This window comes from Pseudomonas sp. DR48 (assembly GCF_019823085.1).
Lineage (GTDB): Bacteria > Pseudomonadota > Gammaproteobacteria > Pseudomonadales > Pseudomonadaceae > Aquipseudomonas.
In genome coordinates this window covers 6,278,587-6,334,945 of record NZ_CP081946.1, presented here as the reverse complement: position 1 = coordinate 6,334,945, position 56,359 = coordinate 6,278,587, and the positions used below count along the sequence as shown (strand labels likewise).

Here is a 56,359-nt window from a genome sequence, read left to right as displayed (position 1 = left end):
AAGGACCGCCGTGGACCATCGCATCGCAGACTTCCACGCCAGTCGGATAGCCGTTGAACAGCACACGTCCGACTTTCTCTTCCAGCAGCGGCAGGATGTCGCCCAGGGTCGCGGCGTCCGAATCCTCGACCATCAGCGTCGCAGTCAACTGGCCGCGCAAACCGTGCAGGGCCTGGAGCAGTTCGGCGTGATCGGCGACTTCGACGATCAGGGTGGTCGGGCCGAAGACTTCTTCCTGAAGCAACTCGTCACCGTTGATCAGCAGGCTGACGTCGGCCTTGAACACTTGCGGCTGCGCCTGATTGCCCTGTTGCGCAGCGCCGGCCAGGTGCGTGATGCCGGGGTGAGCGCGCAAGTTGTCGAGGCCGTGGCAATAGCTTTTCAGCGCGCCGCTGTTGAGCATGGTTTGCGCCGGCTGTTCGCTCATCAAAGCGCTGAAGCGTTCGAGGAAAGCACTGAATTCGGGAGAATGAATGCCCAGCACCAGACCGGGATTGGTGCAGAACTGACCGGCACCCAGGACCACGGAAGCGCTCAGCTCTGCCGCGATTTTGTCACCGCGCGTCTTGAGTGCGTTGGGCATCAACACCACCGGGTTGATGCTGCTCATTTCGGCAAATACCGGGATCGGTTGAGGGCGTGCCGCCGCCATGTCACACAAGGCCCGACCACCGCGCAACGAACCGGTGAAACCGACGGCCTGGATCGCCGGATGCTTGACCAGTGCCTCACCGACGCTGCCGTACAGCAGACTGAAAACGCCTTCCGGCATGCCGGTCTTGCGCGCGGCACGGGTGATTGCATCGGCGACGTAATCGGCGGTGGCCATGTGGCCGCTGTGGGCCTTGAACACCACCGGGCAACCTGCCGCGAGGGCCGAGGCGGTGTCGCCGCCGGCGGTCGAGAAGGCCAGCGGGAAGTTGCTGGCGCCAAACACCGCGACCGGGCCGAGTCCGGTGCGGTATTGGCGCAAATCGGGACGCGGCAATGGTTGGCGGTCCGGCAATGCACGGTCGATGCGCGCACCATAGAAGTCACCGCGACGCAGCATCGTGGCGAACAGGCGCATCTGGCCGCTGGTGCGGGCGCGCTCACCTTGAATGCGACCGGCGGGCAGGGCGGTTTCCTGGCACACCAGGGCGATAAACGTGTCGTCCAGCGCCTCGAGCTCGGTGGCAATCGCGTCCAGAAACTGAGCGCGGCGTGCGGCCGACAGCTGACGAAATGCCGGGTAAGCCGTGGCCGCTGCTTCTGCGGCCGCGTTCACTTCATCCACGGTCGCCTGATGGAAGTGATACGGCAGTGCTTCGCCGGTGCGCGCGTCGTGACTTTGCAAGGTGGTCGAACCTTGTGCGGAACGCGCGCCAGCGATGTAGTTGTGGCCTGAAACTTCAAACATGGGAACTCCTGAAGGGCTGTTCAATGAGGGTCAAGCAAGCCGGTAAATGAGCCGGGCGTTGTCATGAAACAGGGCGAGCCGATCGTTTGGGGAACGGTCGCGGGTAATCATTTTGAAACCGTCGAAGATCTCGCTCATGCCGTTGACAACGCCGTCCACCGGGTAATTGCTGGCAAATGCGCAGCGGCTGACGTCGAATATGGAAATCGCATCGTTGACCACAACCCGGTTCGCCTCCACGGGCCACGCCTTGCCCGGCATGCAGATGCCGGAAATCTTCAGCGCGACATTCGGCTCCCGCGCCAGCAAGGCGAGGTTTTTCCGCCAGCCAGCCAAACCTTCTTCCGAACGATCCGCCGGCAGCGCCGTGTGATTGACCACGATAGTCACGTCCGGGAAATCCCTGGCCAGCTCGGCGGCTTCCGCCAGATGCCACCAGGGCGCCTGCAACTCGAAGTGCAGGCCATTTTCGGCCAGTTGGGCGTAAGCCTCGCGCCAGCGCGGATCGCGCATCGAACCTGGCGCGACGAAATTTTCGCGCCAAACTTCAAGGCTTGTTACCGCCGGTTTGTGGCGCACGCCGCGCACCAGCGGATGGTCAGCGTATTGGCGCAAGAGCTGCGAAGCGTCTTCACGATCGAGCCAGGCCTGCGCGACCATTGCCGCCAGGGTGGGTTCGTCTTGTGCCAGCGACTCGACGAACCTCACCTCATCGGCGGGCGTCGCGGGGTCCCATTCACCTTCGATAACGACCGTCTGCACGATGCGATGGCGGCCCGTCAGCCGGCGATAGTCCTGGGGCAGAAAATTGCGGCAGATCGACGAGTAATCGCCGTAGCGAAAGGGCCGCAACGGCCGGTCATTCAGCCACGGGTAGTAATGGTGTTCGATGTCGAAGTAATGCTGGTGAGCGTCGACGATGGGCAAGTCGGCATCTTCGCCACTGGCCAGAAAACGTGCACGGTTATCCATGCTGTTCCTCCAGACGATAAAAACGACGTGCATTGCCGGCGAACACCGCTTCCTGCTCGGCCCGGCCCAGGGGAGCAAGCATCGCGGCCATGCCGTTGGCTATCGTGTCGTAGGACGCGCGCAATCCGGCGACCGGGAAGTTGCTGGCGAACATGCAGCGCTCGGGGCCGAAGATCTCCAGCGCGGTCAGCACCACGATCCGGTTGTCGTCGTAGTGCCAGGGCGAGTCTTTCAACCCGAACTCCGAGAGCTTGATGTGCACATTGGACTGCTGGGCCAGGGCTTCCAGGCCTTTGCGCCAACGGGCCATGCCTTGCGGGCTGCGATCCCAGGCAAAACCGGTGTGATTGAGCGCGATGCGAATCTGCGGAAACATCGCCGCCACTTCAGCGGCCTCCACCAGATGCCACGGCGGCACGCGCAAATCCCACGACAGGTCGTGATCGGCCAGGCGTGCAAAGCCTTCCAGCCATTTCGGGTCCTGCATGGTGCCCTTGGCGCCCGCAATCGACACCTCGGGCGATGTCGACGTGATGGGTTTGGAGCGAATGCCTTTGACCAGCGGCCTGGCGGCCTGGACCGCAAGAATCTCCGCGCTGTCCTCACGGTCGAACCAGGCATGGGCGACGATGGCATTCGGGAAGCCGTAACGGGCATTCACCTGTTCCAGCCAGCGTGTCTCGGCCACCTGCTCATCGCGGGCCCGTTCGGCTTCGACATGCACGGTGCCCACCAACCGTTGTCTTGCGGTCAGGGCGAGAAAGTCTTCCGGCAGGAAATCACGGCAAAGGCTGTGATAGTCGCCGAGGAAAAAATCCTCGTGATACTCGTCCTGCAGCCACGGATAACGACCGTTGCCCAAATCCCACAGGTGGTGGTGAGCATCGACAATCGGCAGTGCATCCTCGGGCGCAAGGTTGGGCAGGCCATTGCGTTCGTGCAGCGTGATCATGACGTGGGCCCTTGTTCAGCGCGAGGCGGCGAATTGGGAAGGGCTGAGCACGCCGTCTTCGATTTCACCGGCGGCGGCCGCATCCGCCTTGGCCTGGACGCGGCTGCGCAGTTTGGCGACGTTCACCACAACGCGGGTATGGGCCGCCGTCGCGACCAGTTCGACGTCATCGCGCACCTCGACGTTGAACGTGACGCTGCGCCCCTCGATGCGGGTGACCGTGGCGACGATGCTGACCGACATGCCCAGCAGCGTGGCGCCGACATGGCGGATATCGACCGCGGCCCCGACGGTGTTTTCGCCGTCATCGAGGAAAGTCAGCAGGTAGTCCAGGCACGTCTGTTCGATGTCGTTCACCAGGCGAGGCGTGGCGTAGATGCGCAAGTCTTCACCCAGAAACGAGATGGTGCGTTCCTTGTCGACGATCAGTTTGCGTTCGGTGGCGGTGCCTGCTTCGAGCGTGGAGAAATTCATGAGAAACCTCGTATTTGAGTGCTGTCAGTCAAAGAGTGATTCAGGTGGCGGGCAGGAAACCGATGGAAATCCATGGCACGGCGATCAGCACCCCGAGGGCGACAACGAGCGCGCCCAGGTACGGCCAGACTCGACGCATGGCGCCGCTGGGGTCGACCTTGGCGATGGCGCACGCGGCATAGAAGCCCACGCCAAACGGTGGGGCGAACAAGCCCAGGCCCATGGCGAAGATCGCGACCATTGCGTAATGCACGTCGTTGATGCCCATGGCCTTGGCAATCGGAAACAGCAGCGGTCCGAACAACACGATGGCCGGGATGCCTTCCAGAAAGCTGCCCAGGAGGATGAACGCCACGGCGGAGATGATGAGGAAACCCAGCGCGCCACCGGGCACGGTCGACATCACTTGCGCCAATTGATGGGAGAAGCCCGATTGGGTCAACGCCCAGGCCATCGCGGTCGCGCTGCCGATGATGATCAGGATCGCGCCGGACAGCGATGCGGTGCTGACCAGGATCGGGTACAGCCGACGCCAGTCAAAGCAGCGGTAGCACAGCAACCCGACGATAAAGGTGTAGGCCACGCCGATGGCGGCGACTTCGGTGGCGGTGGCAACCCCTTCGACCACAGCGGTGCGGATCACGAACGGCAACGCCAGCGCAGGCAACGCGATCAGCAGCGCATGCCCGATTTCCTTGGCCGAGGCGCGTTTACCGGTGGTGACCTCGCCTTTGCGGTTTTTCCACCAGATCACTGCCGCCATCGCGATGGCGCCCACCACTGCCGGCATGAATCCTCCGGTGAACAGGGCCGAAATCGACACTCCGGTCACCGAACCGATGGTGATCAGAACCAGGCTCGGCGGAATGGTTTCCGACATCGCGCCAGAGGCATTGAGCATCGCCACCAGTTCGTTTTCATCCTCGCCGCGTTTCTTCATTTCCGGAAATAGCGCCGGGGCGATGGCCGCCATGTCGGCAGCCTTGGAGCCGGAAATGCCGGAGATCAGGTAGATCGCGCCGATCAGCACATAAGACAGACCGCCACGGACATGGCCGATCAGCGAGCAGAGGAAGTGGATCATTGCGCGAGCCATGCCCATCGCTTCGATCAACGCACCCAGGAACACGAACAACGGAATGGCCAGCAGAATCAGGCTCGCCATGCCTTCGTCCATCCGCCCGACCACCAGGGTCAGCGGCGTGCTGGTCATGGTCGACAGGTACGCCACGGTCGCCAGGCCAAAGGCGACCATGATCGGCACGCCGATGACGATCATGGCCATGACACCGATCATGAAGAACACCACCAGGTTCCAGTTGCCCATCAGCAGCAGGGGGCCTTCAGCGACCCACAACAACCCGGCCAGCGAGGCCAGCATCGCCACGGACACCGAGAAATCGATCAGCCGCGCACTGGTCAGTAGCCGCGCGACGCAAGTCATCAGCATCAGGCTCAGGCCGACCGCGATGGCCGACACGCGAAAGGCGTTGGGAATTTCCAGGGCCGCCGTGGTGATGATCCATTCGTCGCTGACGTATTCCCAGGCCGGCGTGAACAGCAAGCCGATGAACGTGATGACGATCACCGCGCCCAAGGTGTCGACGAAAGCGCGTTTCTCAAGCGGCAAGCGCCCGATGAACGAGGTCAGGCGCATGTGCTCGCCGCGCCGCATCGCCACCACCGAACCGAGCATCGCCAGCCACAGAAACAGCAGCGAGGCCAGTTCATCACCCCAGACGATGGGTTGATTGAGCACGTAACGGGAGAACACATTGCAAAACAGCAAAGTGACTTCGATCACCACCAGCAACGCCGCGCTGCCTTCAGTCAGCCAGCGCAGCCCGGTATCGAGTGCGCGGCCCAGACGAAATGTGGCCTGGTGTGGGCTGAGTCCTTCAGCGGGAGAAACATCCGTCATTGGTAGTTGGCTTTTCATGACTTTGTCTCCGGCTTAGGACAGTTGACCCGCGTACTGCTCGAGCAAGCTCCAGGCTTCGGGGCCGTACTTTTCCTTCCATTGGGTGTAGAAACCTTTGGATTGCAGGTCAGCCCGGAACAACGAACGGTCGACTTTGTTGAAGGTGATGCCGTGGGCGGTCAGGGACGGTTCCAGGCTGGCGTTGAGGTCAATGACCTGCTGGCGCTGCACCAGCGCGGCGGCGTTGATTTGCCGGGAGACGATTTCCTGTACGTCCGCCGGCAGTTTCGGAAAGGTCTTGCCCGAGGCGACGATCCAGAAGCCACCCCAGATGTGGTCGGTCAAGGAGCAGTATTTCTGCACTTCATAGAAGCGCGCGGACTCGACCACCACCAATGGGTTTTCCTGGCCGTCGACGACTTTGGTCTGCAACGCCGAGTAGGTCTCGTTGATGCTGATGCCGGTCGGTGAGGCGCCAAGGGCGCTGAACATCGAGGTCCACAACGGGCTGACCAACACGCGCAGTTTGAAACCGGCGAGGTCTTGTGGGGTGTTGATCGGTCGCGTCGAACTGGTGATCTGGCGGAAGCCGTTGTTCCAGACTTTCTCCATCGGGATCAAACCGACTTTCTCGGTCTTGGCCCGTACGTGCTCGCCCAGCTTGCCGTCCAGCGCGGCCCAGACACTGTCGTAGTCCTTGAAAGCAAACGGCATGCTTTCAATCGACATGGCCGGCACCAGCGTGGAGAGAATCGCGCCTGGCAGCGGAATGAAGTCGATGGCGCCGGCACGCACCTGGGACAGCATGTCGGTGTCGCCGCCCATGGCGCCGTTGGCGTACACCTGCAGGTCCACGGCGCCGTTGGTTTCGGCCTTGATGGCTTCGGACGCGGCCTTCATCTGTTTATTCAGCGGATGGGTGTCGGGCAGGCTGCTGGTATAGCGCAACACAATCGGTTTGGTCGCGGCGAAGACGCTGGAAGGCAGCAGGTTGGCGGCGAATGCACCGCCCACGGTGACGCCGGCAGACACTAGAAATGATCGGCGGCTGACGGCCTCGGTCAAGATACGGCTCATGATGTTCACCTTCTTGTTTTTGTTGTTGTTCAAAAAAACTGCGGATCGACACTTTCCCCTGTGGGAGCGGGCTTGCTCGCGAATGCGGTGTGTTAGCCGATGTTGATGGTGACTGACACACCGCATTCGCGAGCAAGCCCGCTCCCACAGGTGTTGCGTTACGCCAGTGCCACCACGGCTTGGGATCGAATCAGTTCAGCGATTTCGGTTTCCGAGAAACCACTTTCCTTCAGCACTTCACGGGTGTGTTCGCCCAGCAGTGGAGCAGGGCGGCTGGTCGGTGGCGCGGCGTTGTCCATGTCGGAGAAGTGAATCGGCAGGCCCATGCCGCGCACCCGGCCTTCGGTAGGGTGTTCGGTCTCGACGACCATGCCGCGGGCCTTGGTTTGCGGGTGCGCCAGTGCCGCCGCGATGTCCAACACAGGCCCGGCAGGCAGGCCGAGACTGTCGAACAGCACCATCCATTCATCCGTGGTGCGCGCAACCAGCACTTCGTTGAGGATTTCCACCAGGGCCAGGCGATGCTCCATGCGCAGCGCGTTGCTGGCGAAGCGCGGGTCGGCTTTGAGTTGCGGCACGGCGAGCGCTTCGACCAGTCGTTCGTAGTTGGCCTGGTTGGCGGCGCCAATGTTGATCCAGCCGTCGGCGGTGCGGAACACCTGATACGGCGCGCTGGTGGAGTTGGCCGATCCCATCTTCGGCAGGATGGTGCCATCGGCGAAATACGCCGCCGCCGGCCAGTACATCTGTTGCAGGCCGGCTTCGAACAGCGAGGTGTCGACCATCTGTCCAAGACCGGTTTTCTGTTTGGCCGCGTAGGCCGCGCAGATGCCGAGAGCGGCGAGGATGCCGGAGTTGATGTCGGCCACCGGCGAACCGGCCTTGACCGGCTCACGCCCGGCTTCACCGGTCATGCTCATCATGCCGCTCATGCCTTGGGCGATCAGGTCGAAACCGCCTTTCTCGCCGAACGGCCCGCTGCGGCCGTAACCGGAAATCGCGCAGTAGATCAGCCCCGGATTGAGGGTTTTCAAGGTGTCGTAACCGAGGCCGAATTTCTCCATGGTGCCGGCGCGGTAGTTTTCCGTGACCACATCGGCGTCCATCAGCAGGCGGCGTAACACGTCGCGCCCGCCCTCGGTTTTCAGGTTCAGGCCAATGCCGCGCTTGTTGCGGTTGACCACCATGAACGAAGCGGATTCACCGCTGGCCATGATCGGCGAGAAGCGGCGCGAGTCGTCACCGTCCGGGACTTTCTCGACCTTCACCACGTCGGCGCCCATGTCGGCCAGCATCATCCCGCACACCGGGCCGGACATGATGTGAGCCAGTTCTACCACGCGCATTCCTGTCAGCGGTCCCATGTTATTTCCCCTTGAATTGTGGTTTGGCTTTCGCGATGAAAGCGTTCAGGCCGATCTGAAAATCGTCGGTGTCGTAGCAGCTGTAGCTGCCGTCGATCTGCTCGGCGGTGGGCGCGATGCCGGCCTCAAGCTGGCGTGCGGCCTGGCGATGCCAGCGGGCGACGAGGGGCGCGCCATTGGCGATACGCCTGGCGGTGGCTAGGGTTTCGGACTCGACCTCGCTGTCAGCGACGACGCGGGTCACGAGGTGTTTCACGTAGGCGTCGTTGGCGTCGAGAATCCGCCCTTCGAGAAGGATTTCGAGGGTGGTCGAACGTCCGGCCAATGCCACCAGACCGGCCATTTCGTCATAGGACATGACCAGCCCCAGCTTGCCGACCGGTGCGCCGAAGCGGCTGGAGGTGCCGCAGATGCGCAGATCGCACAGTGCGGCGATTTCCAGGCCGCCGCCGACGCACACGCCGTGGATCATCGCGATCACCGGGTGAGAGCAGTCGGTAACCGCGCGCATGGCCCTGGAAGTGACGTCGGCATAGACCCGGGCTTGCGCCTGATCGGCGCGCACAGCGGGAAACTCACCGACATCGGCGCCGGCGGCAAACGCTTGCTCGCCAGCACCGCGCAACACCACGCAGCGCAAGCTGGTATCGGCGGACAACTCGGTCATGACGTCACCCAGGTCCCGCCACATGGACAAGGTCAGGGCGTTCATTTTTCCCGGATGACTGAGGGTGACAATGGCAAGGGTGTCTTGCCGGTCGATAAGGACGGTGGGCTTCATGATTGTTCCGCTGGCGTCGAATCGCGTTCGACGCTGCGGTTGCCTCCTGATTTATTGTTGTTGGATAGCGACTGCTTACAGCGATTGTTCGAGCATCGACAGGTAATCCGCGGGCGATGCTTCGCGGGGATTGGTCTTGTGGCTGTGATCGTGCAAGGCGCCTTCGACAATGCCGGCGAACAGGCTAGGGTCGACGCCGATCTCGCTCAGGCGCGTTGGCAGGCCCAGGCGTCGGGTCATGTCTTCGATGGCCTCACCGATATTGGCGCCGGCCGCAAGGCCCATGGCATGGCGCAGGCGTTCGAGCTTGCGTTCGTCGCGAACGGTGGGCGCGTTGGCGTTGAAGTCGACGACGGCAGGCAGAAAGATCGCGTTCAACGTGCCGTGGTGCAGTTTCGGATTGATGCCGCCCAGGGCGTGGGACAAGCTGTGCACACAGCCCAGCCCTTTCTGGAAGGCCAGCGCGCCTTGCATCGACGCACTCATCATGTTCATCCGGGCTTCGCGATCACCGGGTTCGGTGGTGGCACGCTCGATGTGTTCCCAGGCGCGCCACAGGCCATCAAGGGCAATGCCGTCGGCGGCAGGATTGAAGGCCGGCGCCATGAACGTCTCGATGCAATGGGCGATGGCGTCCATGCCGGTGGCGGCGGTCAGCATCGGTGGCAGGCCCAGGGTCAGTTCCGGGTCGCAGATGGCCACGCGAGGCACGACATAAGGTGAGATCACGCCCACCTTGCGACCATCATCGAGGATCAGAATGGCCCCTCGGCCGACCTCGCTGCCAGTGCCTGCCGTGGTCGGAATGGCAATCAGCGGCGCGGTGGCAGACGTAATGCGATCCAGGCCGCCTTCGATCACCGCAAAGCTTTGCAGAGGGCCATCGTGAGTGGCGCAGACCGCGACGCCTTTGGCCAGATCAATCGAAGAACCGCCACCCACCGCGATGATGCCGTTGCACTCGCCCAAGTGGTATTGCTCGACGGCTTCACGCACGGCGTGTTCGTTGGGGTTGGACGGAGTGGCGTCGAAAATCGTCGGTGTACGCTCAGCGCCGAGGGCCTCGATGACCTTGTCGACGATACCGGCACGTCGCACGCCGACGTCAGTGACGATCAGCGGCCGGGTGATACCGGCGCGCTCGGCTTCGGCGGCAAGATGCTGCAGGCTGTCGTAGCCGAACTGGATTTTGGTGACGTAATTGATGAGGGACATGATTCACCACAAGTTATACAGGATTGTTATTGTTGCAATCGGTCAGGGGCAGGAGAGCTTTCGATCTCGGGTCAAACCCATTGCATTGCCTGGTTGTGGGGTGGACTATAGGGCCGTCGTGGCGAGCCTCGATACTGACAACTTTCGATACCTCTATAACTTTTAGTTAACCCTGATGACGCCCTCACTCAATTCGATCATGTCCCGCCTGCACATCAAGCAGCTGCGTTTGCTGATAGCCCTGGATGAGCACGGCTCCTTGCTGGGCGCGGCCAAGCAGGTCGCGCTGACCCAGCCCGGCGCCAGCAAAGCCCTGCAGGAAATTGAAACCACCTTTGGCACCTCACTGTTCACCCGCACTAACCGCGGGCTTGAACCGAACGATGCCGGACGCTCGGTGATCCGCTACGCCCGGCTGATCCAGACCGACCTCGCGCACCTGCGCGAAGAGATCATCGGCATCATGAGCGGCGAGGGCGGGCGGGTGTCCGTCGGCACCATCATGGGCGCCGTGCCGCTGTTGACCACCGCGATCAGCCGAGTCATTGCCGACAACCCGAAGCTGTCGATCGAGATCGTCGAGGACACCAGCGCCGCGCTGCTCAGCCAGCTCGACGCCGGGCGCCTGGACCTTGCGATCTGCCGTACCACCATCAGCACCACGCCCTACTTGTATGAGAGCTCGACATTCGTTGAAGAAACCCTGGCGGTGATCGCCAGCACCCAACATCCATTCGCCTACGCCCGGCAGTTGTCCCTCAAGGATCTGGTGGATTACCGCTGGATCGTCTACCGCGCCAACATGCCGATGCGCTTGTTGCTGGAGCGCGAATTTCACGAGGCCGACCTGCGATTCCCGGTGCACTTGCTGGAAACCACCTCGGCGTTTGCCACCCTCTCGTTGCTCCAGGAAAACCCGACGCTCGTCGCCCTGGTGTCGACCGATGTGGCGAAGTTCTGCTCCGGCTACGGTTTCACCACCACGCTGCCGCTGCCCATCACCTCACGCAGCGAACCCTATGAACTGGTATCGCGCAAAGGCGTACCGGACTCGCCGGCGGCGCGCTTGCTGCGAGAGGCTTTGTTGAATCCCTCGGGATAATGCCTGCGTCTGCCAGTGAGCATTCGTGCGATTAAGGCAAATGTGATTTGCCGCGCAGGCGGTGTTTGAAAGGAGGGCTGCGCCGCAATACTTCAAGGGATTTTGCCTGCCCAATAATTGGCCCACGGATGGCCACTGCGAGGTTCCAACATGAATGTGCCCAACCGGCTCGCGCTCTTGATCACCACTGCTGCGCTACTCACTGCCTGTGGGGAATCTTCCAAACTGCCGCCGCAGGCCAGCGTCGGCCCGGCTCCGCAGCTGCCCGAGCCCGTCACTTCGCTGATTCCAACCTTGAAAGTTTCAAAAGCGGTGGGCTGGTCGGGTCAGGACCGCCCCACGGCGCCTGCCGGTTTCACCGTGGCCGCGCTGGCTGAAAACCTCGACCACCCGCGCTGGCTCTATGTCTTGCCCAATGGCGATGTGCTGGTCGCCGAAAGCAACCACCCGCCAATGCCGGAAGGGGCCACCGATGGCGGCACCGGTCCGATCGCCTGGGCGCGCCGCACGGCGATGGGATTCGTGATGGGCCGCGTGGGGGCCGATGCCCCGAGCGCCAACCGAATCACTTTGTTGCGCGATGTCGACGGCGACGGTCACGCCGAGGTGCGGACCGAGTTCATGACCGGCCTGACTTCGCCGTTCGGCATGGCGCTGGTGGGCAATGAGTTGTTCATCGCCAACGCCGACGCTTTGGTCAAGGTGCCTTACAGCGAAGGTCAAACCGAGATAAAGGCAGTGCCGGTGAAAGTCACCGACTTGCCTGCAGGCATCAATCATCACTGGACCAAGAACGTACTGGCCAACCCTGAGGGGACCCGGCTGTACGTCACCGTAGGCTCCAACAGCAATGTCGGCGAGAACGGTCTCGACGCGGAAGAAGGTCGCGCCGCGATTTGGGAGGTCGACGTCAAGAATGGCAGCAAGCGCCTGTTTGCCAGCGGTCTGCGCAACCCCAACGGGCTGGCCTGGAAGCCGGGGACGACGCAGCTGTGGACAGTGGTCAATGAGCGTGACGAAATCGGCAGCGACCTGGTGCCCGATTATCTGACGTCGGTGAAGGACGGCGCATTCTACGGCTGGCCGTGGAGTTACTACGGTGCCCACGTCGACAGCCGCGTCGAGCCACCGCGTCCGGACAAAGTGGCCCAGGCCATTGCCCCGGATTACGCGCTGGGCACTCACGTCGCGCCGCTGGGCCTGGCATTCTCCGACTCGCGGGCCATGCCGGCGAACTTCGCCCAAGGTGTTTTCGTTGGCGAGCATGGCTCGTGGAACCGCAACCCGCAGGCGGGCTACAAAGTGGTGTTCATCCCGTTCAATGATGGTAAACCAGCGGGGATGCCGGTTGATTTCCTGACCGGGTTTCTCAACGCCGACGGCGAAGCGCGGGGGCGTCCGGTTGGTGTCACGCTGGATCAGCGCGGCGCGTTGCTGGTCGCCGATGATGTCGGGAACAAGATCTGGCGTATCGCGAGTGTGAAACCCTAGTCAACATCACAATTGTCAGGAGCACGATTATGGATTTGGGTATTTTAGGTCGCTGGGCGATTGTCTGCGCCGCCAGCAAAGGCTTGGGTCTGGCGTGTGCGCGAGCCTTGGCGAAGGAGGGCGTCAATCTGGTGATCAACGCGCGCGGCGACGAAACCTTGCAGGCCGCCGCTGCACAATTGCGCAGCCTGGCGCCGGGAATTGAAGTGCGCACGGTGGCCGGGGACATCAGCACTCCTGAGGTGCGCGAGCAGGTGCTGGCGGCGTGTCCGCAGGTCGACATCCTGATCAATAACGCTGGCGGACCGCCGCCGGGCGACTTCCGCGATTGGCAGCGTGAAGACTGGTTGAAGGCGCTGGACGCCAACATGCTCACCCCCATCGAGCTGATCAAAGCCTGCGTCGATGGCATGGCCGAGCGCGGTTTCGGGCGCGTGGTCAACATCACGTCGGGCGCGGTAAAAGCCCCCATCGATGTGCTCGGCCTGTCCAATGGGGCGCGCAGTGGATTGACCGGTTTTATCGCCGGGCTGGCTCGCCAGTCGCGGCTGGCCGGGCATAACGTGACAATCAACAATCTGCTGCCGGGCCCGTTCGACACCGAGCGCTTGCACAAAACCCTGAGCGCTGCCGCCGAAGCCAATAGCACCAGCGTCGAAAGCATCAGCGAACAGCGGCGCAAACATGTGCCGGCCCAGCGCTTCGGCCAGCCCGATGAATTCGGCGCCTATTGCGCGTTCATTTGCAGCGCTCACAGCGGTTTTCTGACCGGGCAGAATTTGTTGTTGGATGGCGGCAGTTATCCCGGTACGTTTTGAGGATCGTCAGGCGTGAAAGGAGCACAAGGCAAGTGAGCGTCGATATTCAATGCGTGGTGGTCGGGGCCGGCGTGGTTGGCCTGGCGGTGGCCAGGGCGCTGGCCCGGAGCGGGCGGGAAGTGATCCTGATCGAGGCCGGCGACGGCATCGGCGTGGGCATCAGTTCGCGTAATTCGGAAGTGATCCATGCCGGAATCTATTACCCGAGCGCCAGCCTGAAAGCGCAGTTGTGCGTGGAGGGCAAACAACGGTTGTATGCCTTTTGCGATGAGCGCGGCGTCGATTACCAACGCCTGGGCAAGCTGATCGTGGCCACCGACGAGCGCCAGTGCGTGGCCTTGCAAACATTGTTGGAGCAGGGCCTACGCAACGGCGTCGATGACTTGCAATGGCTGGATGCAGGACAGGCACGAGCGCTTGAACCGGCGCTGTCCTGCGTCGCGGCGCTCTGGTCGCCTTCCACCGGTATCGTCGATTCCCACGCCCTGATGCTGGCGCTTCAGGCGGACGCCGAAGCGTACGGCACGTCGATTGCCTTTCACACACCGCTGGCGTCCGCTCGTTGCACCGAGCAAGGTTTTGAACTGCACATGGGCGGCGCACAACCGATGACGTTGAGTTGCCGCGAGTTGATCAATTGCGCCGGGTTGTCCGCGCCGGACGTGGCGAGCCGGATTGAAGGTCTGCCACCGCAGCACGTTCCGACGGCGCGACTGTGCAAGGGCAGCTATTTCAGTTTCAGCGGTCGGGCACCGTTCCGGCATCTGGTGTATCCGGCGCCCGAACGTGCCGGACTCGGCGTGCACATGACCCTCGATTTGGGTGGACAGGCGCGTTTCGGGCCGGATGTCGAATGGGTCGATCATGTGGATTACCGCGTGGACCCGCGCCGGGCCGACGGCTTCTACGAAGCGATCCGGCGTTACTGGCCCGGTTTGCCCGATAACAGCCTGCAACCGGCCTACAGCGGCATCCGCCCGAAAATCACCGGCCCCAACGAGCCGGCCGCCGACTTCATCATCAGCGGTCCGGCCGAGCATGGCGTGCCTGGGCTGGTCAACCTGATCGGCATCGAATCCCCAGGCCTGACCAGCTGCCTGGCGTTGGCCGAGCGGGTGGTGCAGCGTTTGGCGCCGTATGCCTTTTAGCCGCAGGTGAAGCTGCCGGTTATCAGCGTTTGCGCCGCTTAGCGCCCAGAGGTCTATGCTTGGCAGAGTGCCCATTGTCATGGGAGAGCTGTGATGATCAACGTACGCACTGCCCGCATGCTTGCCGAATACAAGCAATGGGCCGACAAGCGCCTGTTTGACAGCCTGGCCGAACTGCCGCCGGGAGAGGTCGACAAAGAGCGGGTGTCGGTGTTCAGGAACATGATCGGCACCCTGAACCACATCTATGTCGTGGACTGCATCTGGAAGGCTCACCTCGAAGGCCGAGGGCACGGCTTCAAAACCTCACACGATCTGCTGCATCCCGACCTGGCTGACTTGCGCTTGGCGCAAAAGGACATCGATCACTGGTACTGTGACTGGAGCGCCCGGCAGACCGAGGCCTCGCTGGACAAACCCGTCGAGTTCACCTTCGTCTCGGGCGAGAGCGGTTCCATGAGCGCCGGCGCGATGTTGCTGCACGTGGTCAACCACGCCAGCTATCACCGGGGCTGGGTGATCCAGATGTATTTCGACATTCCAGCCATGCCGCCGATGACCGATATGCCGATCTTCCTGCGCGAAACCGATCCCGCGTCTTTCCAATCGATCAATGCCCCGGTCGCGGCGCCGACCTGTATAGGACGATTCTCGAGCGCAACCAACGTTCTGCCGAATCGTTATCGTTGACGCCTGGTGCAAGACAAGCAAGTCAAAGCACCAACTGCTGGCTAGATGGGTGATCGTTCCCACGTCGAGGCGTCGAACCGTCCGCGTGGGAATGCCTCTAGGGACGCTCCGCGTTCCAGCTTTCGAAGGGGACGCGGAGCGTCCCGGGCTGCATTCCCACGCAGAGCGTGGGAACGATCATTGCGAGCCGGATTTGATCAGTACTTTCCTGAACGTCTCCGGAAAAGGAGGCGCATTTATTTTTCAGTCTGGTCCTTGGTGTATGGGCCCGGAGTGAGTTTTAAACGTCGATGTTTAATCGACATCTCCAGACACTCTCTCAGGCTACACATCCTTGCGCCGTTGCCTGCGTCTGCGCCAGAATCCGCCGGCTTGTGCGCCTTGGGCCTGGACTCTATCGTTTCCGGGTCGCTGCCAATTCAGCGTCCGGACTTGACCGTCCGAATCGATCAAGGCGTACCAGTGGCCAAGAAAAGCTCCAGGCTTTTTGCGGTGGCTGTGCGAGGGACACTTTCGAGTGTGCCGGATTCCTTGATTTCCGGTCGGTCAACCCGCGTACAGCTGCCACCTTTCGTTTGACCGCGTCAGGTCGCAGCTCCGCCAATCAAGGAGCTTCACTGTGTTCAAAGCCACCCCCAATCCTCCGGATATAAACGACGTTTCCCCGTACGAATCCCCCCGACTCCAAAAAATTCAACGAAGCCGCCGACCGCGCCCTCGACCATTACCTCAATCCTGCCAAGGCACCAGCCGCAAGAAAACCCAGCACGATGTTCCTCATCGTGCCCGATATCGATTCGGAAAGCCTGCTGGCTCACGCCTGTGAGTCCATGGCCTCGGCAAGTGTGATGGCGAGTGATTTTGCCGGGGAGCTGCAAGGGTCGCAGCGCCACAAGATGCTGGCGTTGCAGCAGATCATCATGCTGGGCGAATTGGCAGTGAACCGGGCGCTGGATAACGTCGATCCGCAGAACGCCTGACGAGATCGTTCCCACGTCATGCCTCAAGGGACGCTCCGCGTTCCAGGTCGGGAAAGGGACGCGGAGCGTCCCGGGCTGCATTCCCACGCAGAGCGTGGGAACGATCATTGCGAGTTCGACTCGGTTAGCACTTTTTTGAACGTCTGGGACGACCTCCCTCGCCACAGGCTTTTGTGAACTCCACACATTGTGGTCTCACCACCACAGGGCTAGATCGTTCCCACGCTCTGCGTGGGAATGCCTCTAGGGACGCTCTGCGTTCCAGCTCCGGAAGGGACGCGGAGCGTCCCAGGCTGCATTCCCACGCAGAGCGTGGGAACGATCATGGGGGGCCCGGCTCGGTCAGCACTTTCCTGAACGTCTCCACCAGCGGCCGCAGATTGATCCGGTGCCACGCCGCCCAAAGTGGCGTGGTGAAGGAAATCCACGGCACTTCCCGCAGCACCACGCCCGGCGGTGCATTGCGGCTCAAGCCTTTTTGAATCATCGCAATCCCCAACCCCGATGCCACCAGCCCCAACGCGGTGAAGGGCTCGGTGGCTTCCATGCGGATGTCCGGGGTGAAACCGGCGCGGATGCAGGCGCTGATGAAGTCGTCGCGGCTGGCATCGTTCTGGCGGTGCTGCACACCGATCCATTCCTGATCGGCCAGGTCGGTCGGCGTCATTACAAGCTGTTTAGCCAGCGGGTGGTGCTCGGGCAAGGCCAGCAGCATCGGGTCGTCCAGCACTTGAAAGCCCAGCAGGTCCGGATCATCGGCCACGGGCGGTTCGCCAACCAGGGCGATATCCAGACTACGCTGACGCAGGCCTTCGAGTTGTTCGGCAGAGCTCAGGTTGTACAGCGCGACGTGCACGTTCGGTCGGTCGACGCGCAGTACGCGCAGGGCGTTGGGCAGCACGCCGGCGTGCATGGCGTTTTCAATGTAGCCGATGCACAACCCGCCTTCTTCGCCACGGCCCAGGCGTTTGCCCAACGATTCCAGGCGGTTGGCGTGGGTCAGCAGGGCGCGGGTTTCGGCGAGGAAAGTCTGGCCGTCGCGGGTCAGGCGGATGCGCTGCTGGCTGCGCTCGAACAGAGTCAGGCCCAGACGTTCTTCAAGCTGGGCGATCTGCCGGCTCAGGGGCGACTGGGAAATGTGCAAACGTTCGGCGGCGCGACCGACGTGTTCTTCTTCGGCGACGGCAACGAAGTAGCGCAATTGGCGGATGTCGATCATGTCAGACCTATCGGGACTTAAGTGCTGCACATTATGTCTTGGACGGTCCGATCATCGCAATCTAGGATCTGCTCATCGGTCACCTGCACCACTTGATGAAGGGCGACCTCTGAAACTGACGAGGATTGAACCATGAGCTTGAAAGACAAACTGCCCGGCGCGCTGGGCTTCGGTACGGCGCCATTGGGCAACATGTTCCGCGCCATTCCTGAAGACGAGGCGCTGGCCACCGTGCACGCCGCGTGGGATGCCGGCGTGCGCTACTTCGACACCGCGCCGTTTTACGGTTCGGGTCTGTCGGAGATCCGCCTGGGCGCTGCGCTGGCCCACTACAACCGCGACGATTACGTGCTGAGCAGCAAAGTCGGCCGGGTCATCCTTGATGAAGTCGAAGACACCGCTGCCCGCGACCTCGGCGAGAAGAGCGGGGTATTCGAGCACGGTCGCCCGAACAAGATCGTCAATGACTACAGTGCCGACGCGACCTTGCGCTCCATCGAAGACAGCCTCAAGCGTCTGCAGACCGACCGACTGGACATCGTCTGGGTGCACGACATTGCCCAGGATTTCTACGGCGATCAGTGGCTGGAATACTTCAACCAGGCTCGCACCGGCGCGTTCAAAGTGCTGACCCGCCTGCGCGAAGAAGGCGTGATCAAGGGCTGGGGCCTGGGTGTGAACAAGGTTGAACCTTGCGAGCTGACCCTTGATCTGACTGAAGCGCAGCCGGACGGCTTTCTGCTGGCGGGTCGCTACACTCTTCTCGACCACGATCGTGCCTTGCAGCGTCTAATGGACGCCGCCCTGGCGCAGAACGTCGAGATCGTGGTTGGCGGTCCTTACAGTTCGGGCATTTTGGCCGGTGGTGCACACTTCGAGTACCAGAAAGCCAGCCCGGCGATCATCAACAAAGTCGAGCAGATCAAGCGCATCGCGGCGGCCCACGGTGTCGACATCAAAGCCGCTGCGTTGCAGTTCTCGTTGGCGAACCCGGCGGTGGCCGCGGTGATTCCAGGCTCCAGCCGTCCGGACCGGATTGCTGAAGACGTGGCCGCGCTGTCGGCGGTCATTCCCGCCGCATTCTGGCAAGCGATGCGCGAGGCGAAACTGGTTTCTGACCGTGCGCCATTGCCGATCACAGGAGCATGAGCATGAAAATCGATTTGACTGGAAAACTTGCCATTGTCAGCGGCAGCACCGCCGGCATTGGCCTGGGCATCAGCAAGGCACTGGCCGAATCCGGTGCCACGGTGGTGGTGATTGGGCGCGAGACGGCCAAGGTCGAACACGCGCTGGCAAGCATCCGCCAGAGCGTGCCGGACGCGCAACTGCGTGGCCTGACCGCCGACCTCGGCACGGCTGAAGGCGCTGAAAAACTGTTCGCTGCCGAACCCCGCGCCGACATCCTGGTGAACAATCTCGGGATCTTCAATGACGTGGATTTTTTCGACACGCCGGACAGCGAGTGGACGCGCTTTTACGAGGTCAATGTGATCTCCGGTGTGCGCCTGTCACGGCATTACGTGCCGGACATGGTCAAGCAGGGCTGGGGGCGGGTGATTTTCCTGTCCTCGGAATCCGGCATCGCAACCCCGGCCGACATGCTCAACTATGGCGTGACCAAGAGCGCCAACCTGGCGGTGTCCCACGGCCTGGCCAAACGGTTGGCTGGCACCGGCGTGACGGTCAATGCGATCCTGCCCGGCCCGACGCTGACCGATGGCCTGGAGCAGATGCTCAAGGACGCCACTGACGCGTCGGGGCGTAGTATTCGCGAAGAAGCCGATGCGTTCGTGCGCAAGGCCCGGCCGACGTCGATCATCCAGCGCGTGGCGAATGTCGAGGAAGTCGCCAATCTGGTGGCCTACATTGCTTCGCCGCTGTCCTCGGCCACCACGGGCGCGGCGCTGCGGGTCGATGGCGGTGTCGTCGACAGCATGGCGATTTGAAATTTATTAATTAAGAGAGAGGACTACATGGCAACTGCATCAGCATTCATTGATATCCCGGCGTCGGCCGATAACGTGTGGCAATTGATTGGCGGCTTCGACACGCTGCCGGACTGGCTGCCGTTTATCCCGAAAAGCGAACTGAGCGAAGGCGGGCGGGTGCGCAGCCTGCAAACGGCGGACGGCGCGGTGGTGGTTGAGCGCCTGGAGGCGTTTGATAACGCCGGGAAGACTTACAGCTATTCGATTGTGCAGGCGCCGTTTCCAGCGACCGAATACCTGGCGACCATCAAGGTAGAAGCACAGGGCGATGGCACCCGGGTGACGTGGTCGGGCCGGTTTACGCCGGTCGGGGTGAGCGAGGCAGAGGTCGAGGCTTTGTTTGGCGGGATTTATCAGGGCGGCCTCGAAGCGCTTCGAGCCAACTACCCAACCTGAGAAGCACCGTAGTTCCCTGTGGGAGCGGGCTTGCTCGCGAAGGCGGTCTTACAGTCGACGATGATGTCGCCTGATCTACCGCCTTCGCGAGCAAGCCCGCTCCCACAGGGGAGCTTCTTTGTCTGGGAGAATGGCTCAGGTCTGGGGCATCAGGCTTTGCTGGCAATCGAGGGTCAATCGCGCGCCGCCGAGTTCGCTGATGCCCACTTCAAGTGCAAAGCCATGCAGGCTGGCAATCGCCGCAACGATCGAGAGGCCCAGGCCGAAGCCGTTTTTCTGATTGCCACCGTCCGCCCGATAAAAACGCTGGAACACCGCTTTGCGTTCGCTTTCCGGGATGCCGGGGCCTGAATCGAGCACTTCGATTCGCGTGTGCCCAGCCACATTGACCCCACGCAAAATCACTTCGCCGCCCGGCGGAGTAAACTTGATCGAGTTGCTCAACAAGTTCGCCACAGCCTCAAACAACAGCGCGCGATCGCCAATCAATGGTGGCAGCGATGCCGGCAATTGCAGCGTGAACACCAACTCGCCTTCCTCCGCTAGCGGCAGGTAGAAGTCGTGTAATTCCTGCAGCAGCGGCACCGGGTCCAGCTGCACAAAACCGGAGCGGCGCTGCCGGTCCTCCAGTTCGGAAATCCGCAACAAGCCACGAAACCGCGCCATCAAGGTGTCGGCTTCGGCGAGCACTGAATCCAGCTGCACGGCCAGCGTCGAGCCTTCATCCGCCTGCTGTTGAATCCGGTACAACTGCGCGCGCAGGCGGGTCAGCGGGGTGCGCAGGTCGTGGGCGATGTTGTCGCACACACCCTTGACCTCGTTCATCAAGCGTTCGATGCGTTCAAGCATGGCGTTGACGATGGCAGCGAGCATGTCCAGTTCATCGCGGCGGTTGGACAGGGGCAGGCGCCGGGTCAGGTCGCCGGCGACGATGGCTTCGGCGCTCGCTTGAATCGCACGAATGCGTCGCAACGGGCGCCGCCGCAGCAGGTGCCAGCCGGCGATACCGGGCAGAATGGTCAGCGTCACTCCCCAGAACAACGCGTGCAGAATGATGCGGGTCACGGCGAACAACGAACCGTTGTCGCGCACCAGCACCAGCCAGCGACCGTCCCGGGTCTGGGTCGCTACAGCGTCACAACTGTCGGCGGGCAGGCTGGGGTCGTCGGATTCGGCGCAGTCGCTGAGTATGTGGATCTTGCCGTCCAGCGGCAAACCTTCGGGAATGCTCTGCATCGCCCCGCTGAGGTAGCGGTGCTGGGCATCGAACAGGCCATAGGCGTCAATGCCGCGAATGTCGAAGGTCATGCTGACGGCGAGCGCGTCCAGCAGTTGCTCGCCCTGAAAGTGCGAAAACAGGTGCTGGCGTTGCATCAGCGAGTGCTTGGCCAAATTGTCCAGGTAAGCCGAAACCTCGAAATACATGACCCCCATGAGGATCCCGCTCCAGAGCACGAACAGCGAACTGTACAGCGCGAGCAGGCGGCTGCTGGACGAACGCCAGCCGTTAGAGGGGTTCAGCAATGACATATCCCGAGCCTCGCACGGTGCGGATCAACGGGACTTTACCAGGTGGGTCGATCTTCTTGCGCAGGCGGCCGATGTGCACGTCGATCAGGTTGGTGCCGGGGTCGAAGTGATAGCCCCAGACTTCCTCGAAAATCATCATCCGCGACAGAATCTGTCCGGTGTTGCGCATCAGGAATTCCAGCAGCTTGTATTCGGTGGGCAACAGCGTCAGCAACTGATCGTCGCGGCTGGCTTCGTGGCTGATCAGGTTCAGCTCAAGGTCGGCGACGCGCAAGGTGGTCGCCTGAGCGGTCACGGTGTTCTGGCGACGCAGCAGCACTTCAACGCGCGCGGCCATTTCATCGGTGGCGAACGGCTTGGTCAGGTAATCGTCACCGCCAGCGCGCAAGCCACGCACCCGCTCGTCGACGTCGGACAGGGCGCTGATCATCAGGATTGGCGTGGCCACGCCCATGGTGCGCAACGTGGTGACAATCGCCAGGCCATCGAGCTCGGGCAGCATGCGGTCCAGGGTGATCAGGTCGTAATTGCCGCTGACCGCACGCTCAAGTCCTTCACGGCCATTGTTGACCCAATCGACGTCGAGGCCGTGGCTGCTCAGTTCGGCGACGATTTCCCGGGCGGTCACGGCGTCGTCTTCGATGGTCAAGATGCGGGTCATAGGGCGTGCCTGATAGTCAGTTCATGGCGGAGTGTGGGGGCATTTTGCCAACAAATGCATGAGGTCTTTCTAAATAAAACTTCACCTGAAGAAAAGATCAACGGATCGCAGCCTCGTTTTACTCGACAGCTCCTACTGGGGGCCCGCATTCCATGTAGGAGCTGTCGAGTGAAACGAGGCTGCGATCTGGATGATGTTCAATGCATAAAACCCGCTGCTAACGCCTCTACCTTGCAAATTGCAATAAAACTGGAAGTTCAAACTATATAAATTATTGAAATAAAACGATTTATTTAAATCTTGCGACTGGCACGGTGACTGCAATTCTTCCTCTGAAGAGTTGTAACACCATCTTTCTGCCTGGAGCGAAAACAATGAATAGATCCTCTGATGGTTTCTATCCCGATATAGAAGAATCAAGCACGCTGTCGGGGGTGTCCTGGGGTGCGATCTTTGCCGGGGCTGCTGCAGCGGCGGCGTTGTCGCTGATCCTGGTACTGCTCGGTTTCGGCCTTGGGTTTTCGGCGGTCTCGCCTTGGGCCCATGAAGGCGTGAGCGCCAAAGGCCTGGGGATTTCCACAATCGTCTGGCTGGCTGCGACGCAAATCGTGGCTTCCGGGCTCGGCGGTTATATCGCCGGTCGCTTGCGGGTGAAGTGGGCCAACATGCACGGCGATGAGGTTTATTTCCGTGACACCGCCCACGGTTTCCTGGCCTGGTGCGTAGCCACGCTGGTGACTGCGACGCTGGTCGTCGGTTCGGTCAGCAGCATCGTCAGCGGTGGCGTGCAAGCCGGCGCAAGCGTTGTCGGTGGTGCGGCCAGTGTCGCAACTCAAGCCGCTGGCACCGCTGCGGCTAAAACCGACAGTGACCAATATGGCTACTTCGTCGACACCCTGTTCCGCGATGATCGTCCTGCCGCTGTCAGCGATGACGCTGCCCGCAGCACCGTGACCCGGATCTTCGTGCGCTCCCTGAGCGATGGTCAACTGGCGCCCGCAGACCGGACTTACCTGGCCCAATTGGTCGCCCAACGCACCAACCTGACCCAGGCCGATGCCGAACGCCGTGTCGATGAAGTCTATGCCCGCACTCAAAAAGCTGTTGCCGACGCCAAACTGGCTGCCCAACAAGCTGCTGACACCGCTGCCAAAGTCGCTGCTTGGACGTCGCTGTGGATGTTCGTTGCCTTGCTGATCGGTGCGTTTTTCGCCAGCTTCGCCGCTACCTTCGGCGGTCGTCGTCGGGATGCCGTGGTGTATCTGGAATCCGACACTTACGTCACCACCGCTACCTTGCCAGTTCGCTAACCCAGGAGAATTCTCATGCGCTCATTACTGTTGTTCTTTCTCGGCGTGCCAATCCCGATCATCATTCTGATCGCCCTGTTCATGCATTGATTCTCTGAGGCTTATGCCTCTGCCGCTTCCGCCTCTGGTGGAAGCGGCGTTTTGCTTTCTGAGATCCAGTAACGCGACTTCGGGCTAGCTCGCTCCCACAGGGTTCTTGTGATCAACACAAATCCCTGTGGCAGCGGGCTTGCCCGCGATGGCGGCAGACCAGCCGCCACATAGCCTAAACCTTACCGGCTTCCTGCTCCTCCATCTGATCCGCCTCAAACAATCTTACCAATTCCGCCCGCGCTTCCTGTGCCGTCTGCAAGACCTTCGCCGCATCGTCATACACCGCGTGCTGGGCTTCCAGCACTTGTTCATCGTGATGCTTGAAGCGCTTGATCCGCGCATCGGCCTGCGCCTGGGTCAACCCGAGGCCGACCAGGGTGCGCCGGCTCATTTCCAGGCTCGAATAATAGGTTTCCCGAATCGCCTCGGCGCCAAGGTCCACCAGCCGGTGCACATGCTGACGGTTACGCGCCCGGGCGATGATCTTGATGTGCGGATATAGCTTGTGCACCAGCTCGGCGGTTTTGATGTTGGTGTCCGGGTCATCGGTGGCGATGACAAAGTATTCCGCTTGCTCGACCTTGGCCGCACTGAGGATTTCCGGGCGCATCGGGTCGCCGTAGAACACTGGGACGCCGCCGAAACTGCGCGACAGTTCGATGGTTTCCACCGAGGTGTCCAGCGCGACGAACTTGATGTTTTGTGCCCGCAGAATCCGCGCCACGATCTGCCCCATCCGGCCCATGCCGGCAATCACCACGCGCGGCGCTTCGGTGTCGATGTCGCGGAATTTCTCCGGCACCTCGACAGGCTGCACCTTGGGCGTATACAGCCGCGCGCACAGCAGCAACAACAGCGGCGTCACCGCCATGGACAGGGTGATGGTCAGCACCAGCAAGTCGTACAGGCGCGGTTCGAATAATCCCTGGTCGCGCCCGATCTTGAACACCACAAACGCAAATTCACCACCGGCCGCCAGCACGATGCCCAGGCGAATGGCACTGACTTTACCCAAGCCGCCGGCCAGTCGACCGACCAAAAACAGCAGCGGTAATTTGAGGGCGATCAGCAGCAGGGTCAGCCCCAACACCGTGACCGGTGCGCTGAGCAACAGGCTCAAGTTGGCGCCCATGCCGACGCTAATGAAAAACAACCCCAGCAACAAACCCTTGAAAGGCTCGATCTGCGCTTCCAGTTCATGACGATATTCAGAGTCCGCCAGCAGCAACCCGGCGAGGAACGCGCCAAGGGCCATGGACACGCCGACCAGGTCCATCAGCCACGCCGTGCCGATTACCACCAGCAACGCGGTCGCCGTCGAGACCTCGGGCAAACCGGTCTTGGCCACCACGCGAAACACCGGTCGCAGCAGATACCGTCCACCGACCACCACCACCGCGATGCTACCCAACACCCGTAAGCCGTGGTTCAAGTCTTCGGCGGCGGTGGAGGTGTGATCGCCACCGGCCAATAACGGCACCATGGCAATCAACGGGATTGCGGCGATGTCCTGGAACAGCAGGATCGCAAACGCCAGGCGTCCGTGAGGACTGGTCAGCTCTTTGCGCTCGGCCAGGCTTTGCAGGCCAAACGCGGTGGAAGACAACGCCAGACCAAGGCCGAGCACGATGGCGCTGTTCAACGGTTGGCCGAAGACAAACAGCGCTAGCACGCCGATCACCGAACCCGTCAACAGCACCTGCGCCAGTCCCACGCCAAATACCGATTTACGCATCACCCACAAGCGGCGTGGTGACAGTTCCAGGCCGATAATGAACAGCAGCAACACCACGCCCAGCTCAGAGATATGGCTGACGCTCTGTGGATTACCGATCAACCCCAGCACCGACGGCCCGATGATCACGCCGGCAAACAGATAACCGAGTACGGCCCCCAGTTGCAGGCGTTTGGCCAAGGGCACGGTGAGCACGGCCGCGAACAGAAAAACGACGGCGGCTTGTAAAAGGTTGCCTTCGTGGGGCATGACGAACTCCAGACACTTGATACGGCGGGGCGACAAGGATAAAGGCTGAGGCTTCAGGCGTCAGCCGGAACATGAAGCGTTTCAGCTGGCAAGAAGACCAGGCGAATCTGGTTACATCTAGCATCAATTAGTTACATTCATAGGATAAGCTAATCAACCTGCCTGTTCACCGAGTGCGCATTATGGCCATCAACTTCGACCTCAACGATCTGCAAGCCTTTCGTGCCGTGGTCGAGCAGGGCAGTTTTCGCAAGGCTGCCGATACCGTGCGCATCTCCCAACCGGCACTGAGCCGGCGTATCGAAAAACTGGAAGACGCCCTCGGCGTACGCTTGTTCGAGCGCACCACGCGCAAGGTCAGCCTGACCCAGGCCGGGCGCGGTTTCATGCCGAGTGTCGAGCGCCTGCTCGATGATCTGGACATCGCGCTGCTGGGTATCAGTGAAGTCGCTTCGACCCGACTCGGCCATGTCACGGTCGCGTGTGTGCCGTCGGCGGCGTACTACTTTATGCCGCGAGTGATCGCCCGTTATCACCAGCAATTTCCCCGGATCAAAGTCAAAGTGCTGGATTCCAGCGCTCACGACGTGCTCGGCGCAGTGGTCAATGGCGAGGCGGATTTCGGCCTGAGTTTCATGGGCACACTGGAGGCCGAAGTCGAGTTCGAACCCCTGGTGCAGGAAGAGTATGTGGTGGCCTGTCGGCGCGATCACCCGTTGGCGGGGCGCAGCAGCGTGACCTGGGATGAGTTCTATCAGCAGGATTACATTTCGCTGGACAAGACGTCCGGCAATCGCTTTTTGCTGGATCAGGCGCTCAGCGGAATTGTCCCGCAGCGGCCGAGTATCTGCCAAACCCGCCATGTGACGACGATGATCGGTCTGGTAGAGGCGGGTTTGGGCGTGGCGGCGGTGCCGTTGATGGCGATGCCGGCGGCCGATCACCCGATTCTGACACGGGTGCCGCTGACCCATCCGCAGGTGATGCGCAGTGTCGGCTTGATCAAGCGCCGGGGTCGAACCCTGACCCCGGCGGCGTTGGAACTGGAACGACTGGTGGTGGAGATGAAAGTCCAGCCGTCTGCGGTCAGCGGCTGACCGAATCCAGCCCGGTGGCCTTCACGTCCGACTGCGCGGCTGAGGATGCCAGGTATTCAAGTAGCGCCTTGGCTTGCTCCTTGTGCTGCGCGCCTACCGGAATGCCAGCCGCAAAACGCGTCACCGACTGCACCGACTCCGGAATTTTCGCCACAAAACTTACTCCCGGCACGGGCAGCAGTTCGCTGACTTGCTGGAAGCCCAGTTGGTAATCGCCCGTGGCAACCACCGAACCGACCGGGATTTTTGGAATCATCTTCGACTTGGGCTTGAGTTGATCCTCGATGCCCAGGCGCTTGAACAGTTGCTCCTCGATGTACACGCCGCTGGCGCTGTCGGAATAGGCCACGGACTTCGCGTCGAGCAAGGTCTTTTTCAGTCCGTCGACAGAACTGATGTCCGGCTTCGGCGCACCTTCGCGCACCACCAGGCCGATTCGTGAATCCGCCAGTTCAACCCGAGACGCCGGGTCGACTTTGCCTTGCTTGATCAAGTCGTCCAGGGCGTAGCCCACCATGATCACCACATCGGCCTGCTCGCCACGCGCGAGTCGATTGGGGATCGCTTCCGGCGCCTTGCCCATCGAAGGGCCAAGGGCGGTGTCCAGTGTGTTGCCCGTGGAGGCAGCGAATTTCGGGCCGAGGATTTTATAGGCGGCGGTGAACCCGCCGGAAGTCATCACGTGGATCTCTTCGGCTTGGGCGATGGTGCTCAGGCTGAGACTGGCCAGCAAAGTCAGGGCAGCAAAATTGAATAGTTTCTTCATGGTCATGTGTTCTCAAAGGGTTCAGGACATCGCCGGTTGCAGGCGACCGGTCGAGCGGCGATAGAGATACAGCGTCGCGCACAACGCACAGAGCGCGGCGAAACTCATCCAGTAACCGGGTGCGGCCTTGTCGCCGGTGTACTGAATCAGGAAGGTCGACATCGCCGGGGTGAAACCGCCAAACACCGCGGTGGCCAGGCTGTATGCCAGGGAGAAACCCGCAACCCTGACTTCGACCGGCATGATTTCCGTGAGCGCCGCAATCATCGCGCCGTTGTACAAGCCGTAAATGAACGACAGCCACAGCAATACCAGCAGCATGTGCATGAAACTCGGCGCGTTGACCAGGAAGGTCAGCGCTGGATACGCGGTGGCGAGGGTCAACAACGCCATGGCAATCAGCACCGGACGACGACCGATCCGGTCGGACAATGCACCGCCAATCGGCAACCAGAAGAAGTTCGAAACACCCACCAGCAAGGTCACCAGCAACGCATCGGACGTGCTCAGGTGCAGTACGGTTTTGCCAAACGTCGGTGCGTAGACGGTAATCAGGTAGAAGGCGGTGGTCGTCAGCGCGACCATCATCATGCCGGCGAAAACGATCACCCAGTTCTGCGCCAGTGTGCGGAACACATCGCCCATGCTCGGACGGTGTTTACGCGCGGCGAATTCTTCGGTTTCTTCCAGGTTCCGGCGCAGGAAGAAAATGAACGGCACGATCATGCAACCCACGAAAAACGGAATCCGCCAGCCCCAATCGGCAATCATCGCCGGCGCCATCCACTGGTTCAGTCCATACCCCAGCCCGGCGGCGACAATGATCGCCACTTGCTGGCTGGCCGATTGCCAACTGGTGAAGAAGCCCTTGTTGCCAGGCGTGGCGATCTCTGAGAGGTACACGGAGACTCCGCCCATCTCCGCTCCGGCGGAGAAGCCTTGTAGCAGTCGACCGATCAGCACGATGGCAGGAGCGAACAGTCCGATGGTTTCGTAACCGGGTACCAGCACAATCAAGATCGTGCCGCTGGCCATAATCGACAGCGTGACAATCAAACCTTTGCGCCGGCCCACATCATCAATGTAAGCGCCCAGCACTACGGCACCCAACGGGCGCATCAGGAAGCCTGCGCCAAACACTGCAAAGGTCATCATCAGCGAGGCGAATTCGCTGCTGGCCGGGAAGAATACGGAGGCAATCTGCGTGGCGTAGAAACCGAAAAGGAAGAAATCGAATTGTTCGAGAAAATTGCCCGAGGTGACCCGGAAAATTGCACTGGCGCGGGAGCGCCCGGAAGGGATTGATGTTGTCATTGATCTGTACTCCACCGCTTTTATGACGTGCATGGCCTGGACGCAATGCACGGTTCTTATTGGGGCGAATGGTGGATCAGGGACATCGATATGATAAGTGCATTGTTGACATGCATTGATGCGTGAAGCGGATCAATGACAAGCGCAGATAGGTGGGAGGCGCTGCCAATCCTGCGTTCGACTTCGAGGCGGCTAATAATTTTTCGAATGATCGAGCGTCTGGGCGGTCCCACTTCAGCTACCAAGAATTTACTGGAGGTTCATCAATGAACAACAAGACCCTTATCGCCAGCCTCGCCCTCGTTGCAGGCCTGGCCGGTATCGCCCCGATCGTTCAAGCGGATGACCCACCACAAAAAACCGTTCAGCCCGGCGTTAACAATGCCCGCAAGCTGGTGGTTGGCGACCGTGCCCCGGACATTTATCAACGCAGCGAAAAAGCCCTGGGCAACTGGAAACAGAAGGGCCTCAAAGCCCCGAAAGACCAGGCGCAATGGGTGCAGATCAATGACAAGTACATGATGGTGATGATTACCAACGGGATGATTGTCGATATCACGCCAGTGGAGCGATAGGCCGACCGTAACAATTAGCCATGGAAGGCTGGTTGAATTCGTTTGCTAGCGCGGTAAAGCTCGGCGGCGATTTTGTTGACTGGATGTCAGGAGCGACTCGTTGGAAAAGAAACCCCTTTACCGCAAGATCAACACCTGTACATGGGGTGTCCAGCGGAACGATTACGCGGGTAAATACCGCCACCAACGCCATACCAAAGCCGCAAATGCCCGTGATGCGGTACGTGTTTCGATGCATGGAAAACGCCGCCACGGGTTTGATTACACGCCTTTGTTCCGGTTTCTGCTGTCACGCGTCGGCAGGCAATGGAGTGAGGTTTTTAGTGAAGCGATAGCTCGGCTCGATCGGCCTGAACCTGTGTTCTGGATGGTCGCTCTACATGAAAGTGAGCGGCAGGATTACGTCAGGACAGATGAAGCCAGTTACTTCAGCGGTTTATTTGTCGATGATCAGGGCTTCCTCGCAATAGTCACCCCCGAGTTGACTGCAGAGAACATGACTACTTTCTGCCGCTGCTGCACTCATAGCTTCAACGGTATTCCTTATGGGCAAAGTAAGGACTGAGCTGTTCATTCGACCCGACTAGTGCTAACCATCTGATCGCCCAACCGATACTGATTATTCCCACTGCGTTTAGCCTCATACATCGCCAGGTCGGCGATGTGAATCAGCCGGTCCATGCTCGGCGCGTGGTCCGGGAACACCGCGACGCCAAGGCTGGTGCCGATGTGGCGTTGGTCATTGCCGATGGTGATGGGCGGTGACAGTTCGACAAAGATTTTCTGGCAGATGTTGCGCGCTTCATCCTGCAGGCTGATGCCCTGGGGCAGCCCCTGCAGGATCACCACGAACTCGTCGCCACCGATCCGCGCGACAGTGTCGGTCGAGCGCAGGATTTTCTTCAGGCGTGTGGCGGTCGTGATCAGCACCCGGTCACCCGCGGCATGGCCGTAGTGGTCGTTGATGGCCTTGAAACCATTGAGATCGACGAACACCAGCGCCACTCTGGTCGCGCTTATGCGCGCCTGTTCCAGCGCATCGGACAAGCGTTCTTCGAGCACCAGGCGGTTGGGCAGACCGGTCAGCGGATCGTAATGGGCCAGGTGTTGCAGGTAGCTGGCCGAGGCTTTTTCCTCGGTGATGTCGCGCACCACCCCCATCATCTTGACGGTGGCGTCATGGTCGTTCTTGACCACGTTACCGGTCTCGCGCAACCAGCGAATGGTGCCGTCGGGCCACACCACGCGGTATTCCTCGTCATGGTTTTCACCGGTTTGCAGGCAACGCAATTCCCCGGCCCGCACCTGAGCCCGGTCATCGGGGTGTACGCAGGCACAAAATAGCGCGTAGGAGGGCGTCACCTCGCCAATCTTGAAGCCGAACATGCCGTAGATGGCGTCCGACCAGTAGAGCTTGTCGGTGTCGACATCCCAGTCCCAGGTGCCGATGCGGGCGAAATACTGGCTGCGCTTGAAGCGTTCGGCATCACCGTCCTGGCGCAGGGTCTGGCGCTCGGACAGGCTGGCGATCAATGCGCGTTGCTCGGCCAGCTGCCTTTGCAGCGAGCGCTCGCGACAGATCAACACGACGATCAGGGCAATCATCACCGAGCCGATGGCGGCGCTGGTCCAGACGAAACTCATTCAGGCGTTGCCATCGTTGTGTATTAACCATGAAGGGAGATGCCCAATAGATTAGTTCAGACGCGCGCCAAGTAGCAGTCGCTTTCTCTTCAGCGGACGCTAGACTTTATAGGCACGTTATCAGCATCGTGATCGTCCGCCCGGCAGGGAATCATCACCATGACTCAGGTCAACGCATCTGCCGCTGTGCCTCCGCCTGCGCCGGAGAGTTCGCAATTGTCGAGCCACTTCGGAGGTCCGACGTTGCTGTTCGGCGCTTACCTGTTTTTTTATTCATGGCTACACCTGTTTTATTACTTCAAGACGTTCGGCATACCGTTGGTGTCGCTCGATATCTCGTTGTACTTCTATCTCGCGTTTGCCTGGACGGTCGCGAAACAGTTTGGTCTCTGGTACTTGATCGGCGGCGCCATCGTTTATGTCTTGCTCAACAGCGGTTGGTCTTCGGACGAGAGGCCAATTCCCTACTTCCTGCACAAAGTGTTGTTTACGGTATTTCTGATTGTCGGCCTGTGGGGAACATCAGTGCTGGCCGAGCACTTCGGCACTCTCCAGGCTCAGCAAGTGCGCGACGGCGGGGTATTGCGCCCGATTCGCCTGCATTTCGACGAAAAGTACGCAAAGTTATATCCACCTGAACTGATGATGGCCACGGCCAGCAAGGACGGCGGGATAAAAGAGGCGGTGCTGCTGATTGAAACGGCTGCGACCTATTACGTGCTGGTGCAAAAGGTACTGGTGAAAACCGATAAGCAGCCACAACGCTACGATTCATTCGGCACGGTGTATCAAGTGCCGAAAAAGCAGGTGACCTACATCGAAATCGACGTTCCCAACATGCCGCGCGTAACCCGAACGTTGTTTTCTGACAAGTTCCTGTAATGACTCCCCTCTGGACTTATGGCAGGTGCGCTATGACCAGACGAATGATGGTGCTGTCGCTGGTTTTTTTAGCCAGCGCGGCGAAGGGCGAGGAAATATTGTTGATGCCCAGTGGCGAGCAATATCTGGGCAATCAGACGGTGGACCATTCGGGCATCTTCGTCGATTGCGACAAGCGGCCCCACAGTTCAGCGGACGGCAAGATCCAGCCGACCAGTCAACGGTGTACGAACAGCCAGGAGATTATTGTGGCGACGCCGCCGCTGATTACCCGTTCCCCGCTGGAGGTGGTGAGCGTCAACCCCAAAGACAAGAAAATCGAAGTCATGGAAGGGAACATGCACAAGACCCTGGACCTGAAAGGTTTTACAGACTTCCATTGGTTTGATTTCAACAAAGGCGACCAGATCGGCATTGTCACCGACCAGAAAAGCAGCATGGGCAAGTGGATCTTTCCAGAAGCCATATTCGGCAAGGACTTCGCCGTCGATGCCAAGGCCAAGGAAGAAAAAAAGGTCGAGGCGCAGGTGCCTAAACCGGACACGGGAGCTTGAAGAGTTGCCAGCCGGATGATTTTCTGGGAAAACCTCGTCCCTCGAAAACCTCCAATAGATAAAACATTGTCATGACTGAAGAACTGCAAATCATCGACCTCGAACCGGGCGATGGCAAAGCCGCCGTCAAAGGCGCGCTGATCACCACCCAATACCGCGGCTGGCTGGAAGACGGCACTGAATTTGACTCTTCCTACAGCCGCGGCAAGCCGTTCCAGTGTGTGATCGGCACCGGAAGGGTTATCAAAGGGTGGGATCAAGGGATCATGGGGATGCAAGTCGGCGGCAAGCGCAAGCTGCTGGTGCCCGCGCATCTGGCCTATGGCGAGCGAACGATGGGCGCGATTCCGCCGAATTCGAATCTGATTTTCGAGATTGAACTGCTGGAAGTGCTGACGCGCGATGATTGAGTGTGTGGTTTTAGTGACGGGGGATGCCGCAACTCTGCATCGCCCCGTAGTACGGGTAGCGATGCTTAACCTGACAGCGAATTCGATTTAAGCAAAATTCTACTCCCGCACACCGATGAACAGCTCCAGTTTTGTCGGTAACTGTTGATTGAGAACTGCAGCTATTTTTCTGGTTTGCTCGCCGGTCAGGTGCGTTTCGCCGTCCGCTGCTTCATCAAGACTTTTCCAGCCGAACGCATCCATTACTGCGTTTTCATTCTCAGGTCGAACGGTGTGTTCGAACTTCAGGAAGTCACCCGCTTCATCACCTTTCAAAAACCCGCTTATCCATAAAAACATAAAGATCCCTCAATTGATTTCTAAGCGATGCGGACGCTATATCAATAGGGACTGGATAGATGTAGGACGGGTCTGAAACGTGGGCCGTTTTTTCAAATGGCCTTACTAGCCAACGCTTGTTGAAAAGTTTCCCGATACGCATACAAGCCCGGTGTTCCCCCGGTCATGACAAACAACACATTGTCCCCGGAACGGAAATGCCCTTGTCGGATATCGGCCAACAACCCGGCGAAGGCTTTTCCGGAATACACCGGGTCGATCAACAATCCTTCGGCGCGAGCCATCAGGCGTACGGCTTCTTGCATGGACGGTGTCGGCAAACCGTACCCGTCGCCCAGCTGACTGCCGTCAATGTTGATTGCTTCAGCCGTCACAACGGCGTCGCTGCCCATCAACGCCAGGGCGTCCTGGGTCAATTTCAGGGTCCTGGCCGCTGACGTGTCGCGATCGGACAGCACTGAGTACGACTTGACGATTGAAGTGCCGCGACCCAGCAGCTCAAAGCCTGCTGCCAACCCCGCATGGGTGCCGGCGCTGCCGTTGGGCACCACGACCTGGTTGAATGTCAGGCCGAGTTCGGTTTCCTGCTGCGCGATTTCCGCCGCGCAGCGTGCATAACCGAGGCTGCCCAGCGGCGTCGAGCCGCCCGTGGGTATGACCAGCACTTTGCGTCCCGAGTCGCGAAGTTGTGCGGCGCGAATGTCGGCTTGAGCGAGCGAATCGCTACCCTTGGCGAGCACCCGGATGTCTGCGCCGAACAACTGATCGAGCAGGACGTTGCCGTTCAGCTCGTAGTCCACTTCGTCTTTGGGCACCGCGCGGGTCAGGATCAACTCGCAGGCAAGACCCAAGCGGGCGCACACAGCGGCGGTCAGGCGCGCATGGTTGGATTGCAGGCCGCCGACGGTAATGACCGTGTCGACACCGGCCTCAAGCGCGGCGCCAATGTGAAATTCGAGTTTGCGCAGTTTGTTGCCGCCACCGCCGATCAGCATGTGATCGTCACGCTTGAGATACAGGCCGATGCCCCGCGACTTCAAATCCAGCCATTGCTCCAGGCGTTCAGCCCTCTGAATCGGGTCGAGCTGATTCTGAGCAACGAAGTGGTGGACCTGTACGAGACGTCGTTTGACCTCGCTTTCAGGATCTCCGAGCTGATCGGCGTCAATCTGCTGGCCAAGTCCTTGCCGCCATATCGAATGGTGATCTGCGCATCGCCCCGGTATCTGCAGAAATGGCAGGAGCCGCAAACACCCGAAGACCTGCACCGACACAGAATCCTTACTCACACTTCCTGGAACAACCGCTTCGCCTGGCCGCTGAGAAACGGCGCCAATGAAGTGCCGTGGCCAGAGCGAGCGGTGCTCAAAAGCAATGACGGCCAGGTGTTGTTGCAGGCGGCTGTGGCCGGAGAGGGGATTTTGATGCAGCCCGATTTTCTGGTGTCGGCGGCCTTGGCCAATGGCGAGCTCGTGCGGATCATGGAGGACTATGTTCCGCCGCCCAAACCGGTGCAGATGGTGTACCCGCGTTCAAGGAAGTCACTGCCCAAGTTGAAGGCGTTTGTCGATTTCGTTGCGGATCGACTGGCGTAAAGGGCACAGCCACTTTTGGATATTCGTCTTGCCAGTTCGATCAGGATCAGTGACTATGCGCGCCAGATAGGGGTAGGGGGTATAGGTATGTCGCACATTCACGAACACAAAGATGATTTGCTCAACCGGGTGCGACGCATCTCAGGCCAGGTCCAGGCGGTGGAAAAGGCGCTTGAGTCCGACGCTGATTGCGCCAAGACCCTGCACCTGGTCGCCGCCATTCGTGGTGCGGTCAACGGTTTGATGGATCAGTTCATCGACGCCCACGCCCGTGAACACGTGGCCCGTCCAGGCCTGAGCGATGAAGAGCGCGCCGAAGGCCTGGAAGAGTTACTGCAAGCCATCCGTCGTTACTCGAAATAAGGCCTGGAAAAGAACCATGACACCGTTACCGCAGGCTTCGAATTTTGCCCACGACCATATGTTCCTGGGCGCTTCCCATGATGAAAACGCCCGCCGCACCTGGTGGGTGGTGGCGCTGACCTTCGTCATGATGATCGGCGAAATTGCCGCCGGTTACCTCACGGGTTCCATGGCGTTGCTGGCCGATGGTTTCCACATGGCGACCCATGTCGTTGCCTTGGGCATCGCGGCGGCGGCCTATGGTTTTGCCCGGCGGCACGCCAGCAACGCCCGCTACAGTTTTGGTACCGGCAAGGTCGGTGATCTGGCCGGTTTTGCCTCGGCCATGGTGCTGGGGTTGGTGTCGCTCGGTATTGCCGTGGAGTCCGTCCTGCGGCTGTTCCAGCCGACCACCGTAGCCTTTACAGAGGCGACAGTGATTGCCGTGGTCGGTTTAGCGGTGAACATCGCCAGTGCCTTTCTGTTGATGGGGCATCATGGGCATCACGGCCATGATCATGGTCATAGCCACGATCACGACCACGGCCATCATCACGACAATAACCTGCGCTCGGCCTACGTCCACGTGCTGGCCGATGCCTTGACCTCGGTGCTTGCGATCGCGGCGTTGCTGGCCGGCCGTTACCTGGGCTGGGTCTGGCTGGACCCGGCGATGGGTATCGTCGGTGCCATTGTCATTGCCAAATGGGCCTACGGCCTGATGCGCGACAGTGCAGCGGTGTTGCTCGACACCACCGATGAGCCAGTGGCTGCTGAGATTCGTGAGTTGCTGGCGACGGATGACGTGCGCATCAGCGACCTCCACGTCTGGCAGGTCGGGCCTGATGCGCGGGCGGCGATTGTCAGTGTCGTGGCCAGCGCGCCGGTCAGTGCCGACACCATTCGCGAGCGCCTGGCGCCGGTTCATGAGCTGTCTCACCTGACGGTGGAGTTTCGCACCGCTTGACGTCCTGTGCGGGGCCGTCGTTGAAATGCGGAACGCGGCCGTTGAGGGAAGGGCGGTAGTGCCAGCTCAGGTAATCCCAATCGGGTCGATGGGCCAGGACCTCCTTCAGCGTCGCTTCGGCGATCTTCAACGCCAGCCTCTGCCCCGGACAGTGATGACGCCCCGCGCCAAAGGTAAAGCTGCGGCGTTGTGGGCGATCCAGCATAAACGCGTCGGGACGCTCACTGAGCTGCGGATCACGATTGGCCGACGCCAGCAGCACCAGAATCACATCGCCTGAATCGAGGCGGACACCGTCAATCTCACACGGCGCGACAACGAACCGCCGGGTATTCTGCACTGACGGATCAAAGCGCTGAACTTCTGCGATCAAGTGGTCAACGCGCACCGATTCGCTGCGCAACGACGGGTTTCGAATCAACGCCAACAGCGCATTGCCGATCAGTCCGGCGGTGGCCTCATACGTCTGGGAAAACAACCCGATCAGGTTGGCCATCAGCGTTTCATGGTCAGCGGCGAAACGCTGACGAATCCCGGCGAGCAGTGTGCTTTTGTTGTCCGGATCCTCCAGCAGCTCAATAAAATAGCCCCGCAATTGCTCTGCCGCTCCCTGCGCGGCCTGCAGTTGCGCCTGATCACTGAGCGGCGACAGGCACGCAACGAAATCCGCTGTCAGCTCGCCGATCGCCCGCCCTTGGGCCGGTGAGAACCCCAGCAACGCCGCCACCACACAGACCGGCCCGCGGAACATGGCGTTGTACAACCCAGCAGCGTCCGGCGTGATCAGCCGCGCGCTCACCAGCGTCTCGACTTCGCTGACATCAATCAACGCCAGCCCCGGCTCGATCGCCGACCTCGGACAGCGGTGACGTTCGCCCTCGTTCATACGCATCAATTGCGCAAACACCTGGCCGGCCATGCCGCCAACAATCGCCTTGGGCACCGGCTCGTGGGGCGGTCGCACATGGCAATCGGGATGCGCGAGCACGGCAGCGACAGCTTGGGCACTGCTCGCCACCCACAGTTTCAGCCCCTGATGAAAAACCAGCCCGCCCTCGGCACGCAGTTGGGCGTAATAAGGATAAGGATCGACATGAGTTGCAGCGATGATCGGGTCCATGGGTCGCAGCCTTGTTCGTGATGGAGAAAGTGTTGCTACTATCTCCAGTCCGAAAAGGCCTTGATTCGTTCGGGAGCGAAATATGAACGTTGAACACCACGATATCGGCGTCTCGCAGGTGGCGGCGGCCATTGCAGAGCCTGCCCGAACGAAAATCCTCTGTTCGCTGATGGACGGCCACGCCCGTACCAGCACCGAGCTCGCGGCGGTTGCCGAAGTCAGTGCGTCCACGGCCAGCGCACACTTGGCCAAACTCAAGGAACTGGCGCTGGTGCGGTTGCACGTACAGGGTCGCCATCGTTATTACAGCCTTGCGGACAAACGCGTCGCCCAGGCGCTGGAAGCGCTGATGGTGATCGGCCAGAACAATGCGCCGACCTTCAGCTCACGGACGCCGGATCGGCTGCAATTCGCTCGCACCTGTTACGACCACATGGCTGGCACGCTCGCGGTGTTGCTGCATGACCGGATGATCGAAGCCGGATGGCTACTGGAAACCGACGAGCAGGTTTATCAGCTCAGCGCCAGTGGCGAAGCCCTGTTTGCCGGGTTGGGCATTGAGGTCAAGGACCTGAATACGCTGCGCCGCCGCTTCGCCTGCCCGTGCCTGGACTGGAGCATGCGCCGCCCGCATTTGGGTGGCTCATTGGGCGCGGCGTTGCTGCAAACCGCGATCAAGCGCAAATGGCTGACCCAGGACCTGGACAGTCGGGCGCTGGCGTTGACGGCGGTCGGGCGCAAGGAGATCGGCAGCCGCTTCGCCATTGAGTTGCCGACTCAAGTCGCGATCGCTCGTCCCACGCCTGCGGAGTCCCGCCGCCGTTCGAGTGCCAGCCCGCCGACTTAGCGGCTGGCCGAGGCCATGAGCACGCCAAAACCGGCAAAGGTCACCCCTGAGACTTTGGCGGCCAGCCAGGCACCTTTCGGGCTCGACAGCCAGCCTTTGGCGGCATTGGCGAGCAGCGCATAACTGCCATGCACCAGGATCACCAACACCGCGTAAGAGGCGACCAGTTTGAAAAACTGGCTGGTGAAGTGCGCCGAGGTGTCGATGAATTGCGGGAACACCGCGAGGAAGAAAAACACCGCCTTGGGGTTCAGGAACTGGATCGATGCCGCTTCCAGAAAGCGATAGCCGGGACTTGAGGGCCGGGTTTGCAGCAACGAGTTGAAACGGTCCGAGCGCCAGCTCTTGAACCCCAGGTACAACAAATACGCGGCCCCAGCGTATTTCAAGACGGTAAAGGCATGGGCCGAGGTGCTGAGGATCAGGCCGACACTGGTGGCGCTGATGGCGGCGACGATGAACGCTCCCGAGGCGATGCCGAAAATCCCCGGCAACGCCCCGGTCCAGCCGTGTCTGGCCGCATTGGACAGGGTCAGCAGAACGCCAGGCCCGGGGCTCAGAATGGTCAGCGTGGCGAAAAGCAAAAACAGTCCGTAGTTGTTCATGGCGTGCTCCGTCAGGTGGCGCTGGCTGCGTGGAGGCAGATTGGCGTGGCGCAATGCGCGTGACAAACGCTTTAATTTCGGCGCATAGGTGACTAAATTAGACGCATGAAAAATCAACTGCCGCCGCTCAATGCTGTTCGCGCCTTTGCTGTCGCTGCTCGTCATCAGAGCTTCGCTCTGGCGGCCGAAGAGCTGCATGTCAGCCACAGTGCGGTCAGCCGCCACATCAAATTGCTTGAAGAACATCTGGGCGTGTTGCTGTTTGAGCGACGCATCCGGCAATCGCTGCTGACGCCGGCCGGCCAGCGTTTTTATGGGCAGGTGAGCGCCGGGTTGGCGCAGATTGCCGACGCTGCCGCCGAACTCAAGCGACATGCCGCGCTGCCGGTGGTGAAGATCAATGTCCGCCCGTCCTTTGCGCAATTGTGGCTGGAACCCAGGCTGGCGGACTTCATGGCGCAATACCCGGGCATCACGCCGCAGGTGATGACCCAGACCCAGGCCCCCGATCATCCCCGCGACGGGTTTGACGTTGTCATTCGCCGTGGCCGCGACGACTGGGCGCCGGCGATTGAAGCGCGCCCCCTGTTTGAAGACGAACTGCTGCTGGTCGCAGCGCCCGCGCTGATCGAACAGCAGCCGCTGGAAAACCTCGCGGGACTGGAGCGGCACACGTTGCTGACCGCCAAGGCGCGCCGCGAAGACTGGCACAACTGGGCGATGCACTTTGGTCAACGGCAGTCAGCCGTTCAGATCACCCGTCAATTCGATCACATGCATCTTGTGCTGCAGGCTGCCGTCGAGGGGCAGGGCATCGCCTTGTGCCCGACTTCGTTACTCGGCACGCACCTGTGCAGTGGCAGCCTGATCTGCCCGTTACCTGAATTGCGCATGCCGCTGCCGCGCTATTACTACGGTGTGGCGCCGGATGTGACGGCGTCTGCGCGGGTATTTGTGGAGTGGTTGTTTGCCCGGATTGCTCAGGATGAGCACCAGGCGACCAAGGGTGCGTTCTCGACTTGAACCACGGGCATCGACGCGATACTGTGCATCCATCCAGTATAAGGCGTCCCCCATGGAACTCATCGACAAGCTCAGCATTCTCGCCGACGCCGCCAAGTACGACGCGTCGTGCGCCAGCAGCGGCGCGCCCAAGCGCAGCTCCGAGGGCAAGAGCGGACTGGGCTCGACCAACGGCATGGGCATTTGCCACAGCTATACGCCGGATGGACGCTGCGTTTCGCTGCTGAAGATTCTGCTGACCAACTTCTGCCTGTACGACTGCCAATATTGCGTTAATCGCCGTTCCAGCGATGTGCCACGCGCACGCTTCACGCCGGAAGAAGTGGTGACGCTGACCCTGGATTTCTACCGGCGCAACTGCGTCAGCGGGCTGTTTCTCAGCTCCGGGATCATTCGCTCGGCGGACTACACCATGGAGCAGTTGATCCGTGTGGCCAAGCTGTTGCGCGAAGAGCATGAGTTTCGCGGTTACATTCACCTCAAGACCATTCCCGAAGCCGATCCGGCGCTGATCGAGGAGGCGGGGCGCTACGCCGACCGCTTGAGCGTGAACATCGAATTGCCCACCTACGCCAGCCTGCAAACCCTGGCCCCGGAGAAACAGCTGGGTTCGATCAAGCAAGCGATGCAAACCATCTACACCGGCGTACAAACGGTGCTCAACGAACCGCGCGCGCCGAAATTTGCCCCGGCCGGGCAGAGCACGCAAATGATCGTCGGCGCCGATGACACCGATGACAGCACCATTCTCCACAGCGCCCAGGCGCTGTATGGCAACTTCCGTTTGCGTCGGGTCTATTACTCGGCATTCAGTCCGATCCCCAACAGCCCGAAAAGCGTGCCTTTGGCTGCGCCGCCCTTGATGCGTGAACACCGTTTGTATCAAGCGGATTTCCTCTTGCGCAGCTACGGCTTTACCGCCGGCGAGCTGTTCAAAGGTCCCGGGCACCTGGCGCTCGACATTGACCCGAAGCTGGCGTGGGCACTGGAAAATCGTGACGTCTTCCCGCTGGACCTCAATCACGCCGAGGCATCGTTGATCGCGCGCATTCCCGGCATCGGCTTGCGCACCACCGAGCGCCTGGTGGAACTGCGCCGCCAGCGCCGCATCCGCTATGAGGACTTGACTCGAATGCGCTGTGTGCTGGCCAAGGCCAAGCCGTTTTTCATCACCAGCGATTACCACCCGCAGCAGGCCGAAGTCACCAGTCATCTGCTGTATCAGCAATTGCGCGACCGACCCGCCCCACAACAGATGGGGTTGTGGGGATGATCCATCTCGATTGCGATGACCTGTTCGACACCTGGCGCCAACAGGCACGCTGGCTGCTCAGTCATGAGGTGGACCCCAGTCTGGTGAGTTGGGCGAGTGAAGGTGTGGCTGACCTGTTTGCCAGTGATGATGCTCCGCCCGAAACCCAGGGGCCGTTTCAGGCCCGAATCCCGCGAACGCTATTGGACACCCTGGAACGCGCCGCCCGTTATCGCGGTGATCAGCGCTGGAGCCTGTTGTACGAAGTGTTGTGGCGGGTCAGTCATGGTGATCGCACCGCAGTGTTGGCGGGTGACAAGCTTGGTAGTGAATTACAGAGAAGAATCAAACAGATACAGCGTGAAGCTCATCATCTACATGCATTTGTGCGTTTCGTCGCGATGCCTGGAGGCGAGGGTCCGCACTATGTCGCTTGGCACGAACCGGCCCATGACATCCTGCACAGCGCCAGCGAACATTTCATCGGTCGCATGGGCCGCCATCGCTGGTTGATTGCGACACCTCGGGACGGGGTTTACTACGATGGGGAGCGGTTGATCCACCAACGACGCTGCCCGATTGAATGGCAGCAACTGGCACAAAACGCCGACGATCCACACAGCGACATGTGGTTGACCTACTACAGTCATATCTTCAATCCGGCGCGATTGAACCCGACGGTGATGCAAGGGCACTTGCCGATGCGTTTCTGGAAGAACCTGCCGGAGGGCGCGCTGATTCCGGGGTTGATCATTCAGGCTCGCACAGGCAAGCAACAGGACGGTCAGGCCAGCGGGATCAAGGGCAGGGGCGGTAAGCGCATTACGCTGGGGGACGCCGAGCGTCTTCAGAATCCATAAGAAACCCGCTGGACGCACAGGCGTCCAGCGGGTTTTTGTTGTGGCGGATGTCAGGTCAAACCTTAACGATCCAGCCCGCAGGTGCTTCGATGTCGCCAGTCTGTACACCGGTCAGCTCTTTGTAGAGCTTCTGGGTGACCGGACCGACTTCGGTCTCGCTGTGGAACACGTGCAGGTGGTCGTTGTAGCTGATGCCGCCGATCGGGGTGATCACGGCCGCGGTGCCGCAAGCGCCGGCTTCCTTGAAGTCGGAGAGCTTGTCGATGAACACGTCGCCTTCAACCACTTCCAGGCCCAGACGCGATTTGGCCAGTTCGATCAACGACAGGCGGGTGATGCCTGGCAGGACCGACGGCGAGTTCGGCGTGACGAACTTGTTGTCGTGGGTGATCCCGAAGAAGTTGGCCGAGCCGACTTCTTCAATTTTGGTGTGAGTCATCGGGTCCAGGTAGATGGCGTCGGCAAAGTGCGCCTTCTTGGCCTGGGAACCTGGCATCAGGCTGGCGGCGTAGTTGCCACCGACCTTGGCCGCGCCGGTGCCTTGTGGGGCCGCACGGTCGTAGCTGGAGATCAGGAAGTTGTGCGGGGTCAGGCCGCCCTTGAAGTAGGCGCCAACCGGGATGCAGAAAATCGAGAAGATGAATTCCGGTGCGGTACGCACGCCGATGTTGTCACCCACGCCGATCACGAACGGACGCAGGTACAGCGCGCCGCCAGTGCCGTAAGGCGGGATGAAACGCTCGTTGGCACGGACCACTTCCTTGCACGCATCGATGAACTGTTCGGTGGACACCTGTGGCATCAGCAGGCGACCGCAGCTGCGTTGCATGCGTGCGGCGTTCTGATCCGGGCGGAACAGATTGATCGAACCGTCCTTGCAACGATAGGCCTTCAGGCCTTCGAAGCATTGCTGGCCATAGTGAAGGGCAGTCGAGCCTTCGCTGATGTGCAGCACATTGTCTTCGGTCAGGGTGCCTTTGTCCCACTCGCCATTACGCCAGTGCGACAGATAGCGCTTGTCTGTCTTGATGTAGTCAAAACCCAACTTGTCCCAATTGATGCTTTCGTTACCCATGACACCCTCTATCACTTAACAACCGCCGAAACGGTTCAAGGCTTCTGACGTTTTTTGGATGGGGACAACAATACTTCATTCCGGGCCTGTTTCGCAGCCCGGAATGCGATCTCTCTCGCACTGATCGTTCCCACGCTCTGCGTGGGAATGCCTCAATGGACGCTCCGCGTCCGCTTCTGGGACGCGGAGCGTCCCGGGCTGCATTCCCACGCAGAGCGTGGGAACGATCAGTTATAGATGCAGAGCATGCCCAAGCGCACGCAGCGCTGCTTCCTGCACCGCTTCGCCCAGTGTCGGGTGTGCGTGTATGGTGCCGGCGATGTCTTCCAGTCGCGCGCCCATTTCCAGGCTCTGGCCGAAGGCGGTCGACAACTCCGAAACGCCGACCCCGACGGCCTGCCAACCGACGATCACATGATTGTCACGGCGCGCCACCACCCGCACGAAGCCGCTTTTGGATTCCAGCGTCATCGCCCGACCATTGGCCGCGAACGGGAAGCTCGACACGATGCAATCCAGCCCTGCGGCCTTGGCCTCATCCGGGGTTTTGCCGACCACCACCAGTTCCGGATCGGTAAAGCACACGGCGGCGATGGCGGTCGGGTTGAACTCGCGGTGTAGACCGCTGATCAGTTCCGCAACCATTTCGCCCTGGGCCATCGCCCGGTGCGCGAGCATTGGTTCGCCGCTCAGGTCGCCGATTGCATACACGTTGCGCATGCTGGTCTGGCAGCGGTTGTCGATCTTGATCGACGAGCCGTTCATGTCCAGGTTCAGCGCTTCGAGGTTCCAGCCCTGGGTGTTGGGTTTGCGACCGACGGCCACCAGCACCTGATCCGTTTCCAGGTTCAGCGTCTCGCCGTCCGGCTGCAGAACTTGCAGTGTATTGCTAGCAGAATCAAAGCATTGGACGCTGTGCTTCAAGTAAAGCTTCACGCCGAGTTTTTTCAGTTCGTCGTGCACCGGTTGGGTCAATTCAGCATCGTAGGCCGGCAGGATGCGTTCCTGTGCCTCGACCACGCTGACCTCGGCGCCGAGCTTGCGATAGGCAATCCCCAGCTCCAGACCGATGTAGCCGCCACCCACCACCACCAATCGTTTCGGCACCGACGTCGGTGCCAGGGCCTCGGTGGAGGAGATAATAGGGCCGCCAATCGGCAGCATCGGCAGGTTCACGCTTTTCGAACCGGTGGCCAGCACCAGGTGCTCGCACAGAATCCGCGTGTCGCCGACATCAACGGTTTTGCCGTCGACCACGGTGGCCCAGCCTTGAATGACCTGGACTTTGTTCTTTTTCAGCAAGGCCGCGACGCCAGTGGTCAGGCGATCAACGATGCCGTCCTTCCACTCGACGCTCTTGCTGATGTCGAGGGTGGGTGCCGAAACGCTGATGCCCAGCGCCGAATGCTGGCTGTGATGTTGCGTCTGGTGAAACTGCTCGGCCACGTGAATCAGCGCCTTGGACGGAATGCAGCCGATGTTCAGGCAGGTGCCGCCCAGGGATTGGCCTTCCACCAGAATGGTCGGGATGCCCAGCTGGCCGGCACGGATCGCCGTCACATAACCGCCGGGGCCGCCGCCGATGATCAGCAGCGTGGTATTCAAAGTCTGTTGCATGACCTACTCCACAAACAGCGTAGCGGGTTGTTCGAGCAAGCCACGAATGGCCTGGATGAATTGCGCCGCGTCCATGCCATCGACCACGCGGTGATCGAACGAGCTGGAGAGGTTCATCATCTTGCGAATCACGATCTGGCCTTTGACCACCATCGGGCGTTCGACGATTTTGTTCACGCCGACGATTGCCACTTCCGGCAGGTTCAGCACGGGCGTGCTGACGATGCCGCCCAACGCACCGAGGCTGGTCAGGGTGATGGTCGAGCCGGAGAGTTCATCGCGGGCAGCCTTGCCATTGCGTGCGGCGGTGGCCAGGCGAGAGATTTCAGCGGCGTTGTCCCACAGGCTGCGGGCTTCGGCGTGACGCACCACCGGCACCATCAAACCGATGTCGGCCTGGGTGGCGATGCCCACGTGCACGGCACTGAGGCGGGTGATGACCTGGGCTTCGTCGTCGTAACGGGCGTTGATCTGCGGGAAGTCACGCAGGGCGACGACCAGAGCACGGACCAGAAACGGCAGCAGGGTCAGCTTGCCGCGTGTCGCGCCGTGTTTTTCGTTCAGGTGCGCGCGCAGTTCTTCCACGGCAGTGACGTCAATTTCTTCGACATAACTGAAGTGCGCAGCGCGCTGGGTAGCGTCCTGCATGCGCTGGGCGATCTTGCGACGCATGCCGATCACCGGAATCTGCTCTTCATCGTTACGCTGGGCATAAGCGGCGGCAGCAGTCGATTGTGGCTGCTGACCTTGCGCCAGATAGGCATCGAGGTCTTCGTGCAGCACGCGACCGGCAGGGCCGGTGCCACGCACCAGGCGCAACGGAATGCCCAGGTCCAGCGCATGTTTGCGCACGGCCGGGGAGGCCAGCGGGCGCTCATTGGCTTCGCGAGCTACCATCGGGCCTTGGCACACGGCGGCTGGACGCGGTGCTGCAATCGGTTTGCTGATGGCCGCAGCTTCAACCTTCGGTGCCGCAACCGGTGTCTCTTTCGCGACAGCGGCCGCAACAGCAGGCTGGGCCGACTCTTTAACGTTGCCTGCGCCTTCGACTTCAATACTGATCAGGATGCTGCCGACCGCCATGACTTCGCCCGGCTGTCCGCCCAGCGCAATCACTTTGCCGTGCACCGGCGAGGGGATGTCGACCATCGCCTTGTCAGTCATGACATCGGCCAATACCTGGTCTTCGACGACCATGTCGCCGACCTTGACGTGCCACACCGACAATTCAACTTCTGCAATGCCTTCGCCAATGTCCGGCATTTTAATAACGTGCGTGCCCATTCAGACCTCCATAACCCGTTTCAACGCCGCGCCCACACGGGACGGCCCTGGGAAATACGCCCACTCTTGCGCGTGCGGGTAGGGGGTGTCCCAACCGGTGACGCGTTCGATCGGCGCTTCCAGGTAGTGGAAGCAGTGCTCTTGTACCAGCGCGACCAGTTCGGCGCCGAAGCCGCAGGTGCGGGTCGCTTCGTGAACGATCACGCAGCGGCCGGTTTTCTTCACTGACTTGACGATGGTCTCAAGGTCCAGCGGCCACAGGCTGCGCAGGTCGATGACTTCGGCGTCGATGCCGGTTTCCTCAGCGGCCACTTGCGACACATACACCGTGGTGCCGTAGGTCAGGATGGTCACGGCCTTGCCGGGACGAGTGATGGCGGCGACGTCCAGCGGCACGGTGTAGTAACCGTCCGGCACTTGCGCGGCGGGGTGTTTCGACCACGGCGTTACCGGACGGTCGTGGTGGCCGTCGAACGGGCCGTTGTACAGGCGTTTTGGCTCGAGGAAGATTACCGGGTCATCGTTTTCGATGGAGGCGATCAGCAAGCCCTTGGCGTCGTAAGGGTTGGATGGCATGACGGTACGCAGGCCGCAGACCTGGGTGAACATCGCTTCGATGCTCTGGCTGTGGGTCTGGCCGCCGTAGATGCCGCCGCCGCAAGGCATGCGCAGGGTCATCGGAGCGGTGAACTCGCCAGCGGAGCGATAGCGCAAACGCGCGGCTTCGGAAATGATCTGGTCCGATGCCGGGTACACGTAGTCGGCGAACTGAATCTCGGCCACCGGGCGCAAACCATAGGCACCCATGCCCACGGCGACGCCGACGATGCCGCTTTCGGAAATCGGTGCATCGAACACTCGGGAAGTGCCGTATTTGGTCTGCAGGCCTTCGGTGCAACGGAAGACGCCGCCGAAGTAGCCCACGTCCTGGCCGAACACGACGACGTTGTCGTCACGCTCAAGCATCACATCCATGGCCGAGCGCAGGGCCTGGATCATGGTCATGGTGGTCGTGGTCATGGCGGTTTCCAGCTGGATATTGTTGTTGTGGTCGTTCATGTCAGATCCCCAACTCTTGACGCTGGCGCTTCAAGTGCTCCGGCATCTCTTTGTAGACGTCTTCGAACATGGTCGCGGCGCTTGGAATCTGGCCGCCGGCGAGGGTGCCGTACTGCTCGGCTTCTTTCTGCGCGGCAATCACCTGGGCTTCGAGTTCGGCGCTGACGGCGACGTGTTCCTCTTCGGACCAATGACCGATCTTGATCAGGTGCTGCTTGAGGCGGGCAATCGGGTCGCCGAGCGGGAAATAGCTCCAGTCGTCGGCGGGACGGTATTTGGACGGATCATCGGAGGTCGAGTGCGGGCCGGCGCGGTAGGTGACCCATTCGATCATGGTCGGGCCGAGGTTACGACGGGCGCGTTCGGCGGCCCAGGCGGAGGCGGCGTAGACCGCGACAAAATCGTTGCCATCAACCCGCAGGGAGGCAATGCCGCAACCGACGCCACGGCCGGCAAATGTCGTGGCTTCACCACCGGCAATCGCCTGGAACGTCGAGATCGCCCACTGGTTGTTGACCACGTTGAGGATCACCGGCGCACGGTAAACGTGGGCGAAGGTGAGGGCGGTGTGGAAGTCGGATTCAGCGGTGGCACCGTCGCCGATCCAGGCCGAGGCGATTTTGGTGTCGCCCTTGATCGCCGAAGCCATGCCCCAGCCCACACCCTGCACGAACTGGGTGGCCAGGTTGCCGGAAATGGTGAAGAAACCGTAATCCTTGACTGAATACATGATCGGCAGCTGACGGCCCTTGAGCGGATCGCGCTCGTTGGACAGCAGTTGGCAGATCAGGTCTACCAGTGGCACGTCTCGCGCCATCAGGATGCTTTGCTGGCGGTACGTCGGAAAGCACATGTCATCGACGTTCAGCGCCAGGGCCTGGCCGCTGCCGATGGCTTCCTCGCCGAGGCTCTGCATGTAGAACGACATTTTCTTCTGGCGCTGGGCGACCACCATGCGGTTGTCATAGATCCGCGTCTTGAGCATGGCACGCATGCCTTTTCGCAGGATCTCGACCGGCACGCCTTCAGCCCAAGGGCCGAGGGCGTTGCCCTGGTCGTCGAGCACGCGAATCAGACCCTTGGCCAGATCAGCGGTGTCGGCCGGCTCAACGTCGATTGGGGGTTTGCGCACCGTGCCGGCGTCGGTCAGACGCAGGTAGGAGAAGTCGGTTTTGCAGCCGGGACGGCCCGACGGTTCGGGAACGTGCAGTTGCAGCGGTTCGTACGCTTGGTTCATGGCTTCTACGCTCGATCTTGTGAATTTCTTGTAGTGAGCTGACCGTCTTTCTTCTGTGGAAGAAATCTTGTCCTACAACAATCATAGGCCCGGCGAAGAAGAATATTTATCTCTGTTTCGTTGCGCCGGAGATCATTTGAGGATAAAAAATCTGCATAAACATAAAAAACAGGTGGTTTTGTCTCATGCGCAAACTGGACCGTACCGATATCGGCATTTTGAACAGCCTTCAGGAGAACGCCCGCATCACCAATGCCGACCTTGCACGCTCGGTCAATCTGTCGCCGACACCGTGCTTCAATCGGGTCAAGGCAATGGAAGAACTGGGGCTGATTCGTGAGCAAGTGACGCTGCTGGATGCCGACCTGCTGGGGCTGCATGTGAATGTGTTCATTCATGTGAGCCTGGAGAAACAGGTGGAGGAGGCGTTGCAGCATTTCGAGGAGGCGATTTCGGATCGCCCGGAGGTGATGGAGTGCTACTTGATGGCCGGTGACCCGGATTACCTGATCCGCGTGCTGGTGCCGACCATTCAGTCGCTGGAGCGCTTCATGATGGACTTCCTGACAAAGGTCCCGGGCGTTGCCAACATTCGCTCAAGCTTTGCACTCAAGCAGGTGCGCTACAAAACCGCGCTGCCGTTGCCGGCCAATGGGCTAACGCTGGGGGTTTAGCGCGATGCTCGTTCCCACGCTCTGCGTTCCAGCTTCGAAAGGGGACGCGGAGCGTCCCGGGCTGCATTCCCACGCAGAGCGTGGGAACGATCGGCTTAGAGCTGGTTGAGCGGGATTTTCAGGTACGCCACACCGTTGTCCTCGGCCGGCGGAAAATTGCCCGCGCGCACATTGACCTGGATCGCCGGCAGCAACAGCGTCGGCATGCCCAGCCCCGCATCACGATGGGTGCGCATGGCAACAAACGCCGCTTCGTCGACGCCGTCATGCATATGGATATTGCTTTTACGCTGCTCGCCGACCGTGCTCATGCACCGGGATTCGCGGCCTTCGGGCGGGTAATCGTGGCAGACATACAGGCGCACACTGGCGGGGAAGGCCAGCAGTTTACGGATCGAGGCGAACATCTGGTTGGCGTTGCCGCCGGGAAAGTCGCAGCGCGCGGTGCCGACGTCGGGCATGAACAGCGTATCGCCCGCCAGAATCACATCCCCGTCGATCAAATAAGCCATGTCGGCCGGCGTGTGGCCAGGCACATGCAGGGCCGTGGCCTTGAGGTTGCCGATCATGAACGATTCGTCCGGCGCGAACAGATGGTCGAACTGCGAGCCGTCACTGCGAAACGCCGGCTCAAGGTTGAACAGGCTCTTGAACACGCCCTGAACCTTGCTGATCGACTGACCGATCGCGATCTTGCCGCCCAGCTCGCGACGCAGATACGGTGCCGCGGACAGGTGATCGGCATGGGCGTGGGTTTCCAGCAGCCATTGCACTTGCAGCTGATGTTCACGTACGAAGGCAATGATTTTATCCGCCTGGGTGGTGGCGGTGCGCCCGGCGGCGGGGTCGTAGTCGAGCACCGGATCGACGATTGCGCACTGGCCGCCATCGTCTTCGTAGATCACGTAACTGTAGGTCGACGAGGCGGGGTCGAGGAAGGCTTCAATCAAGGCAGGCATGGTGGCAGATTCTATTGGGACGAGCTTTGAGGGTAGTGTCATTTTCCCTGTGCTGACCAGTCCCGCGTGAATTGATGAAGGAAATTTTCCACGCGGGCTCTATCCTGTCAGTCATCGATACCGGGCGTTCCCGGCTTTTTTCTCGGACTACGAGCGTTTTATGTTGTTGGCAAGTTTCTTTGGCGTGGTGATGGGCCTGGTGCTCGGATTGACCGGTGCCGGTGGCGGCATTCTTGCGGTGCCAGCGCTGGTGCTGGGGTTGGGTTTGACCATGACGCAGGCGGCGCCGGTGGCGTTGTTCGCAGTAGGCAGCGCGGCGGCGGTCGGCGCGATTGACGGTTTGCGCCATGGGTTGGTGCGCTATCGCGCCGCGTTGTTGATTGCGTTGCTGGGGGCGATTTTTTCGCCGGTGGGCATCTACTTCGCCCATCAGCTGCCGGAAAAAATCCTGATAATTCTGTTCAGCCTGCTGATGGTCATGGTGGCCTGGCGCATGCTGCGCCGTGAGCGTCAGGACGAAGGGCCGAGCGACCACGGCCACGCCAACTGGGGTCAGAAAAACTGCATGCTCGATCAGCAGACCGGGCGCTTTTCCTGGACCGCCAAATGCACCGCGACCCTGGCGGCGCTGGGGGCGGTCACCGGTGTGGTTTCAGGATTACTCGGCGTGGGCGGCGGCTTTCTGATTGTGCCGGCGTTCAAGCAACTGACCGATGTGCAAATGCGCGGCATCGTCGCCACGTCCTTGATGGTCATCAGCCTGATTTCCGCCATTGGAGTGATCGGCGCGTTCCATGCGGGCGTGCGGATCGACTCGTTGGGCGTCGCGTTCATTGTCGCCAGCATCGTCGGCATGATCATCGGCCGCAAACTCTGCGCGCGCGTGCCGGCCCGGGCCCTGCAGATCGGCTTCGCCAGTGTCTGCGTCGTGGTCGCCATTTACATGCTGTTCAGAGCGGGCCTCTAGGGCGTACCGGGTCTTCTGGCCGCCACTGTGCCAGACCCGGCGTACACCCTTCGATCCGGGTCCGGGCGCGATCCGGTCTTACACCGAATTCGCCGCGCACCACCTGCCACTCCAAAGCACCTCGCAACCGCCCCCAAGGCAGCGTAGGCCACCGCTCCAAGGTGGGAGCGAGCTTGCTCGCGATAGCGGAGTGTCAGGCAACAGAGATGTTGAATGTGTTGCCGCTATCGCGGGCAAGCCCGCTCCCACAGAGGATGGGTGGTGTTTTGACGATGGTCGGCATTACCGTGTGAGTGGTGTTGAATTGGTAACCCCGGTAATTGGCATCAAGCCGATCCAATGTGGGAGCGAGCCTGCTCGCGATAGCGGTGTGTCAGGCAGCAGGGATGTTGAATGTTATGTCGCTATCGCGAGCAGGCTCGCTCCCACAGGGGACGGTCAGGCACCTCCTGACCGTATTTCACACCTGTAAACGATGTCCCCGGTTTCTATCCGTCAAGCCCGCTCCCACAGGATGATGATTTGGCGATTGTCGGCATCACTCTCATCCCATCGAAGCGCCTACCCGCTACCCAAGTAGCATACGTCGCAGCGCGCAGGCTTCGTACACTCGTGCCTCATACAGGCGCACCTGCGGGGAGGCGACAATGCAGCAGGTCCAGAGTGAAGGCGTGGTCAGTGCAATGTCCCAGGCCACCGATGCCCAACAGGTGGCTCAGGAGCTGGCGCGGCAGTTGTTGCATCCGCATCTGGGCTTCGTGTTGTTCTTCTGTTCCGCCGAGTACGACCTGCAGGCGCTGGGCCAGGCCTTGCAACAGAGCTTTGGCGGGATTCGCCTGGTGGGGTGCACCAGCGCCGGGGAAATCACTCCGTTGGGCTACGGTCGCAACTGCGTGACGGCGGTAGGGTTCGACCATCGGCATTTTTCCATCGACGCCGAACTGATCTGCGAGATGGAGCACTTCAGCCTGATCGACGCGCAGCAAATGGTCGAGCGGCTGGTCAGCGGTTGTCGCAGCAACACACTGGCGCCGATCAAGGGCAATAGCTTTGCTTTGACCCTGCTCGACGGACTCTCCAGCCGTGAGGAAATGGTCCTTGCCGCCCTGAGTGCGGCATTGGGCGACATCCCGCATTTCGGCGGCTCGGCGGGTGACGACAATTACCTGACCCACACCCACGTCTATTTTGGCGGCGAATTCCACAGCGGCGCGGCCGTGGTGGTGCTGGTCAACACCTGGCTCGACTTCGAGGTGTTCACCACCCACCACATCCTGCCCCGGGCGGAAAAACTGGTGGTCACCGGAGCCGACAGCACCTCGCGCCGAGTCTTCGAACTGAATGCCGAGCCCGCCGCCGAGGAATACGCCCGGCACATCGGCGTGCCGGTGGCCGAGCTCGATCATCGGATTTTCGCCGCGCACCCGTTGGCGGTGCGCTTCAACGACCAATATTACGTGCGCGCCATCCAACAGGTGCATCCCGACCTGAGCCTGAGTTTCTATTGCGCGGTCGAGAACGGCATTGTCCTCACCGTCATGACGCCCGGCCCGATGCTGCCGAACCTGGAAAACCTGTTCGAAGGTTTGCAGGAACGCCTCGGCGACCTGTTGCTGACCATTGGCTGCGATTGTTTTCTCAGGCGGCTGGAGCTGGAAGGCAACGGCAATCTGGAGCGGATCGGCACGTTTTTGCGTGACCAGCGGGTGATGGGTTTCAACACCTACGGAGAGCAGTTCAATGGCATGCACATCAACCAGACCTTCACCGGCGTTGCCATTGCCCGAGACCGGTCCCCTGGACACCGCTGAGCTTCTGGCGCAAATCGCCAGCCTGCAGCATGACAATCACAAGTTGCAGCGCATCAATGCCGCGCTGATTGAGCGGATCGAGTCCGGCATCACCCGTGGCAATGATCCATACGCGGCGTTTCAGCATTCGGTGGTGCTGGCCGAGCAGGTACGTGAGCGCACCGACGCCTTGAACCAGGCCATGGCCGAACTCAAGTCGGGCAATCACTTGCTCAGCGAAGCGCGCCTGCGTGCGGAAACCGCGCACCAACATTTGATCGACGCCATCGAAAGCATTTCCGACGCTTTTGTGTTGTTCGATGCCGACCAGCGAATCGTCTTGTTCAACAGCCGCTTCAAGGCGTTCTGGGGCAACAGCCGGGTGCGGATCAACGCCGGCATGCGTCTGGCCGAGGTCAAGCGTCTGATGAGTGTCACCGGTTTGTTCACGGAAGAACCGCGTGGGCAGGCCGATGAGAACCTGTTGTATCGCCTGCAGAACGGTCGTTGGCTGCAAGTCAGCGAACGGCCGACCCAGGAAGGCGGGCGGGTGATCCTGTTCACCGACATTACCGACGTCAAACTCAGTGAAACCATGCGCCGCGAACAAGCGGTGGCGCAGAAATCACATCTGCTGCAACGGGCGGTCGACAACCTGTCCCAAGGCGTGGCCATGGTCAATGCCGAGGGTGTACTGGAATTGTGGAACCGGCGCTTTCTGGAACTCAGCGGCCTGGCGCCGGTGGCGGCGCATCGGCCGTTTGCCGAAGTGATCGCCGACAGCGAGTTGAACCTGCTGACGCCAGCCAGTCGCGACGCCAACGGGCGCCATGTGCAGGAACTGGAACAGCGCCTCTACGATGGCCGGGTGCTGGAAATTCGCACCCATCCGTTGCCCACCGGCGGTTTCGTCAACACGTTCACCGACATCACCGAACGCTATCAGCACGCCGAAGCGTTGAGCGAAAGCGAGCGCTGGATTCGCCTGATCACCGACCATGTTCCAGCGCTGATCGCCTACCTCAACGCCGATCTGGTCTACGAATTCACTAACAAAGTGTACGAGGAATGGTACTGCTGGCCGCGCGGCGTGATGCTCGGACAGAGCCTGCGCGAAGTCCACAGCGAACAGCATTACCAGCGCCTGGAAGCCTACGTGGCCCGGGCCCTGGCCGGGGAAAGCGTGACCTTCGAGTTCGCCGAAACCAACATCAACAATCAGGAGCGCTACATGCTGCGCTCCTACGTGCCCAATCGCCTGGCCACCGGGGAAGTGGTGGGGATTTTCGTGCTGATCCGCGACATCACCGAACGTCGGCGCACGGCCGAGGCGTTGCATCAGGCCTACCAGAATCTCGAGTTACGGGTGCGTGAACGCACGACGGAACTGACCACTCTCAATGACCAGCTATTGCGGGAAATCGACGAGCGTCGGCGCGTCGAATCGCGCTTGCGTGAGGCCAAGCTTGAGGCCGAGCAGGCTAATCTGTCGAAAACCAAGTTCCTGGCTGCCGTTAGTCACGATTTGCTGCAACCGCTCAACGCCGCTCGGCTGTTCACCAGCGCGTTACTGGAGCGCCGCGAGCCGGTGGCCAATGCGATTCTGGTGCGCAATGTCAGCAATTCCCTGGAGGACGTGGAAAATCTGCTGGGCACGCTGGTGGACATTTCCAAGCTCGATGCCGGGGTGATCAAGGCCGACATCGCGCCGTTCGCTCTGAGCGAACTGTTGGAAAACCTCGCCGCCGAGTACACCCAAGTCGCGCGCAGCGAAGGGCTTGAGCTGCATTTCATCCCGTGTTCGGCGTTGGTGCGCAGCGACATCCAGTTGCTGGCGCGGATCCTGCGCAATCTGCTGAGCAACGCCATCCGCTACACCTACAACGGGCGTGTGGTGCTGGGTTGCAGGCGCCATCATCAGCGCTTGACGATTGAAGTCTGGGACAGCGGCATGGGCATTGCTGAAAACCGTCTGGAAGAGATTTTCCAGGAGTTCAAGCGTGGCGATGTGCAGCGCCCGGATCAGGATCGCGGTTTGGGCCTGGGACTGGCCATTGTCGAGAAAATTGCCGGGATCCTCGGCCACCGCATTCACGTGCGTTCGTGGCCGGGCAAGGGGTCGATGTTTTCCGTCGAGGTGCCTTTGAGCGCCACGGCCCCGAAGGCTCAGCCGACGCTGCTGATGAGTGAACCGATGCTCGAACGTCTGCGCGGTGCGCGGGTGTGGGTGCTGGATAACGACCCGGCGATCTGCGCCGGCATGCGCACGTTGCTCGAAGGTTGGGGGTGTCGGGTGGTCACGGCGCTGTCAGAGGACGACCTGGCGCGGCAGGTGGACAACTACCATGAAGAAGCGGATTTGCTGATCGCCGACTATCACCTGGATAACGATCAGAACGGCGTCGATGCCGTCGCCCGGATCAATGCCCGTCGCGGTTCAGCGATCCCGGCGATGATGATTACGGCAAACTACAGCAATGAGCTGAAACAGCAGATTCGTGAGTTGGGGCATACGTTGATGCATAAGCCGGTAAGGCCGATGAAGCTGAAGACGGCGATGAGTCATTTACTCGGCAGGCCTTGAGATTTGTGGTGATTGTGCTGGCCTCGTCGCGAGCAAGCCCGCTCCCACATTTGATCTTCAGTGAAGACGCAGCTTTTGTACGACGCAGATCCAATGTGGGAGCGGGCTTGCTCGCGAAGGGCGCGACGCGGACTTCCAGACAAACCTCAACGCCGCAGATACGACCCGAAATCAATATCCCCTGCACTCAAAATCGCCTGCACCCGGTTGTGCACGTTGAGTTTGCGCAGGATCGCCGAGACGTGCGCCTTGACCGTGGTCTCGGCGATTTCCAGGGTGTAGGCAATCTGTTTGTTCGATTCGCCCTTGGTCATGCGCTCCAGCACCAATAACTGTTTGCGTGTCAGGGCCTGGAGCAGCTCCGGCGGGAAGCTCGGGCTGTCGTTCATCCGGCGCTGCGTGCCACATTTCTGTGTGCGGATGATGTCCGGCGGCAAGTAGACGTTGCCATTGAGAATTTGCTGGATCGCTTCGGTCATCTGTACCCGGGGTGAGGACTTGGTGATGAAACCGACCGCGCCGTAGGTGATGGCTTGCAGTACGATCTGTTTGTCCTGTTCCGCCGAGACGATCACCACCGGAATGGTCGGCGCCTCGTTGCGCAGGTTGATCAGGCCGTTGAGGCCGTGCATGCCGGGCATGTTCAGGTCGAGCAGGATCAAGTCCAGGTCGTCATGTTCCTGGGTCAGCAGCAAGGCGCTGTCGAGGTCGGCGGTTTCCATCACTTCGCTGCCCGGAAAACCGTCGCTGATGACGTTATGGATGGCTTCGCGAAACAGCGGGTGATCATCGGCAATCAGAATTTTGTACATGGCCTTTCACCTCATTATTTTGATTATGGTGTGGCAACAACACGCACGCGTAAAGGTCAGGGGAAGGGCTCGGGCCGGGATGGCGCAACGGGCAGGTTCGCGGCTTGCCAGGCGTCCAGGCCATCGCGATACCAATACAGTGTTTTATAGCCCATGGCGGCGGCGCGTTTCACCGCATTCCAGCTCAGCCAGCAGTCGGAACGGCAGTAGAAGACCAGCGGTTGCGCCAGGTCGCCGGCTGTCAAGCGGTTCAGGTTGCGCGCAAAGTAATCCTGCCAGTCAGGTGTCAGGTCGCCGTCGCCGGTATTGGCCAGCCAATGACTGCCGGGCAGGTTCTCGTGGGGTTGGTCTTCGATGAAACGTCCTTGCAGCCATTGACGCCGGTAGACGTCGATCAGCACCGGGCGCGGTGTCTGGGTGAGCAGGGTTTGCAGGGCGGCGGTGTCGACGATGGCCGCGCCTTGCAACTGATTCGGGGTCGGGCTGCGGTAGAGGCCGATGCGATAACCCTCGGCGGAGAACAACGGTGTTTCGGCCTGCG

General features: G+C 60.7%; 53 protein-coding genes and 2 pseudogenes (2 of these 55 running past the window's edge). 27 read left to right on the top strand and 28 right to left on the bottom strand.

The features are described from left to right. From K5K95_RS28545 to K5K95_RS28505, 9 genes are all read right to left on the bottom strand, one after another. On the bottom strand, window positions 1-1,399 hold the 5' portion of the coding sequence (locus K5K95_RS28545; RefSeq protein WP_222587187.1) for an aldehyde dehydrogenase (NADP(+)). Its footprint begins 179 nt before the window's first position; 1,399 of the gene's 1,578 nt are visible here — the first part of the coding sequence; its start codon is at window positions 1,397-1,399; its stop codon lies beyond the left edge, outside the window. Window positions 1,400-1,429: 30 nt separating this feature from the next. Then, complete coding sequence (locus K5K95_RS28540; RefSeq protein WP_261398092.1) at window positions 1,430-2,371, bottom strand: amidohydrolase family protein; 942 nt, start codon at window positions 2,369-2,371, stop codon at window positions 1,430-1,432. Further along, on the bottom strand, window positions 2,364-3,323 hold the full coding sequence (locus tag K5K95_RS28535; protein ID WP_222587185.1) for an amidohydrolase family protein: 960 nt from the start codon (window positions 3,321-3,323) through the stop codon (window positions 2,364-2,366). Before K5K95_RS28535 ends, K5K95_RS28540 begins: the two co-directional genes overlap by 8 nt. A 15-nt stretch (window positions 3,324-3,338) precedes the next feature. Next, window positions 3,339-3,797 (bottom strand): thioesterase family protein, encoded by a 459-nt coding sequence (locus K5K95_RS28530; RefSeq protein WP_222587184.1) that lies wholly within the window; start codon window positions 3,795-3,797, stop codon window positions 3,339-3,341. Window positions 3,798-3,837: 40 nt separating this feature from the next. After that, window positions 3,838-5,736, bottom strand: coding sequence for a TRAP transporter large permease subunit (locus K5K95_RS28525; RefSeq protein ID WP_222587183.1), 1,899 nt, complete (start codon window positions 5,734-5,736; stop codon window positions 3,838-3,840). Between the two features lie 15 nt (window positions 5,737-5,751). After that, a complete protein-coding gene (locus K5K95_RS28520) occupies window positions 5,752-6,795 on the bottom strand; it encodes a TRAP transporter substrate-binding protein (RefSeq protein ID WP_090184975.1) in 1,044 nt (347 codons plus the stop codon). A 158-nt stretch (window positions 6,796-6,953) separates the two neighbouring features. Continuing rightward, window positions 6,954-8,159: a CaiB/BaiF CoA transferase family protein gene (locus K5K95_RS28515; protein ID WP_222587182.1), complete on the bottom strand. Its 1,206-nt coding sequence runs from the start codon at window positions 8,157-8,159 to the stop codon at window positions 6,954-6,956. A 1-nt stretch (window position 8,160) separates the two neighbouring features. Continuing rightward, the gene (locus K5K95_RS28510) at window positions 8,161-8,940 is read right to left on the bottom strand and encodes an enoyl-CoA hydratase-related protein (RefSeq protein WP_222587181.1); all 780 of its coding nucleotides are present in this window, start codon (window positions 8,938-8,940) and stop codon (window positions 8,161-8,163) included. Between the two features lie 75 nt (window positions 8,941-9,015). Further along, a complete protein-coding gene (locus tag K5K95_RS28505; RefSeq protein ID WP_222587180.1) occupies window positions 9,016-10,155 on the bottom strand; it encodes an iron-containing alcohol dehydrogenase in 1,140 nt (379 codons plus the stop codon). A gap of 175 nt (window positions 10,156-10,330) precedes the next feature. Between K5K95_RS28505 and K5K95_RS28500 the strand changes: the two genes are divergently transcribed. The 6 genes and pseudogenes from K5K95_RS28500 to K5K95_RS28475 all read left to right on the top strand — a co-directional run bounded on the left by K5K95_RS28500 (window position 10,331) and on the right by K5K95_RS28475 (window position 16,384). Beyond that, a complete protein-coding gene (locus K5K95_RS28500; protein ID WP_222587179.1) occupies window positions 10,331-11,257 on the top strand; it encodes a LysR family transcriptional regulator in 927 nt (308 codons plus the stop codon). A gap of 150 nt (window positions 11,258-11,407) precedes the next feature. Beyond that, a complete protein-coding gene (locus K5K95_RS28495) occupies window positions 11,408-12,748 on the top strand; it encodes a PQQ-dependent sugar dehydrogenase (RefSeq protein ID WP_222587178.1) in 1,341 nt (446 codons plus the stop codon). Between the two features lie 29 nt (window positions 12,749-12,777). Then, on the top strand, window positions 12,778-13,566 hold the full coding sequence (locus K5K95_RS28490) for an SDR family oxidoreductase (protein WP_222587177.1): 789 nt from the start codon (window positions 12,778-12,780) through the stop codon (window positions 13,564-13,566). A gap of 32 nt (window positions 13,567-13,598) precedes the next feature. Next, window positions 13,599-14,714, top strand: coding sequence for an NAD(P)/FAD-dependent oxidoreductase (locus K5K95_RS28485; protein ID WP_222587176.1), 1,116 nt, complete (start codon window positions 13,599-13,601; stop codon window positions 14,712-14,714). A gap of 93 nt (window positions 14,715-14,807) precedes the next feature. Then, complete coding sequence (locus tag K5K95_RS28480) at window positions 14,808-15,404, top strand: DinB family protein (protein WP_222587175.1); 597 nt, start codon at window positions 14,808-14,810, stop codon at window positions 15,402-15,404. A 619-nt stretch (window positions 15,405-16,023) separates the two neighbouring features. Continuing rightward, window positions 16,024-16,384 (top strand): annotated as a pseudogene (locus tag K5K95_RS28475) (DUF6124 family protein). A 322-nt stretch (window positions 16,385-16,706) separates the two neighbouring features. Here the strand turns inward: K5K95_RS28475 and K5K95_RS28470 are convergent. After that, window positions 16,707-17,603 (bottom strand): LysR substrate-binding domain-containing protein, encoded by an 897-nt coding sequence (locus K5K95_RS28470; RefSeq protein ID WP_222587174.1) that lies wholly within the window; start codon window positions 17,601-17,603, stop codon window positions 16,707-16,709. Between the two features lie 132 nt (window positions 17,604-17,735). On the opposite strand from K5K95_RS28470, the gene K5K95_RS28465 reads away from it, so the two are divergent. From K5K95_RS28465 to K5K95_RS28455, 3 genes are read left to right on the top strand one after another with little or no spacing between them, the layout of a single operon-like run. Beyond that, the gene (locus tag K5K95_RS28465; protein ID WP_222587173.1) at window positions 17,736-18,752 is read left to right on the top strand and encodes an aldo/keto reductase; all 1,017 of its coding nucleotides are present in this window, start codon (window positions 17,736-17,738) and stop codon (window positions 18,750-18,752) included. 2 nt (window positions 18,753-18,754) lie between these two features. Beyond that, window positions 18,755-19,552, top strand: coding sequence for an SDR family NAD(P)-dependent oxidoreductase (locus tag K5K95_RS28460; protein WP_222587172.1), 798 nt, complete (start codon window positions 18,755-18,757; stop codon window positions 19,550-19,552). 27 nt (window positions 19,553-19,579) lie between these two features. Next, entirely contained in the window at window positions 19,580-19,990 is a 411-nt protein-coding gene (locus K5K95_RS28455) for an SRPBCC family protein (RefSeq protein ID WP_222587171.1), read from the top strand. A gap of 135 nt (window positions 19,991-20,125) precedes the next feature. Here the strand turns inward: K5K95_RS28455 and K5K95_RS28450 are convergent, their stop codons facing one another. Together K5K95_RS28450 and K5K95_RS28445 are read right to left on the bottom strand one after the other, a co-directional pair. After that, on the bottom strand, window positions 20,126-21,520 hold the full coding sequence (locus K5K95_RS28450; RefSeq protein ID WP_222587170.1) for a sensor histidine kinase: 1,395 nt from the start codon (window positions 21,518-21,520) through the stop codon (window positions 20,126-20,128). Further along, complete coding sequence (locus K5K95_RS28445) at window positions 21,498-22,181, bottom strand: response regulator transcription factor (protein ID WP_010455216.1); 684 nt, start codon at window positions 22,179-22,181, stop codon at window positions 21,498-21,500. The genes K5K95_RS28450 and K5K95_RS28445 overlap by 23 nt, the downstream gene beginning before the upstream one ends. Before the next feature lie 374 nt (window positions 22,182-22,555). On the opposite strand from K5K95_RS28445, the gene K5K95_RS28440 reads away from it, so the two are divergent. Next, window positions 22,556-23,491: a hypothetical protein gene (locus tag K5K95_RS28440; protein ID WP_222587169.1), complete on the top strand. Its 936-nt coding sequence runs from the start codon at window positions 22,556-22,558 to the stop codon at window positions 23,489-23,491. 265 nt (window positions 23,492-23,756) lie between these two features. Here the strand turns inward: K5K95_RS28440 and K5K95_RS28435 are convergent, their stop codons facing one another. Then, window positions 23,757-25,568, bottom strand: coding sequence for a monovalent cation:proton antiporter-2 (CPA2) family protein (locus K5K95_RS28435; RefSeq protein WP_222587168.1), 1,812 nt, complete (start codon window positions 25,566-25,568; stop codon window positions 23,757-23,759). Between the two features lie 182 nt (window positions 25,569-25,750). On the opposite strand from K5K95_RS28435, the gene K5K95_RS28430 reads away from it, so the two are divergent. Continuing rightward, window positions 25,751-26,665 carry a LysR family transcriptional regulator gene (locus tag K5K95_RS28430; RefSeq protein WP_090184913.1) on the top strand — a complete coding sequence of 305 codons (915 nt, stop codon included), beginning with the start codon at window positions 25,751-25,753 and terminating at the stop codon, window positions 26,663-26,665. Here the strand turns inward: K5K95_RS28430 and K5K95_RS28425 are convergent. Continuing rightward, window positions 26,655-27,431, bottom strand: coding sequence for a substrate-binding domain-containing protein (locus K5K95_RS28425; protein WP_222587167.1), 777 nt, complete (start codon window positions 27,429-27,431; stop codon window positions 26,655-26,657). The genes K5K95_RS28430 and K5K95_RS28425 overlap by 11 nt on opposite strands. Window positions 27,432-27,452: 21 nt before the next feature. Beyond that, entirely contained in the window at window positions 27,453-28,745 is a 1,293-nt protein-coding gene (locus tag K5K95_RS28420) for an MFS transporter (RefSeq protein ID WP_222587166.1), read from the bottom strand. A gap of 266 nt (window positions 28,746-29,011) precedes the next feature. Between K5K95_RS28420 and K5K95_RS28415 the strand changes: the two genes are divergently transcribed. Together K5K95_RS28415 and K5K95_RS28410 are read left to right on the top strand one after the other, a co-directional pair. Further along, on the top strand, window positions 29,012-29,320 hold the full coding sequence (locus K5K95_RS28415; RefSeq protein WP_222587165.1) for an RcnB family protein: 309 nt from the start codon (window positions 29,012-29,014) through the stop codon (window positions 29,318-29,320). A 100-nt stretch (window positions 29,321-29,420) separates the two neighbouring features. Beyond that, the gene (locus K5K95_RS28410) at window positions 29,421-29,885 is read left to right on the top strand and encodes a hypothetical protein (RefSeq protein WP_222587164.1); all 465 of its coding nucleotides are present in this window, start codon (window positions 29,421-29,423) and stop codon (window positions 29,883-29,885) included. A 5-nt stretch (window positions 29,886-29,890) separates the two neighbouring features. Here K5K95_RS28410 and K5K95_RS28405 read toward each other — a convergent pair whose 3' ends face one another. Then, window positions 29,891-30,964, bottom strand: a complete 1,074-nt coding sequence (locus K5K95_RS28405; protein ID WP_222587163.1) for a sensor domain-containing diguanylate cyclase — start codon at window positions 30,962-30,964, stop codon at window positions 29,891-29,893. 159 nt (window positions 30,965-31,123) lie between these two features. Between K5K95_RS28405 and K5K95_RS28400 the strand changes: the two genes are divergently transcribed. The 3 genes from K5K95_RS28400 (at window position 31,124) to K5K95_RS28390 (ending at window position 32,810) form a co-directional block, all read left to right on the top strand. Then, complete coding sequence (locus K5K95_RS28400; protein ID WP_222587162.1) at window positions 31,124-31,846, top strand: hypothetical protein; 723 nt, start codon at window positions 31,124-31,126, stop codon at window positions 31,844-31,846. Window positions 31,847-31,890: 44 nt separating this feature from the next. After that, complete coding sequence (locus K5K95_RS28395) at window positions 31,891-32,400, top strand: hypothetical protein (RefSeq protein ID WP_222587161.1); 510 nt, start codon at window positions 31,891-31,893, stop codon at window positions 32,398-32,400. Between the two features lie 71 nt (window positions 32,401-32,471). Continuing rightward, window positions 32,472-32,810: an FKBP-type peptidyl-prolyl cis-trans isomerase gene (locus tag K5K95_RS28390; protein ID WP_222587160.1), complete on the top strand. Its 339-nt coding sequence runs from the start codon at window positions 32,472-32,474 to the stop codon at window positions 32,808-32,810. A 99-nt stretch (window positions 32,811-32,909) separates the two neighbouring features. On the opposite strand, the gene K5K95_RS28385 is transcribed toward K5K95_RS28390, so the two are convergent. Then, entirely contained in the window at window positions 32,910-33,149 is a 240-nt protein-coding gene (locus K5K95_RS28385; RefSeq protein WP_222587159.1) for a pyocin S6 family toxin immunity protein, read from the bottom strand. A 92-nt stretch (window positions 33,150-33,241) separates the two neighbouring features. After that, window positions 33,242-34,228: pseudogene (locus K5K95_RS28380) on the bottom strand (D-cysteine desulfhydrase family protein); the annotation flags it as partial. Between K5K95_RS28380 and K5K95_RS28375 the strand changes: the two are divergent. The 3 genes from K5K95_RS28375 to dmeF all read left to right on the top strand — a co-directional run bounded on the left by K5K95_RS28375 (window position 34,145) and on the right by dmeF (window position 36,053). Further along, the gene (locus K5K95_RS28375) at window positions 34,145-34,744 is read left to right on the top strand and encodes a LysR substrate-binding domain-containing protein (protein WP_261398091.1); all 600 of its coding nucleotides are present in this window, start codon (window positions 34,145-34,147) and stop codon (window positions 34,742-34,744) included. The pseudogene K5K95_RS28380 and the gene K5K95_RS28375 overlap by 84 nt on opposite strands. 87 nt (window positions 34,745-34,831) lie before the next feature. Continuing rightward, on the top strand, window positions 34,832-35,107 hold the full coding sequence (locus K5K95_RS28370) for a metal/formaldehyde-sensitive transcriptional repressor (protein ID WP_090184884.1): 276 nt from the start codon (window positions 34,832-34,834) through the stop codon (window positions 35,105-35,107). A 16-nt stretch (window positions 35,108-35,123) separates the two neighbouring features. Then, the gene (gene dmeF / locus K5K95_RS28365) at window positions 35,124-36,053 is read left to right on the top strand and encodes a CDF family Co(II)/Ni(II) efflux transporter DmeF (protein WP_222587158.1); all 930 of its coding nucleotides are present in this window, start codon (window positions 35,124-35,126) and stop codon (window positions 36,051-36,053) included. Here dmeF and K5K95_RS28360 read toward each other — a convergent pair. Continuing rightward, complete coding sequence (locus tag K5K95_RS28360; protein ID WP_222587157.1) at window positions 35,974-37,173, bottom strand: cytochrome P450; 1,200 nt, start codon at window positions 37,171-37,173, stop codon at window positions 35,974-35,976. The two genes, dmeF and K5K95_RS28360, sit on opposite strands and share 80 nt — an antisense overlap. Before the next feature lie 82 nt (window positions 37,174-37,255). Here K5K95_RS28360 and K5K95_RS28355 point away from each other — a divergent pair, with 82 nt between their 5' ends. After that, window positions 37,256-38,020 carry an ArsR/SmtB family transcription factor gene (locus K5K95_RS28355; protein WP_222587156.1) on the top strand — a complete coding sequence of 255 codons (765 nt, stop codon included), beginning with the start codon at window positions 37,256-37,258 and terminating at the stop codon, window positions 38,018-38,020. Here K5K95_RS28355 and K5K95_RS28350 read toward each other — a convergent pair. Further along, window positions 38,017-38,625: a LysE family translocator gene (locus K5K95_RS28350; RefSeq protein ID WP_222587155.1), complete on the bottom strand. Its 609-nt coding sequence runs from the start codon at window positions 38,623-38,625 to the stop codon at window positions 38,017-38,019. The two genes, K5K95_RS28355 and K5K95_RS28350, sit on opposite strands and share 4 nt — an antisense overlap. 105 nt (window positions 38,626-38,730) lie before the next feature. Here K5K95_RS28350 and K5K95_RS28345 point away from each other — a divergent pair, with 105 nt between their 5' ends. Genes K5K95_RS28345 through K5K95_RS28335 form a run of 3 tightly spaced genes read left to right on the top strand, consistent with a single transcriptional unit; the run spans window position 38,731 to window position 41,760 of the window. Next, a complete protein-coding gene (locus K5K95_RS28345; RefSeq protein WP_222587154.1) occupies window positions 38,731-39,648 on the top strand; it encodes a LysR substrate-binding domain-containing protein in 918 nt (305 codons plus the stop codon). A gap of 52 nt (window positions 39,649-39,700) precedes the next feature. Continuing rightward, window positions 39,701-40,921, top strand: coding sequence for a putative DNA modification/repair radical SAM protein (locus K5K95_RS28340; RefSeq protein ID WP_222587153.1), 1,221 nt, complete (start codon window positions 39,701-39,703; stop codon window positions 40,919-40,921). Then, window positions 40,918-41,760 carry a TIGR03915 family putative DNA repair protein gene (locus K5K95_RS28335; protein WP_222587152.1) on the top strand — a complete coding sequence of 281 codons (843 nt, stop codon included), beginning with the start codon at window positions 40,918-40,920 and terminating at the stop codon, window positions 41,758-41,760. Before K5K95_RS28340 ends, K5K95_RS28335 begins: the two co-directional genes overlap by 4 nt. A 55-nt stretch (window positions 41,761-41,815) precedes the next feature. On the opposite strand, the gene K5K95_RS28330 is transcribed toward K5K95_RS28335, so the two are convergent. The 5 genes from K5K95_RS28330 to K5K95_RS28310 form a co-directional block, all read right to left on the bottom strand. Then, a complete protein-coding gene (locus K5K95_RS28330) occupies window positions 41,816-42,835 on the bottom strand; it encodes a branched-chain amino acid aminotransferase (protein WP_222587151.1) in 1,020 nt (339 codons plus the stop codon). Between the two features lie 231 nt (window positions 42,836-43,066). After that, window positions 43,067-44,452, bottom strand: a complete 1,386-nt coding sequence (gene lpdA, locus K5K95_RS28325; protein WP_222587150.1) for a dihydrolipoyl dehydrogenase — start codon at window positions 44,450-44,452, stop codon at window positions 43,067-43,069. A gap of 3 nt (window positions 44,453-44,455) precedes the next feature. Further along, window positions 44,456-45,736, bottom strand: coding sequence for a dihydrolipoamide acetyltransferase family protein (locus K5K95_RS28320; RefSeq protein WP_222587149.1), 1,281 nt, complete (start codon window positions 45,734-45,736; stop codon window positions 44,456-44,458). After that, window positions 45,737-46,795, bottom strand: a complete 1,059-nt coding sequence (locus tag K5K95_RS28315) for an alpha-ketoacid dehydrogenase subunit beta (protein ID WP_222587148.1) — start codon at window positions 46,793-46,795, stop codon at window positions 45,737-45,739. A 1-nt stretch (window position 46,796) separates the two neighbouring features. After that, window positions 46,797-48,032 (bottom strand): 3-methyl-2-oxobutanoate dehydrogenase (2-methylpropanoyl-transferring) subunit alpha, encoded by a 1,236-nt coding sequence (locus K5K95_RS28310; protein ID WP_222587147.1) that lies wholly within the window; start codon window positions 48,030-48,032, stop codon window positions 46,797-46,799. Between the two features lie 185 nt (window positions 48,033-48,217). Between K5K95_RS28310 and bkdR the strand changes: the two genes are divergently transcribed. Then, window positions 48,218-48,706 carry a Bkd operon transcriptional regulator BkdR gene (gene bkdR / locus K5K95_RS28305; RefSeq protein ID WP_096822555.1) on the top strand — a complete coding sequence of 163 codons (489 nt, stop codon included), beginning with the start codon at window positions 48,218-48,220 and terminating at the stop codon, window positions 48,704-48,706. A gap of 95 nt (window positions 48,707-48,801) precedes the next feature. Here the strand turns inward: bkdR and K5K95_RS28300 are convergent, their stop codons facing one another. Beyond that, a complete protein-coding gene (locus tag K5K95_RS28300) occupies window positions 48,802-49,665 on the bottom strand; it encodes an MBL fold metallo-hydrolase (RefSeq protein WP_222587146.1) in 864 nt (287 codons plus the stop codon). Window positions 49,666-49,825: 160 nt separating this feature from the next. On the opposite strand from K5K95_RS28300, the gene K5K95_RS28295 reads away from it, so the two are divergent. From K5K95_RS28295 to nahK, 3 genes are all read left to right on the top strand, one after another. After that, complete coding sequence (locus K5K95_RS28295) at window positions 49,826-50,632, top strand: sulfite exporter TauE/SafE family protein (protein ID WP_222587145.1); 807 nt, start codon at window positions 49,826-49,828, stop codon at window positions 50,630-50,632. A gap of 647 nt (window positions 50,633-51,279) precedes the next feature. After that, complete coding sequence (gene nosP, locus K5K95_RS28290; protein ID WP_222587144.1) at window positions 51,280-52,443, top strand: nitric oxide-sensing protein NosP; 1,164 nt, start codon at window positions 51,280-51,282, stop codon at window positions 52,441-52,443. Beyond that, a complete protein-coding gene (nahK, locus tag K5K95_RS28285; protein WP_222590454.1) occupies window positions 52,412-55,006 on the top strand; it encodes a hybrid sensor histidine kinase/response regulator NahK/ErcS' in 2,595 nt (864 codons plus the stop codon). The genes nosP and nahK overlap by 32 nt, the downstream gene beginning before the upstream one ends. A 146-nt stretch (window positions 55,007-55,152) precedes the next feature. On the opposite strand, the gene K5K95_RS28280 is transcribed toward nahK, so the two are convergent. Next, on the bottom strand, window positions 55,153-55,818 hold the full coding sequence (locus tag K5K95_RS28280; protein ID WP_222587143.1) for a response regulator transcription factor: 666 nt from the start codon (window positions 55,816-55,818) through the stop codon (window positions 55,153-55,155). A 56-nt stretch (window positions 55,819-55,874) separates the two neighbouring features. Beyond that, window positions 55,875-56,359, bottom strand: partial view of a PQQ-dependent catabolism-associated CXXCW motif protein gene (locus tag K5K95_RS28275; RefSeq protein WP_222587142.1) — the 3' portion only. Its footprint extends 73 nt past the window's final position; the window shows 485 of its 558 coding nt (coding positions 74-558); the start codon falls outside the window, past its right edge; it ends in the stop codon at window positions 55,875-55,877.

Coding starts and splice junctions, on each gene's coding strand:
- K5K95_RS28540 (WP_261398092.1), bottom strand. CDS start 2,371: ATGGATAACCGTGCACGTTTTCTGGCCAGTGGCGAAGATGCCGACTTG.
- K5K95_RS28535 (WP_222587185.1), bottom strand. CDS start 3,323: ATGATCACGCTGCACGAACGCAATGGCCTGCCCAACCTTGCGCCCGAG.
- K5K95_RS28530 (WP_222587184.1), bottom strand. CDS start 3,797: ATGAATTTCTCCACGCTCGAAGCAGGCACCGCCACCGAACGCAAACTG.
- K5K95_RS28525 (WP_222587183.1), bottom strand. CDS start 5,736: ATGAAAAGCCAACTACCAATGACGGATGTTTCTCCCGCTGAAGGACTC.
- K5K95_RS28520 (WP_090184975.1), bottom strand. CDS start 6,795: ATGAGCCGTATCTTGACCGAGGCCGTCAGCCGCCGATCATTTCTAGTG.
- K5K95_RS28515 (WP_222587182.1), bottom strand. CDS start 8,159: ATGGGACCGCTGACAGGAATGCGCGTGGTAGAACTGGCTCACATCATG.
- K5K95_RS28510 (WP_222587181.1), bottom strand. CDS start 8,940: ATGAAGCCCACCGTCCTTATCGACCGGCAAGACACCCTTGCCATTGTC.
- K5K95_RS28505 (WP_222587180.1), bottom strand. CDS start 10,155: ATGTCCCTCATCAATTACGTCACCAAAATCCAGTTCGGCTACGACAGC.
- K5K95_RS28500 (WP_222587179.1), top strand. CDS start 10,331: ATGACGCCCTCACTCAATTCGATCATGTCCCGCCTGCACATCAAGCAG.
- K5K95_RS28495 (WP_222587178.1), top strand. CDS start 11,408: ATGAATGTGCCCAACCGGCTCGCGCTCTTGATCACCACTGCTGCGCTA.
- K5K95_RS28490 (WP_222587177.1), top strand. CDS start 12,778: ATGGATTTGGGTATTTTAGGTCGCTGGGCGATTGTCTGCGCCGCCAGC.
- K5K95_RS28480 (WP_222587175.1), top strand. CDS start 14,808: ATGATCAACGTACGCACTGCCCGCATGCTTGCCGAATACAAGCAATGG.
- K5K95_RS28470 (WP_222587174.1), bottom strand. CDS start 17,603: ATGATCGACATCCGCCAATTGCGCTACTTCGTTGCCGTCGCCGAAGAA.
- K5K95_RS28465 (WP_222587173.1), top strand. CDS start 17,736: ATGAGCTTGAAAGACAAACTGCCCGGCGCGCTGGGCTTCGGTACGGCG.
- K5K95_RS28460 (WP_222587172.1), top strand. CDS start 18,755: ATGAAAATCGATTTGACTGGAAAACTTGCCATTGTCAGCGGCAGCACC.
- K5K95_RS28455 (WP_222587171.1), top strand. CDS start 19,580: ATGGCAACTGCATCAGCATTCATTGATATCCCGGCGTCGGCCGATAAC.
- K5K95_RS28450 (WP_222587170.1), bottom strand. CDS start 21,520: ATGTCATTGCTGAACCCCTCTAACGGCTGGCGTTCGTCCAGCAGCCGC.
- K5K95_RS28445 (WP_010455216.1), bottom strand. CDS start 22,181: ATGACCCGCATCTTGACCATCGAAGACGACGCCGTGACCGCCCGGGAA.
- K5K95_RS28440 (WP_222587169.1), top strand. CDS start 22,556: ATGAATAGATCCTCTGATGGTTTCTATCCCGATATAGAAGAATCAAGC.
- K5K95_RS28435 (WP_222587168.1), bottom strand. CDS start 25,568: ATGCCCCACGAAGGCAACCTTTTACAAGCCGCCGTCGTTTTTCTGTTC.
- K5K95_RS28430 (WP_090184913.1), top strand. CDS start 25,751: ATGGCCATCAACTTCGACCTCAACGATCTGCAAGCCTTTCGTGCCGTG.
- K5K95_RS28425 (WP_222587167.1), bottom strand. CDS start 27,431: ATGAAGAAACTATTCAATTTTGCTGCCCTGACTTTGCTGGCCAGTCTC.
- K5K95_RS28420 (WP_222587166.1), bottom strand. CDS start 28,745: ATGACAACATCAATCCCTTCCGGGCGCTCCCGCGCCAGTGCAATTTTC.
- K5K95_RS28415 (WP_222587165.1), top strand. CDS start 29,012: ATGAACAACAAGACCCTTATCGCCAGCCTCGCCCTCGTTGCAGGCCTG.
- K5K95_RS28405 (WP_222587163.1), bottom strand. CDS start 30,964: ATGAGTTTCGTCTGGACCAGCGCCGCCATCGGCTCGGTGATGATTGCC.
- K5K95_RS28400 (WP_222587162.1), top strand. CDS start 31,124: ATGACTCAGGTCAACGCATCTGCCGCTGTGCCTCCGCCTGCGCCGGAG.
- K5K95_RS28395 (WP_222587161.1), top strand. CDS start 31,891: ATGATGGTGCTGTCGCTGGTTTTTTTAGCCAGCGCGGCGAAGGGCGAG.
- K5K95_RS28390 (WP_222587160.1), top strand. CDS start 32,472: ATGACTGAAGAACTGCAAATCATCGACCTCGAACCGGGCGATGGCAAA.
- K5K95_RS28385 (WP_222587159.1), bottom strand. CDS start 33,149: ATGTTTTTATGGATAAGCGGGTTTTTGAAAGGTGATGAAGCGGGTGAC.
- K5K95_RS28370 (WP_090184884.1), top strand. CDS start 34,832: ATGTCGCACATTCACGAACACAAAGATGATTTGCTCAACCGGGTGCGA.
- dmeF (WP_222587158.1), top strand. CDS start 35,124: ATGACACCGTTACCGCAGGCTTCGAATTTTGCCCACGACCATATGTTC.
- K5K95_RS28360 (WP_222587157.1), bottom strand. CDS start 37,173: ATGGACCCGATCATCGCTGCAACTCATGTCGATCCTTATCCTTATTAC.
- K5K95_RS28355 (WP_222587156.1), top strand. CDS start 37,256: ATGAACGTTGAACACCACGATATCGGCGTCTCGCAGGTGGCGGCGGCC.
- K5K95_RS28350 (WP_222587155.1), bottom strand. CDS start 38,625: ATGAACAACTACGGACTGTTTTTGCTTTTCGCCACGCTGACCATTCTG.
- K5K95_RS28345 (WP_222587154.1), top strand. CDS start 38,731: ATGAAAAATCAACTGCCGCCGCTCAATGCTGTTCGCGCCTTTGCTGTC.
- K5K95_RS28340 (WP_222587153.1), top strand. CDS start 39,701: ATGGAACTCATCGACAAGCTCAGCATTCTCGCCGACGCCGCCAAGTAC.
- K5K95_RS28335 (WP_222587152.1), top strand. CDS start 40,918: ATGATCCATCTCGATTGCGATGACCTGTTCGACACCTGGCGCCAACAG.
- K5K95_RS28330 (WP_222587151.1), bottom strand. CDS start 42,835: ATGGGTAACGAAAGCATCAATTGGGACAAGTTGGGTTTTGACTACATC.
- lpdA (WP_222587150.1), bottom strand. CDS start 44,452: ATGCAACAGACTTTGAATACCACGCTGCTGATCATCGGCGGCGGCCCC.
- K5K95_RS28320 (WP_222587149.1), bottom strand. CDS start 45,736: ATGGGCACGCACGTTATTAAAATGCCGGACATTGGCGAAGGCATTGCA.
- K5K95_RS28315 (WP_222587148.1), bottom strand. CDS start 46,795: ATGAACGACCACAACAACAATATCCAGCTGGAAACCGCCATGACCACG.
- K5K95_RS28310 (WP_222587147.1), bottom strand. CDS start 48,032: ATGAACCAAGCGTACGAACCGCTGCAACTGCACGTTCCCGAACCGTCG.
- bkdR (WP_096822555.1), top strand. CDS start 48,218: ATGCGCAAACTGGACCGTACCGATATCGGCATTTTGAACAGCCTTCAG.
- K5K95_RS28300 (WP_222587146.1), bottom strand. CDS start 49,665: ATGCCTGCCTTGATTGAAGCCTTCCTCGACCCCGCCTCGTCGACCTAC.
- K5K95_RS28295 (WP_222587145.1), top strand. CDS start 49,826: ATGTTGTTGGCAAGTTTCTTTGGCGTGGTGATGGGCCTGGTGCTCGGA.
- nosP (WP_222587144.1), top strand. CDS start 51,280: ATGCAGCAGGTCCAGAGTGAAGGCGTGGTCAGTGCAATGTCCCAGGCC.
- K5K95_RS28280 (WP_222587143.1), bottom strand. CDS start 55,818: ATGTACAAAATTCTGATTGCCGATGATCACCCGCTGTTTCGCGAAGCC.